Source organism: Nesterenkonia massiliensis (assembly GCF_000455245.1).
In the GTDB taxonomy this organism is placed as follows: Bacteria; Actinomycetota; Actinomycetes; order Actinomycetales; family Micrococcaceae; genus Nesterenkonia; species Nesterenkonia rhizosphaerae.
The window spans coordinates 123061-180166 of record NZ_HG005168.1 but is presented as its reverse complement, the minus strand read 5'-3'; the positions used below and the strand labels follow the sequence as shown (position 1 = coordinate 180166).

51 protein-coding genes and 1 pseudogene (1 of these 52 cut by a window edge) are annotated in these 57106 nt (G+C 64.3%); 26 read left to right on the top strand and 26 right to left on the bottom strand.

The annotated features are described in order from the left end of the window. Positions 1-2075, top strand: the 3' portion of a protein-coding gene (locus TX78_RS08020; protein WP_044495220.1) for an ATP-binding cassette domain-containing protein. The gene continues 286 nt to the left of window position 1, outside the view; 2075 of the gene's 2361 nt are visible here — the last part of the coding sequence; the start codon falls outside the window, past its left edge; its stop codon occupies positions 2073-2075. Between the two features lie 33 nt (positions 2076-2108). Here the strand turns inward: TX78_RS08020 and TX78_RS08015 are convergent, their stop codons facing one another. The 7 genes from TX78_RS08015 to nth form a co-directional block, all read right to left on the bottom strand. Further along, positions 2109-2684 (bottom strand): hypothetical protein, encoded by a 576-nt coding sequence (locus tag TX78_RS08015; protein WP_233722206.1) that lies wholly within the window; start codon positions 2682-2684, stop codon positions 2109-2111. 139 nt (positions 2685-2823) lie between these two features. Next, a complete protein-coding gene (locus tag TX78_RS08010) occupies positions 2824-3402 on the bottom strand; it encodes a type II secretion system F family protein (protein ID WP_049897653.1) in 579 nt (192 codons plus the stop codon). Continuing rightward, positions 3399-4151 carry a type II secretion system F family protein gene (locus tag TX78_RS12665; RefSeq protein ID WP_049897651.1) on the bottom strand — a complete coding sequence of 251 codons (753 nt, stop codon included), beginning with the start codon at positions 4149-4151 and terminating at the stop codon, positions 3399-3401. The genes TX78_RS08010 and TX78_RS12665 overlap by 4 nt, the downstream gene beginning before the upstream one ends. After that, the gene (locus TX78_RS08000) at positions 4148-5356 is read right to left on the bottom strand and encodes a TadA family conjugal transfer-associated ATPase (protein WP_049897650.1); all 1209 of its coding nucleotides are present in this window, start codon (positions 5354-5356) and stop codon (positions 4148-4150) included. Before TX78_RS08000 ends, TX78_RS12665 begins: the two co-directional genes overlap by 4 nt. Then, on the bottom strand, positions 5346-6554 hold the full coding sequence (locus tag TX78_RS07995; protein ID WP_044495217.1) for a P-loop NTPase family protein: 1209 nt from the start codon (positions 6552-6554) through the stop codon (positions 5346-5348). Before TX78_RS07995 ends, TX78_RS08000 begins: the two co-directional genes overlap by 11 nt. Positions 6555-6709: 155 nt before the next feature. Next, complete coding sequence (locus TX78_RS07990; protein WP_049897648.1) at positions 6710-7513, bottom strand: NUDIX hydrolase; 804 nt, start codon at positions 7511-7513, stop codon at positions 6710-6712. Between the two features lie 27 nt (positions 7514-7540). Continuing rightward, on the bottom strand, positions 7541-8320 hold the full coding sequence (nth, locus tag TX78_RS07985) for an endonuclease III (protein WP_101750631.1): 780 nt from the start codon (positions 8318-8320) through the stop codon (positions 7541-7543). Between the two features lie 176 nt (positions 8321-8496). Between nth and acs the strand changes: the two genes are divergently transcribed. Further along, positions 8497-10488, top strand: coding sequence for an acetate--CoA ligase (gene acs / locus TX78_RS07980; protein WP_044495214.1), 1992 nt, complete (start codon positions 8497-8499; stop codon positions 10486-10488). A 106-nt stretch (positions 10489-10594) separates the two neighbouring features. Further along, positions 10595-11047, top strand: a complete 453-nt coding sequence (gene aroQ, locus TX78_RS07975) for a type II 3-dehydroquinate dehydratase (RefSeq protein WP_044495212.1) — start codon at positions 10595-10597, stop codon at positions 11045-11047. A gap of 178 nt (positions 11048-11225) precedes the next feature. Here aroQ and TX78_RS07970 read toward each other — a convergent pair whose 3' ends face one another. Next, positions 11226-12404 (bottom strand): MarP family serine protease, encoded by a 1179-nt coding sequence (locus tag TX78_RS07970; protein ID WP_044495210.1) that lies wholly within the window; start codon positions 12402-12404, stop codon positions 11226-11228. 186 nt (positions 12405-12590) lie between these two features. Here TX78_RS07970 and TX78_RS07965 point away from each other — a divergent pair, with 186 nt between their 5' ends. From TX78_RS07965 to TX78_RS07950, 5 genes are all read left to right on the top strand, one after another. Beyond that, a complete protein-coding gene (locus TX78_RS07965; RefSeq protein WP_044495208.1) occupies positions 12591-13268 on the top strand; it encodes a Crp/Fnr family transcriptional regulator in 678 nt (225 codons plus the stop codon). A gap of 19 nt (positions 13269-13287) precedes the next feature. Then, positions 13288-13455, top strand: a complete 168-nt coding sequence (locus TX78_RS13955) for a hypothetical protein (protein ID WP_187118361.1) — start codon at positions 13288-13290, stop codon at positions 13453-13455. A 7-nt stretch (positions 13456-13462) separates the two neighbouring features. Then, complete coding sequence (locus TX78_RS07960) at positions 13463-13924, top strand: RidA family protein (protein WP_044495206.1); 462 nt, start codon at positions 13463-13465, stop codon at positions 13922-13924. Between the two features lie 15 nt (positions 13925-13939). Further along, entirely contained in the window at positions 13940-15187 is a 1248-nt protein-coding gene (locus TX78_RS07955; protein ID WP_199765266.1) for a carboxylate--amine ligase, read from the top strand. Positions 15188-15334: 147 nt separating this feature from the next. Next, positions 15335-15685, top strand: coding sequence for a hypothetical protein (locus TX78_RS07950; protein WP_147640446.1), 351 nt, complete (start codon positions 15335-15337; stop codon positions 15683-15685). 25 nt (positions 15686-15710) lie between these two features. On the opposite strand, the gene TX78_RS07945 is transcribed toward TX78_RS07950, so the two are convergent. Then, complete coding sequence (locus tag TX78_RS07945; RefSeq protein WP_044495203.1) at positions 15711-16670, bottom strand: metallophosphoesterase; 960 nt, start codon at positions 16668-16670, stop codon at positions 15711-15713. Further along, positions 16657-18939: a transglycosylase domain-containing protein gene (locus TX78_RS07940; RefSeq protein WP_044495201.1), complete on the bottom strand. Its 2283-nt coding sequence runs from the start codon at positions 18937-18939 to the stop codon at positions 16657-16659. Before TX78_RS07940 ends, TX78_RS07945 begins: the two co-directional genes overlap by 14 nt. Positions 18940-19135: 196 nt before the next feature. Between TX78_RS07940 and TX78_RS07935 the strand changes: the two genes are divergently transcribed. Together TX78_RS07935 and TX78_RS07930 are read left to right on the top strand one after the other, a co-directional pair. Further along, the gene (locus TX78_RS07935; protein WP_233722205.1) at positions 19136-20989 is read left to right on the top strand and encodes an ABC transporter ATP-binding protein; all 1854 of its coding nucleotides are present in this window, start codon (positions 19136-19138) and stop codon (positions 20987-20989) included. Then, positions 20986-22887: an ABC transporter ATP-binding protein gene (locus TX78_RS07930; protein ID WP_081652665.1), complete on the top strand. Its 1902-nt coding sequence runs from the start codon at positions 20986-20988 to the stop codon at positions 22885-22887. The genes TX78_RS07935 and TX78_RS07930 overlap by 4 nt, the downstream gene beginning before the upstream one ends. 5 nt (positions 22888-22892) lie before the next feature. Here the strand turns inward: TX78_RS07930 and TX78_RS07925 are convergent, their stop codons facing one another. After that, the gene (locus tag TX78_RS07925; RefSeq protein ID WP_044495197.1) at positions 22893-23252 is read right to left on the bottom strand and encodes a sterol carrier family protein; all 360 of its coding nucleotides are present in this window, start codon (positions 23250-23252) and stop codon (positions 22893-22895) included. Between the two features lie 8 nt (positions 23253-23260). Continuing rightward, a complete protein-coding gene (locus TX78_RS07920; RefSeq protein WP_044495196.1) occupies positions 23261-24289 on the bottom strand; it encodes an asparaginase in 1029 nt (342 codons plus the stop codon). A gap of 357 nt (positions 24290-24646) precedes the next feature. Here TX78_RS07920 and purD point away from each other — a divergent pair, with 357 nt between their 5' ends. Next, entirely contained in the window at positions 24647-25972 is a 1326-nt protein-coding gene (gene purD / locus TX78_RS07915) for a phosphoribosylamine--glycine ligase (protein WP_044495194.1), read from the top strand. Then, the gene (locus TX78_RS07910; RefSeq protein WP_044495192.1) at positions 25969-26898 is read left to right on the top strand and encodes a phosphoribosylaminoimidazolesuccinocarboxamide synthase; all 930 of its coding nucleotides are present in this window, start codon (positions 25969-25971) and stop codon (positions 26896-26898) included. The genes purD and TX78_RS07910 overlap by 4 nt, the downstream gene beginning before the upstream one ends. Positions 26899-26905: 7 nt before the next feature. On the opposite strand, the gene TX78_RS07905 is transcribed toward TX78_RS07910, so the two are convergent. Next, complete coding sequence (locus tag TX78_RS07905; protein ID WP_147640445.1) at positions 26906-27259, bottom strand: hypothetical protein; 354 nt, start codon at positions 27257-27259, stop codon at positions 26906-26908. 250 nt (positions 27260-27509) lie between these two features. Here TX78_RS07905 and TX78_RS12660 point away from each other — a divergent pair, with 250 nt between their 5' ends. Next, entirely contained in the window at positions 27510-29897 is a 2388-nt protein-coding gene (locus TX78_RS12660) for an acyltransferase family protein (RefSeq protein ID WP_049897647.1), read from the top strand. Between the two features lie 103 nt (positions 29898-30000). Here TX78_RS12660 and TX78_RS07885 read toward each other — a convergent pair whose 3' ends face one another. Both TX78_RS07885 and TX78_RS07880 read right to left on the bottom strand, forming a co-directional pair. Then, positions 30001-31839 carry an alpha/beta hydrolase gene (locus TX78_RS07885; RefSeq protein WP_044495423.1) on the bottom strand — a complete coding sequence of 613 codons (1839 nt, stop codon included), beginning with the start codon at positions 31837-31839 and terminating at the stop codon, positions 30001-30003. Between the two features lie 179 nt (positions 31840-32018). Beyond that, positions 32019-32993, bottom strand: coding sequence for a sugar-binding transcriptional regulator (locus TX78_RS07880; protein WP_044495185.1), 975 nt, complete (start codon positions 32991-32993; stop codon positions 32019-32021). Positions 32994-33105: 112 nt separating this feature from the next. On the opposite strand from TX78_RS07880, the gene TX78_RS07875 reads away from it, so the two are divergent. The 6 genes from TX78_RS07875 to TX78_RS07850 all read left to right on the top strand — a co-directional run bounded on the left by TX78_RS07875 (position 33106) and on the right by TX78_RS07850 (position 40668). Continuing rightward, on the top strand, positions 33106-34923 hold the full coding sequence (locus tag TX78_RS07875) for a glycerol-3-phosphate dehydrogenase/oxidase (protein WP_044495184.1): 1818 nt from the start codon (positions 33106-33108) through the stop codon (positions 34921-34923). Between the two features lie 81 nt (positions 34924-35004). After that, entirely contained in the window at positions 35005-36549 is a 1545-nt protein-coding gene (gene glpK / locus TX78_RS07870) for a glycerol kinase GlpK (RefSeq protein ID WP_044495183.1), read from the top strand. Positions 36550-36615: 66 nt separating this feature from the next. Continuing rightward, positions 36616-36897 (top strand): hypothetical protein, encoded by a 282-nt coding sequence (locus TX78_RS07865; RefSeq protein ID WP_044495182.1) that lies wholly within the window; start codon positions 36616-36618, stop codon positions 36895-36897. Positions 36898-36901: 4 nt separating this feature from the next. After that, the gene (purF, locus tag TX78_RS07860) at positions 36902-38593 is read left to right on the top strand and encodes an amidophosphoribosyltransferase (protein ID WP_044495180.1); all 1692 of its coding nucleotides are present in this window, start codon (positions 36902-36904) and stop codon (positions 38591-38593) included. Beyond that, a complete protein-coding gene (purM, locus tag TX78_RS07855) occupies positions 38590-39759 on the top strand; it encodes a phosphoribosylformylglycinamidine cyclo-ligase (protein ID WP_044495178.1) in 1170 nt (389 codons plus the stop codon). The genes purF and purM overlap by 4 nt, the downstream gene beginning before the upstream one ends. 144 nt (positions 39760-39903) lie before the next feature. Next, positions 39904-40668 carry a hypothetical protein gene (locus tag TX78_RS07850; RefSeq protein ID WP_044495176.1) on the top strand — a complete coding sequence of 255 codons (765 nt, stop codon included), beginning with the start codon at positions 39904-39906 and terminating at the stop codon, positions 40666-40668. Here TX78_RS07850 and TX78_RS07845 read toward each other — a convergent pair. Continuing rightward, on the bottom strand, positions 40665-41048 hold the full coding sequence (locus TX78_RS07845; RefSeq protein ID WP_044495175.1) for a hypothetical protein: 384 nt from the start codon (positions 41046-41048) through the stop codon (positions 40665-40667). The two genes, TX78_RS07850 and TX78_RS07845, sit on opposite strands and share 4 nt — an antisense overlap. Positions 41049-41358: 310 nt before the next feature. Here TX78_RS07845 and TX78_RS07840 point away from each other — a divergent pair, with 310 nt between their 5' ends. The 5 genes from TX78_RS07840 to TX78_RS07820 all read left to right on the top strand — a co-directional run bounded on the left by TX78_RS07840 (position 41359) and on the right by TX78_RS07820 (position 46486). Further along, complete coding sequence (locus tag TX78_RS07840; protein ID WP_233722204.1) at positions 41359-42396, top strand: nucleoside hydrolase; 1038 nt, start codon at positions 41359-41361, stop codon at positions 42394-42396. Continuing rightward, complete coding sequence (locus TX78_RS07835) at positions 42393-43190, top strand: queuosine precursor transporter (protein WP_044495174.1); 798 nt, start codon at positions 42393-42395, stop codon at positions 43188-43190. Before TX78_RS07840 ends, TX78_RS07835 begins: the two co-directional genes overlap by 4 nt. A 230-nt stretch (positions 43191-43420) precedes the next feature. Then, positions 43421-44314 carry a histidine kinase gene (locus tag TX78_RS07830; RefSeq protein WP_101750630.1) on the top strand — a complete coding sequence of 298 codons (894 nt, stop codon included), beginning with the start codon at positions 43421-43423 and terminating at the stop codon, positions 44312-44314. Then, entirely contained in the window at positions 44311-45114 is an 804-nt protein-coding gene (locus tag TX78_RS07825; protein ID WP_044495173.1) for an energy-coupling factor transporter transmembrane component T family protein, read from the top strand. The genes TX78_RS07830 and TX78_RS07825 overlap by 4 nt, the downstream gene beginning before the upstream one ends. Then, positions 45107-46486, top strand: a complete 1380-nt coding sequence (locus TX78_RS07820) for an ATP-binding cassette domain-containing protein (RefSeq protein ID WP_044495172.1) — start codon at positions 45107-45109, stop codon at positions 46484-46486. The genes TX78_RS07825 and TX78_RS07820 overlap by 8 nt, the downstream gene beginning before the upstream one ends. Here the strand turns inward: TX78_RS07820 and TX78_RS07815 are convergent. The 4 genes from TX78_RS07815 to TX78_RS07800 are packed head-to-tail and all read right to left on the bottom strand — an operon-like array spanning position 46452 to position 49814. Next, positions 46452-47057 carry a TetR/AcrR family transcriptional regulator gene (locus TX78_RS07815; protein WP_044495170.1) on the bottom strand — a complete coding sequence of 202 codons (606 nt, stop codon included), beginning with the start codon at positions 47055-47057 and terminating at the stop codon, positions 46452-46454. The two genes, TX78_RS07820 and TX78_RS07815, sit on opposite strands and share 35 nt — an antisense overlap. 25 nt (positions 47058-47082) lie before the next feature. Continuing rightward, complete coding sequence (locus TX78_RS07810) at positions 47083-48621, bottom strand: MFS transporter (RefSeq protein WP_233722203.1); 1539 nt, start codon at positions 48619-48621, stop codon at positions 47083-47085. A gap of 46 nt (positions 48622-48667) precedes the next feature. Next, complete coding sequence (locus TX78_RS07805; RefSeq protein WP_044495168.1) at positions 48668-49624, bottom strand: Sir2 family NAD-dependent protein deacetylase; 957 nt, start codon at positions 49622-49624, stop codon at positions 48668-48670. Beyond that, positions 49614-49814, bottom strand: a complete 201-nt coding sequence (locus tag TX78_RS07800) for a DUF3073 domain-containing protein (protein WP_044495166.1) — start codon at positions 49812-49814, stop codon at positions 49614-49616. Before TX78_RS07800 ends, TX78_RS07805 begins: the two co-directional genes overlap by 11 nt. A gap of 155 nt (positions 49815-49969) precedes the next feature. Between TX78_RS07800 and TX78_RS07795 the strand changes: the two genes are divergently transcribed. Then, positions 49970-50683, top strand: a complete 714-nt coding sequence (locus TX78_RS07795) for a hypothetical protein (protein WP_044495165.1) — start codon at positions 49970-49972, stop codon at positions 50681-50683. On the opposite strand, the gene clpB is transcribed toward TX78_RS07795, so the two are convergent. Both clpB and TX78_RS14340 read right to left on the bottom strand, forming a co-directional pair. Further along, positions 50680-53292 (bottom strand): ATP-dependent chaperone ClpB, encoded by a 2613-nt coding sequence (gene clpB, locus TX78_RS07790; RefSeq protein WP_044495163.1) that lies wholly within the window; start codon positions 53290-53292, stop codon positions 50680-50682. The two genes, TX78_RS07795 and clpB, sit on opposite strands and share 4 nt — an antisense overlap. A gap of 117 nt (positions 53293-53409) precedes the next feature. Further along, positions 53410-53541, bottom strand: a complete 132-nt coding sequence (locus TX78_RS14340; protein WP_233722216.1) for a hypothetical protein — start codon at positions 53539-53541, stop codon at positions 53410-53412. 606 nt (positions 53542-54147) lie between these two features. Here TX78_RS14340 and TX78_RS07780 point away from each other — a divergent pair. Next, positions 54148-54581: pseudogene (locus tag TX78_RS07780) on the top strand (DUF302 domain-containing protein). Positions 54582-54650: 69 nt separating this feature from the next. Here the strand turns inward: TX78_RS07780 and TX78_RS07775 are convergent. The 4 genes from TX78_RS07775 to TX78_RS14335 all read right to left on the bottom strand — a co-directional run. Beyond that, positions 54651-54929 (bottom strand): metal-sensitive transcriptional regulator, encoded by a 279-nt coding sequence (locus tag TX78_RS07775; RefSeq protein ID WP_044495162.1) that lies wholly within the window; start codon positions 54927-54929, stop codon positions 54651-54653. A gap of 46 nt (positions 54930-54975) precedes the next feature. Continuing rightward, on the bottom strand, positions 54976-55818 hold the full coding sequence (locus TX78_RS07770; RefSeq protein ID WP_044495161.1) for a sulfite exporter TauE/SafE family protein: 843 nt from the start codon (positions 55816-55818) through the stop codon (positions 54976-54978). Then, positions 55815-56486: a rhodanese-like domain-containing protein gene (locus TX78_RS07765; RefSeq protein ID WP_233722202.1), complete on the bottom strand. Its 672-nt coding sequence runs from the start codon at positions 56484-56486 to the stop codon at positions 55815-55817. The genes TX78_RS07770 and TX78_RS07765 overlap by 4 nt, the downstream gene beginning before the upstream one ends. Positions 56487-56526: 40 nt before the next feature. Beyond that, on the bottom strand, positions 56527-57106 hold a 580-nt coding region (locus TX78_RS14335; RefSeq protein WP_044495159.1), incomplete at its 5' end, for a rhodanese-like domain-containing protein.

Below are 57106 nucleotides of genomic sequence, written 5' to 3'. Positions count from 1 at the left end.
ACCAAGAGCGCTTGGCGGCCAATATTCGCTCCACCGTGGGCACCTTCACCGATGTCAACGCCATGCTGCGGATTCTGTTCTCCCGGTTGGGTCAGCCGCATATCGGTTCGCCCAATGCCTTCAGCTTCAATGTGGCGACCGCCTCCGGCAAGGGTTCGCTGACTGTGGAGAAGGCATCCGCCACTAAGAAGCCGGCACGCGCGGAGTTCACCGTGCTGGGCGGGATGTGCCCACGATGCGAGGGCACCGGGCATGTCACCGACCTGGATCTGAACCAGCTGGTGGATAAGTCCCTCTCTTTGAACGAGGGGGCCATCACCATCCCCGGCTATAAGCCTGGCGGCTGGTCCGTGCGGTTCTATGCCGAGTCCGGGTTCTTCGATCCGGATAAGCCGGTGGGTCAGTACACCGAGACCGAATGGCATGATCTGCTGCATCGTGAGCCGGTCAAGGTCAAGATCGGCGGGGTGAATATGACCTATCAGGGTTTGGTCCCGCAGATCCAGAAGTCCTTCTTGTCTAAGGACCGTGAGGCTATGCAGTCCCATATCCGGGAGTTCGTGGACCGCGCGGTCACCTACATCAGCTGTCCCGACTGTGCAGGCACCAGGTTGAACGCCTCGGCCAGGTCCGCAAAGATCGCCGGCATCAATATCGCCGAGGCCTGCGCCATGCAGATCACTGACCTGGCCGAATGGGTGGACGGGCTGAAGGAACCTTCGGTGCAGCCGCTATTGGACTCACTGAGCAAGACCCTGGGGCACTTCACGGAGATCGGTTTGGGCTATCTGTCCCTGGACCGGGCTTCCAGCACACTCTCCGGCGGCGAGGCTCAGCGGGTGAAGATGATCCGCCACCTTGGCTCAGCGCTGACCGATGTCACCTACGTCTTTGATGAACCCACCGCGGGGCTGCACCCCCATGACATCCAGCGGATGAATAAGCTGCTGCTGCGTCTGCGGGATAAGGGCAATACCGTGCTGGTGGTGGAGCATAAGCCCGAGGTGATGGCTATTGCCGATCATGTGATCGATATGGGTCCGCGTGCTGGTTCCGCTGGCGGCCAGGTGGTCTACGACGGCGATCTGGAGGGTTTGAAGAGTTCTGGCACCCTCACCGGGCAGCACCTCTCATACCGGGCCCAGCTGAAGGACAGCGTGCGCACACCAGCCGGGCAGTTGCAGATCCGCGGCGCTGGGACACATAACTTGAAGAACGCCGATGCCGATATCCCGCTGGGCGTGCTGAGCGTGATCACTGGTGTGGCAGGATCCGGCAAGTCCTCACTGATCCATGGTCACGTGGCGGGCCAGGACGGTGTGGTGGCCGTTGACCAGTCCGCTATTAAGGGATCGCGGCGCAGCAACCCGGCCACCTATACGGGCCTGCTGGAGCCCATCCGGAAGGCCTTCGCCAAGGCTAATGGCGTCAAGCCCGCCTTGTTCTCCGCGAACTCGGAGGGCGCCTGCCCAGCCTGCGGCGGTGCCGGAGTGATCGAGACCGATCTTGGTGTGATGGCCTCGGCCTCGGCCCCCTGTGAGGAGTGCGAGGGTCGGCGCTTCCGTCCGGAGGTCCTGGAATACACCCTCGGTGGTAAGAACATCGCGGAGGTGCTGGATCTGCCGGTGACTGAGGCCGGCGAGTTCCTTGCTGCCGGGGAGGCCAAGCTGCCGGCTGCCCATAAGATCCTGCTCCGGCTGGCCGATGTGGGGCTGGGGTATGTCCGTCTGGGGCAGCCGCTGAACACCCTTTCCGGAGGCGAGCGGCAGCGCCTGAAGCTGGCGGTTCATATGGGCAATGACGGTGGCATCTACATCCTTGATGAACCCACCACGGGCCTGCACCTTGCGGATGTGGAGAACCTGCTGGGCTTGCTGGACCGGCTGGTGGATTCAGGGAAGACGGTGATCGTCATCGAACATCACCAGGCAGTGATGGCCCATGCCGATTGGATCATCGATCTTGGCCCAGGAGCAGGGCACGACGGCGGGGAGGTGGTCTTCACCGGAACCCCGGCTCAGCTGGTGGAAGCTGACACGCTCACCGCGCAGCACCTGAGCCGCTATATCCGCTGAAGGCTGCCGCCTCGGCGTAGTGGTGACCGCAGCTCAGCTGTCCCACTCCCCGAGGTCACCGTCGATCAGCCAGTGGTACCGGATGGTCAGGGCGCGCTCCAGAGCTGCCAGGCCACCGGCGATCAGCAGTGCGGTGTTGGCCCATGCGGGCAGCTGAATAGGTGAGGTGAAGGTCCCGATGTTCTCGGCCACCCAGGGAACATGGGTGATCGCTTCGATGGTCTGCGGGATCCCCAGAATCAGCGCGACCAGCAGGACGACGACGGCGCCGCGGCCGATCCACGCGCTCACTGTGGGGTGACTGCGGTCCAGGGCGGCACGCAGTCCCTCGCCTGAGCGGGGCTCCGGTGTCAGGAGGCGGCCTTCTTTGGCCTGGGCGCCCTGGGGTATGAAGTGGATGCGTTTGAGCCCGGTAAGGGTGGCTGCCACTTCGATATGCCCTCCCGGGACGCTGAACAGCGCCGGCAGGTCAGCGGAGGCATGGTGCTTACCGTTGCGGTAGAGATCGGCCCGGTAAGCCCCGGAGGTGCTGCTGAAGTCGAAGTAGTCCACGGAGACGGTGTAGGTCTCTGTTCCCCCGTCCTGGGTGCGGTGTTCATGGCTGAACATGGACCGAGTCAGCGGCTGCCACCAGCGGTAAGGCTTCATGGGGTGCCCGTCCCCTGGTTTCACCTTCTTCAGCTTCCGGTCGCGTCACCATCGATTGAGCATGGTTCTACGCTAGCGGCTGCGAAGCCCGACTGCGGCTTTAGATGCCGAGTGCGTCAGGGATCATGCTGATGACAACCGGCACCACACCGAGCACGATGAATGCCGGCAGGAAACAGGCTCCCAGGGGAAGCATCATCTTCACTCCGAGTTCAGCTGCCCGGCGTTCGGCTTCCTGGCGCTGCTCTGCCCGCGCCTGGGCTGCGGCGGCTTCGAGCATGCTGGCGGTGGGCGCCCCGGTGGCATAGGCAAACCGCAGGTGCGAGCAGAACCTGCCCAACTGCGGGTAGGGCGCCAAGTTGTGCACGCTGTGGTCCCAGGAGGCCCCAGCGGCGAGACTGCGATAAACCTGCGCTAGCGGTTGTGCCCCGGGGGCGGCGCGCGAAAGCCTGTCCAGGGCCGCTTCGATTCCTGTTCCGGCATGAAGCAGTGCTGCTGTGAGGTCCAGCAGCGTGGCGGCATCAACTTCTCCATCATTGGCGGATGGTTTCTTCGTCCGCGCACGCCAGACTCGCAGCGCAGCAGCGTGGCGCCTCGGGGTTCGCGCCGGTGCTGGCACAAGAAGGAGCACCGCCGCAATAGCCAGGGCTGCAGCGGCTCCGGCCAGCAGGGCGCTCATGGCATCTCCTGCAGTACGGAGGAGATCAGACGGTGGCTCCATAGTCGCCCGAGCAGAAGGCATACTGCGCCGATCACCAGGCATAGCATCCCCAGTCCGCCGCCGAAGAGAATCTGCAGCGGGTCAGCTCCCATCAGGTGTCCCAGCAGTATGCCTCCGGCGGGCAGCAGAGTGAGGATCAGCTGAGTGAGCTTCGGCCCGGCGGTCGCGGTCTCCACGGCTGCCCGCAGTTGGGCGGCTTCTTCGAGGGACTGCGCCATCTGTTCCACCAGTTTCGATAATGGAGCTCCAGTCTGGGAGGACAGTGTCGCTGCTGTCATCAGGCGCTGCAGCAGTCCGCGGATCTCCGGGTCGGTTGCTTGTTCGGCACAGCGCCGCAGGCCCTCAGCGCTGCCGATTCCGGCTTGTAAGGAGCCGCTGACCTGCTGAGTGATGTCACTGAAAGGGTGCTCTGCTGCACTGTGGCTCCAATGCCGATGCAGCTCCGCCCAGGCCTGGGCCTCCCCGCGGCCAGACTGCAGGAGTGCGACGAACTGCCGCAGTAAAGATGCTGCCTCCTTGCCCAGCTGCAACTGATGAACGCCCCGACGTCGCAGCCAGCTGCTGCCCGGCCGCTGGTGCAGGCCCCTCCCCGGGCTGCTGGTGCCTACGGAACCGGCATGTACTGAGCCAGGCGGTGTGGGCCGAATCAGTAGCAGCACCGCCGAGATGATCAGCAGGCCGACCGCAGCTGCCCACAGCCCGGTCATTCTTCTTCCCTATGCCGGGGCCCCGCTGCAGGGAAGTCCCCACCTGCGCTGCCCGGTGGCAGCATCATCCGGGAACGGGGAAGGTCAGGGAAGAACCGGTCCCATTCTTCCTGTGGTTCTGCTGCGTCATGGGTGACGGTGAGCACCGGCCTCATCCGGATGGCCCCGTCCTGATAGGTCAGTGCCGAAAGCGCCACAGGAAGCCGACTACTGCCCCGGCGTTCCACATGAATGACTGCATCCAGGGCAGCGCCGGCTTGCAGACCCACTGTCTCGGGGCTGAGTCCGCCGAGGGCTCCCATGGCGATGAGCCGCGCTGGAACGGCATGGGGTGAGTTGGCGTGCAGCGTGCCACCGGCACCGTGATGTCCGGTATTCATCGCGGTCAGGAAGTCACGCAGCTCCCCACCCCGGCACTCCCCCACGATCAGCCGGTCCGGCCGCATCCGCAGGGTCTCTCGCACCAGCTGACCCATCCCGATCTGACCGGTGCCTTCGATATTGCCCTGGCGGCCCTGCAGATGCAGCACATGGGGGTGCTCGGGCATGAGCTCGGCGGTGTCTTCCACCACGATGATCCGTTCGGTGGCGGGAACCTCGGTGAGCATGGCCGCCAGAAGCGATGTTTTCCCTGAGCCAGTGGCTCCTGAGATCAGATAGTTCATCCGGTGCCGGATCAGATATCGCAGTACCGGCAACCAGACCTGCGGGCTGATCCACTGGGTGGCCAGCTGTTCAAGTGTTGCTGAGGACCCCCTGGCCACACGTACCGAGATCATGGTTCCTTCCACTGCGACCGGGGGCAGCACCGCATGCACCCGGTAGGTCCCGATTCGCCCGTCTGCGCAGGGATGTCCCTCATCGAGTCGGCCACCAGCCACCGAAATCAGCCGGCGAGCCAGGGCACGGGATTGTTCCTCACTTTCGAGTCTGACTCCGGTGCTGCGCAGCCCGCCGTCGCCGTCGGTCCAGATCTCTCCATGGCCATCAAGGACCACGTCTGTAATGCCAGGCTGTTCAGCAAATTGCTGTAGCGGACCCAGGCCCACTAACTCATCGCGGAGTTTCTTGACCAGCTGCTGTGTGGTCCCCGAGCCCAGCGCCAGGCCCTCGGAGCGTACGGCTTCGGCGATCCGGGCCGCTGTCACCGGTTCAGCTGAGGTGGTCAGCTTGTCCCGCAGCGCCTCGAGCTGCTCAGTGCGCACTGGTCACCCCCGATGTCTCCAAGAGGCGCCCGATCAGGGCTGCTCCGCGGGAACTGCGCAGCATGTCATAAGCAGTGCTGAGGTCATCGCTGCGACGCAGCCAGCGCTGTTCGGCCACATCGGCAATCACCGGCACTCCGGTGGCCTGCTGCATCTGTGCACTGTCCCAGCCGGTGGCAGCACGGCCATTGGTGACCACGGAGATCTCTGGCTGCCGGTCGGACTGCCGGTGCAGCTGGGATATCAGCTCCCGAGCGGAGGCTGCGCCCCGTGGGCATGGTGGTGTGATCAGGAATAGGTGGTCAAGGTAATCGGCGAGTCCAAGAATCGTCTCGGGCCGGTGACCGGCATCTATGAGTACTGCGTCGAAGGATCGCCTACCGGCATCCGCTGCAGCCAGCACAGCTTGTGCCTCCGGAGCCGGTGTCCGCCCGGTCAGTACCGCGATGCCTTCCCATACCGGCAGCCCGGTGCGCAGATGCGCCGGGGAGAGCCGACCTTCTGTCTGAGAGAGCAACTGCCAGTCCAGCTGACCGCTCAGGTCTGCTACCGGGTCTGCAGCGCTACCGCTGCGACGACGGTTACCCGCCCGCCTCCGGGACCGGATACCTGAGTTCTCCGGGACCAGTTCTAAGATTCCGCTGCCGGGGCCGCTGCAGGCGTCCAGCAGAAGCGGTACAGCCTCCCGCACCGCCAGCTCGGCGGCACACAGGTAGGCGATAGTGGTGCAGCCGACCCCGCCGAAGACCCCTGCCACCGCAACGACCGGGGCGCGGTGCTGCTCGGTGATACGGCTGCTCAGATACTCACTGAGCCACGCTTCAGCTGCCGGAAGCGGCACAGGAGTCAGCTGCGGATGCTCGGCGGCGGCCTCCCAGAGGTTTCCCGTGGCACGGCCCACTAATAAGACCGGTTCATGAGTGGGGGCCGTTGCGGCAGCCTCCGGCGAACAGAGCATCGCCACCGGTCTGACCGGCTGACTGTCCCGGGACTTCAGCGGCGCCTCTGGTCGCGGACCGCCCGGTGCCGGCCACTGGCTGGAGCATTCCAGGCGGGCACCGATCACCGCGCTGATCAGCGCAATCTCATCGCGCAGCTGATCATCAGTGGTGACCAGCAGCAGCCGTGGTTCATCACCGGCGGCGGCTTCATCTGCCGGTGATGGTGAAGTCCGTTCTGCCGGTTGGGCGCGAGTCATGTTTCAAGACTGATCCCTCACCTAGGAACCGCGCAGGCTTCCTGCTACTGACTGGGGAGTCTGTCGGCGCGCCAGAGCCGTTGTGCCGGCCTGGGGAAAACCCTGTCTGGGGAAACTCTGTCCGCTCAGCCACCGGCGGTCCCGGACAGATCCAGCTAATCCCGGCGGAACTGCCGAGGGTCCAGCTCCCGGTCGGGATCCCACGGCTCAGCCCAACCCAGCCGATCCAGTATCCGGTCCAGCAGAATCCCGGTGAACCCCCAGACAAAGGAATCGTTGGTCCAGAACGCCGGTGAGCTCAGTTTCACGTTGTCACGCATCAGCACTGCCGAATAGCGGCTCTCAGCGGCGACCAGTTCCTTCACCGGAAGCTGCAGCACCCGCGCCACCTCGTCCTCCGAGGGAGTGAGCACACCGCAGTCCCTGGTCACCGCCAGCACCGGGGTCACCATAAATCCGCTAACAGGCACCGGAGCCGGGGGCAAAGTACCCAGCACGACGACGGTGCTCGGGTCCAGTGCCGTCTCCTCCTGGCTCTCCCGCAGGGCGGTGGCCACAATGTCCGCATCAGTGTCATCGGCGGAGCCGCCGGGGAAGGATATCTGTCCGGGGTGCTTGCGCAGCCCGGCCGCCCGCTCGGTGAGCAGTATCCGGGGGCCCTCACCGGACCCGGTGCAGCTCATCAGCACCAGTACGCCTGCCTGACGTGCGTTCAGCGGATCCACCGTCGGGGTGGCGGGCGGCTGCTCCAGAGGCAGCGGATTCCACCAGCCGCCAGCTGCCGCGGCCTCAGGGAACGCCTGCCGATAACCCCGGGCGGAATCGAGCAGTCGGGTCAGAGCCGAGGCCACGCCGTCGTAGTCTGTGGGCACCGGTACGGCCGGCTCCGTGCGAGAGGCAGCTGCCCGCGCCGCAGTGGGCTCGGGGTCCAGCGGGTCTGCCTGATCCGGTGCCGTCATAGTCGTTGAAACCCCTTCATCTGCGCCTCAGGCGCTGAGCGGATAGCCCTCTGCGCGAAGCTGACGGCGACTAGCCCCGGCCAGCATCTTCTCCAGCAGGTCCTCCCGCCCCGGAGCCAGCTCATACTTCAGCAGCTGCTTGGCAAGCTCTGGGTTGGTCTCACCCTCGCCGTAGGAGGGGCACAGCTGAGCAATCGGGCACGCACCGCATGCCGGACGGCGAGAATGGCAGATGCGCCTCCCGTGAAAGACCAGCCGGTTGGACAACGCCGTCCAATCCTTGGGCTCAAAAAGAGCCGCGACCTCGTGCTCGACCTTCACCGGATCCTGCTGCTGAGTCATCCCCAAGCGCCTGGCCAGCCGCCCGAAATGGGTATCCACCGTGATCCCCGGCCGACCGAAGGCATTGCCGAGCACCACAAACGCCGTTTTCCGGCCCACACCGGGAAGCTTCACCAGCTCCTCCAAGGAGTCCGGAACCTGGCCCCCGTGACGCTGGACCAACGCCGCGGAAAGGCCCAGCAGCGAGGCTGTCTTAGCCTTATAAAAGCCGGTGGGTTTGATGATGTCGCTGAGTTCCTGCTCATCGGCATCTGCCATGGCCGCAGCATCGGGGAACCGCCGGAAGAGTTCGGGGGTAATGGCGTTGACGCGCACATCGGTGGTCTGCGCTGAGAGCACAGTGGCCACCAGCAGCTCGAAGGGATTCTCGAAGTCCAGCTCCGCTGTGGCATAGGGGTAGACCTCGCCCAGTATGCGATTGATCCGGCGCACCCGGCGCTTCTTACCCGTCAGCGTCTTGTCCATCGCCTCCATCCTATGCACCCGCAGGAGGTTACCGGGCATCACGGACGTTAACCGTTCGTCGCCGCAAAACAACCGCTTATCTGCAATAGGTGTCACCGAACTCTCGCGATCTCGCCTGTACCGCCTCACCGCGTTATTGTGATGCCTGACACACACGTCACCCAAGGAGGATACGTATGACCACGACTCCCGCTTCTGAGAGCGTCCAGACCTTCCCTCCCAGCGAGGACTTTGCTGCCGACGCCGTGGCAACCGCGGAGAAATATGAGACCGCCGCAGCCGACCGGCTGGGCTACTGGGCCGAGCAGGCTCGCAGCGTGCTCTCCTGGGACAAGGACTTCAGCGAAACACTCGACTGGTCCGATGCCCCCTTCGCCAAATGGTTCGTCGGCGGAGAGCTCAACGCCTCCTATAACGCGGTGGACCGCCATGTGGAGGCCGGCAATGGGGACCGCGTCGCTATCCACTTCGAAGGTGAGCCCGGGGACACCCGCACCATCACCTACGCGGACTTAAAGGACGACGTCGCCCGCGCGGCTAACGCGTTTGAGTCCCTGGGAGTCACCAAGGGTGACCGCGTGGCCATCTACATGCCGATGATTCCCGAAGCCATTGTGACCATGCTGGCCTGTGCGCGCATCGGCGCGATCCATTCGGTGGTCTTCGGCGGATTCTCCTCCGACGCCCTGCGCTCCCGCGTCGATGATGCTGAGGCCAAACTTGTGGTGACCGCCGATGGCTCCTATCGCCGCGGCAAACCTTCACCGCTGAAGCCCAATGTGGACAGCGCCCTGGCCAAGCCCGGGCACACCGTAGAGCACGTCGTCGTCGTCCAGCGCAATGGTGAGAGCGTGGACATCGAAGAAGGACGCGACCTGTGGTGGCACGAGCTGGTCGCCGAGCAGTCCACCGAGCACGCCTATGTGCCCCACGATTCCGAGCACCCGCTGTTCATTCTCTACACTTCCGGGACCACCGGTAAGCCCAAGGGCATCCTGCACACCACCGGCGGATACCTGACCCAGACCGCGGTGACGCACCGGGACTCCTTTGACCTAAAGCCTGAGCAGGACATCTACTGGTGCACCGCCGATGTCGGATGGGTCACCGGCCACAGCTACATCGTCTACGGTCCGCTGGTCAACGGCGCGACCCAGGTGGTCTACGAGGGCACCCCGGACAGCCCGCATAAGGGACGGCTCTGGGAACTGGTGCAGAAGTACAAGGTCACCCAGTTCTACACCGCACCCACATTGATCCGCACCTGCATGAAGTGGGGCCGGGAGATCCCGGATCAGTACGATCTCTCCAGCCTGCGTGTGCTGGGCACCGTGGGTGAAGCCATCAACCCCGAAGCATGGCTCTGGTTCCGCGAAGTCATCGGCGCCAATAACGGTCCAGGCAATGCTCCCAAGGAGCACCCGGCACCCATTGTCGATACCTGGTGGCAGACCGAGACCGGCGCGCATATGATCGCCCCGCTTCCCGGTGTCACCGCCACCAAGCCCGGCGCAGCACAGACCCCTGTGCCCGGCATCGAGGTCGGTGTGGTGGACGAACTAGGCGAACCCCTGGGCAACGGCCAGGCCGGCCTGCTGGTCATCAAGGAGCCCTGGCCCGCCATGCTGCGCGGCATCTACGGCAACCCCGAGCGCTATAAGGAGACCTACTGGTCCCGCTTCGGGAACCTGTATTTCGCAGGCGACGGCGCCCGCTATGACGACGACGGCGACATCTGGCTCATGGGCCGTGTGGATGACGTCATGAACGTCTCCGGTCACCGACTCTCCACCACCGAGATCGAATCCGCCCTGGTAGCACATGAGGCAGTGGCCGAGGCCGCCGTCGTCGGCGCTAAGGACGCGACCACCGGTGAAGCGGTGGTGGCCTTCGTGATCCTGCGCGGCAACCACGAAGGTGATGACAAGGACGCGCTGGAGCTTCAGCTGCGCGCACATGTGGGCAAGGAGATCGGGCCGATCGCCAAGCCGCGCAATGTGCTGGTGGTCCCGGAGCTGCCGAAGACCCGCTCGGGCAAGATCATGCGCCGCCTGCTGAAGGATGTGGCCAATGGCAATGAGGTCGGCGACGCCTCCACGCTGGCTGATCCGAGCGTGATGATTCAGATCGCTGAGGATATGCGCGCCAAGCACGGTGCCAGCGCCTGATCAGCCGGATCACCGGAACTAGCGAAAACGGGGTTCACCGCACGTGCGGTGGGCCCCGTTTTCGCGCACCGGACTTTCACACCCCCGGACGAGTATGGTGGGTCACATGACAGAGACTGGACGGCTGCTCATTGTTCATGGACCGAATCTGAACCTGCTGGGCACCCGCGAACCGGAGATCTACGGTGCCGAGACCCTAGAGGACATCAACGAGCTGTGCCGCAGCACCGCCGCTGAGCGGGGCTTCGCCGTGGACACCGTGCAGTCCAATCATGAAGGCGAACTGGTGGATGCCATTCAGGCTGCGCGCGGAGCGCAGGAGGGCATTGTGATCAACCCGGCCGCCTACACCCACACCTCAGTGGCGATTGCCGATGCGCTCAAGGCAGTGGACCTGCCGGTGATCGAGGTGCATTTGAGCAACGTGCATGCCCGCGAGGCCTTCCGGCAGCACTCCTTTGTCTCCCCGCTGGCCAGCGCCGTCATTGCAGGCGCCGGGTCCAACGGCTACCGATTCGCCGTCGAACATCTGATCTCCCTACTGGAACAGCAGGACTAGCCCAACGCTTCAGCGCCACCGGTGCGAGGCCCGAGACCGGGCTGCCGCAGTCGCCCGCCGGCGTTTGATAGGGCTGAAACCTGCGGTATGGGGCGGAAACGGCGCTATTCGGCAGGTTTCAGCCCTGTCAGACTCACCTGGTGCGCAAGATGTGCGGCACCGGGCCTATAAGCCGGCCTCAGCGGTCCACGCACTGGCCGGTGGAGACGGTGTCCACGTAGCTCTCGGGACTGCTCAGTACCTCGCCTGCTGCCTCTGCGGTCACGGCGAAACCAACTGCGGTGCCTTCGACGGCGCGGGCGAACACTACCCCGACTGCCTGACCGTCGTAGTTGATCAGCGGTCCGCCCGAGTTGCCCTGCCGGACGTCGGCGTTGACCTGGTAGATCTCCAGCTCACTCGGTGAGCTGCCGTAGATATTGTTCACGCTGGAGACATCCCGGGCCTGGACCACTGCGCTGCCCGCTTGGAAGGGCCCCCCTGCCGGATAGCCCATCACGAAGGCCCGGGCACCGGGATCCAAGGGACCACCGATGGGCACCGGCGCTGCATTCAGCGGTTCCACCGCCAGCAGCGCCAGATCATTACCGGGGTCGAAGTACACCGCACGACCAGTGACCACCTGCCCGTCTGGCATTTCAACTGAGGGTTCGGCCACACCGGCGATCACATGCGCATTGGTCACCACTCGAGTGGGCGACACCGCGAAGCCGCTGCCGGTCTGCGACTGCCCGCACTGTTGGGCCACACCGCTGATCCGCCCCACCGATGCTGCCGCCGTGGTTGCCGCGGCGGTGAGGTCCTCGTTGCTCGGCGGCTCGGGGGACTCCGGAACCAGCAGCTGGGCCAGTTCCGGAATGTCTGAGGCCAGGACCGTGCTGCGGACCTGCGCAAACCAGCCTTCCACCTGTGCCGGCAGAGCACGGTCAATGGTCTGCAGCACCACCGACTGCCGCATATGCTGATTCACCGCGGGGAAGCCCATGGCCTGCACCGAGAAGCTGAGCGCAGCAATCACCACGACGGCGACCACCAGGTTCACCACGCCGCCCACCAATGAGCCCAGGGTGCGCATAGTGGGTGAGCGGAACATCCGCTGCACCTCAGCCCCTGCGGTGGTGCCCAGTGCATGACCGGCAACCACCAGTACGATCGCGGCGCCGATGACGGCCACGATCCGCCACAGCGGATCTGGAACCCACCCGGCAACCAGCGGGATGGAGAAGAACGCCGCGGTGGCTCCCACCAGGAAACCGGCAGCACCACCGATGGTGGCCCAGACCCCGCGCGCTAGTCCCGCGGCCAAGAAGCCAATCAGCACCAGCACCAGAATTACATCGAGCAGGGTCACGCTCATCCGCCGTTTCCTTCTTTCTTCATGCAAGCCTCACCGCCGCGGCTAGCCAGTCCGTCCCCAAGAATCCCATATTCCGGTCACGCCCAGAGCAGACAACACGGCCAAATCGTTTCCTTAGGAAGTGTCCTACCTGGTAACTTCTAATCAACCGCTATCACGCCTTACCCAAGAAGAATGGACAGGCCCATGGATCTCGATGTGCTGCGCCGCGCACCTCTGTTTGCCACGCTCGACGACGAAGTCTTCACAGCGCTGACCAAGGAGCTCACCGAAGTTGAGCTCTCCCGGGGCTCCTCCATCTTCCATGAGGGTGACCAGGGCGACCAGCTGTACTTCATCATCTCCGGCAAGATTAAGCTGGGGCGCTCCACTCCCGACGGGCGCGAGAACCTGTTGGCTGTGCTCGGCCCCGGTGAGATCTTCGGCGAGATGGCCCTGTTCAACCCGGCGCCACGCACCGCCACTGCCACCGCGGTCTCCGAGACCCGCCTGGCGGGCCTGAAGCACGAGAACCTCAAGGACGTCATCACCTCGACCCCCGAGGTCTCTGTGCAGTTGCTGCAGGCACTGGCTAAGCGCCTGACCCGCACCAACGAGTCCCTGGCCGACCTGGTCTTCTCCGATGTTCCCGGCCGTGTGGCCAAGGCGCTGCTGGACCTGGCGGACCGTTTCGGGCGTCCGGCACCGGATGGCGTCCTCGTCGCCCACGAGCTCACCCAGGAAGAGCTGGCTCAGCTGGTGGGCGCCTCCCGCGAGACGGTGAACAAGGCCCTGGCGGAGTTCGTTCAGCGTGGCTGGCTGCGCCTGGAAGCGCGCGCCGTCGTCATCCTAGACATCCAGCGCATCCGCCAGCGCTCCCGCTGACCTACGTTAGGCTGAAGGCATGGCTGACATGACACAGTGGGAATACGCCACCATTCCGCTCATCATCCACAACACCAAGGGCATCCTGGATCAGTGGGGTGACGACGGCTGGGAGCTTGTCACCGTCCTCCCCGGACCTGACGGCAATGCTCCAGTGGCCTACCTCAAGCGTCCCAAGCAGGTCTGAGGCACCGATGTCCGCAGTGGAGCAGCGCCTGGCTGAGCTGGGCCTTACCGTGCCCGAGGTTGTCCCGCCGCTGGCGGCCTACCAGCCAGCCGTCATCGTGGACAATGTCGTCTATGTCTCCGGCCAGCTTCCGCTGGTCAACGGGGAACTCGCGCTGACCGGCAAGGTCGGAGCCGAGGTCTCCCCGGAGCAGGCATATGACCTGGCACGGATCTGCGGCCTGAACCTGATCGCTGCCCTGAAGCACGCCGTCGGGGATCTGGATCGGATCACCCGCATCGCCAAGGTCGGCGGCTTCGTCGCCTCCACCCCGGACTTCACCGGCCAGCCCAAGGTGATCAATGGTGCCTCCGAACTGCTCGGCAAGGCCTTCGGTGAGGCCGGACAGCACGCCCGCAGTGCTGTGGGCGTACCTGTGCTGCCACTGGACACTCCGGTGGAAGTTGATCTGATCGCCCACTTCAGCTGAGGAACTGGTTCTCTCGTGTCGACCCTGAAGAAGGCGGCTGCTGCTGCCGATTTTGTGCCCGTCATCATCGGCACGGATCTCAACGCCTATCACATGGCGGCCTCCTTCCATGAGGCCTATGGGGTAAAGCCGCACCTGCTGGGCAAGATCCGCATGGGCTTCACCCATTACAGCTCCATCATCGCCTCCACCACCCTGGTGGAGAACCTCGACGACGCCGAGGTCTTCGTCCGTGCGCTGCAGCAGTTCGCAGAGAATCACGACGACGGCCGTCCGCTGCTGCTGGTGGGCACCAATGATCACTATGTCCGGCTGATCATTGAGAACGCATCCACCTTGGAGACCCTCTACCGCTTCAACTACCCCAGCCTGCAGCTGCTGAATCAGCTGCAGGTCAAGGACGCGTTCTACCCGCTGGCTCAGGAGCACGGCCTGGCCATCCCGGAGACTCATATCCACCATGTGGGGCAGCCGGTGGACTTAGACATTTCGCGCTACCCGGTGATCCTGAAGCCCGGCAACGGTGTGCAGTACTACCGCAATAAGTTCGATGGCCAGGAGAAGGTCTACCGCCTCTACTCACTGGAAGAAGTGGTGGCCGTCATCGAGAAGATCGAGGCCAGCGGGTACCGAGATACCCTGATCATCCAGGACTTCATCCCCGGTGATGACACCTACATCTGGGATTCAGTGCTGTACCTGAACTCCGAAGGCCAGGCGGAGTTCGTGAACTTCGGGCAGGTCATGCTGCAGGAGCATGAAGCCAGCGCCATCGGTAACTACACAGCCATCCTCTCGCGCTTCAACGAAGAGGTCATGCAGCAGTTGAAGGGCTTCCTCGAAGCCATCGGGTATACCGGCCTGGCGAACTTCGATCTGAAGTACGACGCCCGCGATGACGAATTCAAGGTGCTGGAGGTCAACGTTCGGCAGGGCCGCTCCAGCTGGTACGCCACCGCACAGGGGCATAACCTGGCCGGCTATCTGGTGGAAGATCTGATCCGGAACAATCGCAGCAGCCAGTGCACTTTTGTAGAGAAGGAAGTTCTCTTCAGCGTGGTGCCTAAGTACATCCTACGTGAGTATGTCACCGAGCCGACTGTCCGCGACGACGTCGCCAGGCTCATCCGCGAGAAGAAAGTCCGCAACCCGCTCTACTACCGCGGGGACAAACATCTGCTGCGCCGTGCCTGGCTGGCCGTGCGTGCAGCACGCTATCGCAGGAAGTACGCCACCGCCACTTGGCGTGAGCAGCTCAGTTAGAGGCCTGCAGTGCGCAATCTCCAGACTGGAGCCCCACCGGCCGCGGCAACGTTGTGCCTCTGCGCGCTCCTGGTGACCGCGTGCAGCCCGGCGGAGTCTGATACCGCAGCTGTTGCCGGAGCCGCCGATGTGCCCAGTCTCGAATCATTGACGCATACACAGAAACAGGATCTTGAGGACGCCGGATACTCGGTGCCCTTCTCCGGCAGCGGACAAGGTGATTACGGGGCCTTCTCGTTCGAGTTTCCAGCCGACTACCAGCGGGAATGGCTCACACTCTACTTCTACTGTGCCGGTGCCGAGGGCGAAGGGCAGGTGACTGTCAGCACCGCGCGGAGCACCTCGCACCAATCAGCACCGTGCCCGGCGGATGAGGCACCACTGCCGCTGACCGGAGAGTTGTGGCCCTACGGGGACGGGCTGGAGGTCACAGTGGAGGACATGCCCGACGGCGCGGCCTGGAGCTTCTCTTTCGCCGCTGCCGCAGAATCCCGTTGACCCCCAGCAGGGACCCGGTGCAACCTTACGCCGGGGTGATCTCCAGCAGCGTGGCTTCCGGCGGGCAGTTCAACCGGATCGGGGCCTTCGCAGAGGTTCCGATCCCCGCAGAGACATGCACGGCGATGTTCTCGCCATGGGATCCTCGACGGTAATGCAGTCCTTTGGCGTAGCGCCTGGGCAGATCGCAGTTGGTCACGATCGCCCGCTCTCCTGGCAGGCATACCTGTCCACCGTGGGTGTGCCCGGCCAGTACCAGATCTGCCCGGGCATCGACGAAGGTCTCCAGTACACGCAGCACTGGCGCGTGGGCCACTGCGATCCGTAGATCTGGCGTCTGGGATCTGTCGGCAGTCTCGGGCCAGCCGGTGAATTCGTCCCGGCCGATATGCGGGTCATCAACGCCGCTCAAGTGCAGGCTCAGACCGTTGATTCGTACCGCAGCGTGCGCATTGCTCAAGTTGGCCCAACCCAAGGACTCAAAACCTCCAAAGAGCGCGTCGGTGGGAAGCACCTGCGCCTCAGGATCCAACGTGGAAGGTCCCAGCAGATAGCGCAGTGGGTTCTTCAGCTTCGGTGCGTAGTAATCATTGGAACCAGGCACAAAAGCCCCAGGGAACTCACGCAGCGGAGCCAGTGCTTCGAGGACTTCAGGCACAGCCCGGTGGTGCGAGAGGTTGTCACCGGTATTGATCACCAGGTCCGGCTGAAGTTCAGCCAGTTCCTGAAGCCAGCGGAACTTCTCTTGCTGCCCCGGGACGTAGTGAATATCCGAGATATGCAGAATCCGCAGGGAGGTGGGCACCCCAGCTACTGGCACACTGACCCTGCGCAGGGTGAACTTCTTCAGCCCCACTTGATTGGCGTAGGTCAGAGCACCCAGGCCAGTGACTGCAGTGATTGCTGCAGCCGCGGCTGCAGCCCGCAGTCCGGTGAGCCCTCTCGAAGACCAGCGACCGTCACGACGACGATCAGTCGTCGTCATCGTTGTTGTCGTCCTCGTCCGAGCTGTCGTTGTTACCGGAGTCGTTGTCGCCGTTATTCGAGCTGCCACCATTACGACCGCCGGGCAGAGCGCCGGAGCGCGGGTAGCTCTCTCGCCGATTGTCGAACTCGGAGTTGGGAGACTCCCGGAAATCTCCGGTGTCGTAGTTCCGTCCGACTTTTTCGATGTACTCGTACCACATGGGCTGCGCCATCGAAGAGCCGTAGAACCATTCGAACGGGCCCTGATTGCCGATTCTTCTTTCGTTCAGCGACTGGATGTCCTCCAGACGGCCGATCTGGGCCACGGAGGTCAAACCCTTAGTGCTTCCGGCGAACCAGGTGTGCGAGTTCTCACCGCTGGTGCCGGTCTTGCCCAGCATGGGGAAAGGCGGGTTGCCCGCAGGGAAGGGGCTGTTGTTGGTGGGAGAACGCTCGGCAATATTAACCAGGGTGTCATTGACCTGAGCCACTACGTCCGCATCGAGCTTTTCGCTGCAGTCCTCTTCCGGGACGGGGTAGGAGTTCCCCTGCCAGTCAGTGATTTCCAGGAAGACGCGCTCCTCGCACTGAACTCCATCATTGGCGAAGACGGTGTAGGCCGAGGCCAGGGTCAGTGGCGCGAGTTCGGTACCGCCCACGGTAAAGGAGGGCTGAGAAGGGTTCATGCCCTCACCGTCACTGGCGCGCACAATATCCAGGCGGTCAGTCAGATCGGTGATATCGCACATGTCCATATCGAAGGCCGTGGCAAGAGTCGCAGTGTTCACGGAGTTGTACAGGCCGTGGTCAATGGACATACGGCGATTCATATTCTCGCCGACGTTCTCCACGCTCCACATGTCGCCTTCTTCGCTGTCGGCTTCAACGCCGAGGCGGAAGCCACCGCCAGGTAGACAGGAGGCATCCACCCAGTCGCCCTGTTCGAATTCAGAACCGGTGGCATCAACAATGTCATTCATAGAACCGCCCTGCTCCACCCAGGCAGCTGCCACGAAGGGCTTCAGCGTAGAGCCCACCGGAAGGGCGTTGGGTCCACCGCCGAATTCAGGTCCGACATTCATATTCAGCGTGGTGGCCCCGTCCGCAAAACTCCGATCTGGATCGTATTCAGTGGACTGGGCCATGGCGACGATATTGCCGGTATTGGGCTCGACAGAGATGATGGAGGCCACAGCACCGGAGTCGTCCCCAGGGGGCACCGTTGCCATGACTTCGTCTTCGGCGGCCCGCTGGGTGTCAGCGTCCAAGGTGGTGACAATGTCCAGGCCGCCGCGGTAGAGCATCGTCTTGCGTGCTTCCTCATCCTCACCGAATGCTTCGTTCGCCAGCACCTGGCGCTGGACGAAGTCGCAGAAGTAGTTGGCGAAGGACGCCTGCGCACAACCGTGCGGCTGCGGGTGCGGGTCCACTCCCAGCTCAGCTTCGCGTGCTTCGCGGTGCTCCTCCTCGGTGATGTATCCCAGGGAGAGCATGTTGTCCAGGACCACATTGCGACGCCACTTGGCGTTGTCCTGGTTGTATTCAGGGTTGAAATAGTTCGGTGACTGCACCATGCCGGCCAAGGTCGCGGACTGCTGCAAGTTCAGTTCGCTGGCCGGAATGCCCCAGTAGTACTGCGCTGCGGCTTCCACACCATAGGTCTGTCCGCCGAGCAGGACGATGTTGAGGTAGCCCTCAAGGATCTCGTCCTTCGTCATTTCCTGCTCTACAGCAACGGCCAGCTTCATCTCCCGAAGCTTGTCTGCATAGGTCTTGTCATTGATGCCGGAGAAGAGCACCCGGCCTTCACCGCGGACCACTGCGGCGTTGTTGAGCACGTTGTTCACGTACTGCATGGTCAGCGTCGAGGCACCCTGCTGAGTGGAGCTGGTGAGGTTATGCACCAGGGCGCGGGCTGCGCCGCGGGCGTCCACACCGCCATGTTCGTAGAAGCGCTCGTCCTCGATCGCCACAATGGCATCCTTCATGTACTGGGAGATCCCATCCGAGCTAACCGGCTGGCGGTTCTCCTCGTAGAAGGTGGCGATAAGCGTCTCGCCGTCGCTGGCATAGACACGCGTTGGGGTGGAGAGTGGCTCCTCGGACAGCTCAGTGGGAATTTCTTCCAGTACGTCACTGCCAGCGGTGGCCGCAGCACCTCCGGTCGCAGCCAGGGGGAAGACAAGCCCTGCGGCGAGCAGGCCGCACAGGGCGCTCACACCCAGGAAGGACATGATTTTGCCCACGGTGGTAGCCGTGTCAAAAAGGGGAGACTTGCGAGACGCCATGAGATCTATGGTAACGAGGCCGTCAACTTATTCTTCCCAGGAAACCCCGTGCGGCCCACCAGGGGCTCTTCCGAGATCCTCTTTGGGACCCTTCCCTTAGCCGAAGCCCAGCATGTAAAGTTGTTGCAGTATGCAACGATCGGATGGGACACAGGAACGGTACGAAAGCGGGCGTCGTCGTACCCTTTGGCAGTCCATGAAGCGCCTGGGTCCCTATCTCGAAGGCCTGAAGCGGCGGTGGATCTTAGGTGTGTTCGCTGCCATCGGCGCCGGAGTCGTGGCGCTGACGATTCCTCAGGTGCTCGGCTCCCTCGTTGACCATCTTGGAGACCCCACTGCTACTACCGCCGTAGTCTGGACCGCGGTGGCAATCACCCTGGGCCTGGGGATCCTCGAAGCGGTACTGGTGTACCTGCGGCGGCTCTTTGTCATCCCGCCGGCCTCAGACGCTGAGACCTCCATGCGCACCACGCTCTTCGGCAAACTGATCCACCAGTCGGCGGCTTTTCACTCCGCCTGGGACGCCGGTCAGCTGCAATCACGTGCCATTGCGGACCTGAATTTGCTGCGACGGTTCTTCGCCTTCGGCTCACTGATGCTGGTGACCTCAACGGTCATCATCATCTTCGGCTTCAGCCTGATGTTCCGTGAGTCCGCGCTGCTGGGCTTCCTTTTCCTCTGTGCTGCGATCCCGATCATTCTCATCGGCCCGCGCTTCCGCCAGAAGTTTGTGCACTTCTCTCGCGCCTCACAGGACAAAGCCGGGGACGTCGCCACTCGGGTTGAGGAGTCCGTGCACGGAATCCGCGTACTGAAGGCCTTCGGCCGCGGTGACTACGCCCGGCAGGGTTTCGTGGACGAGGCAGATGAGCTGCGCGGCCTGGAGGTCTCAAAGGCCTACACCCTGGCGCGGTTCCAGATGCTCATGATCCTACTGCCCGAAGGCGTACTGGGGGCGTGCTTGATCGCCGGGCTCTACCTGACCGCGCAGGGTGACATGAGCGTGGGCGCGCTCGGCGCCTTCTTCACCACCGCGGTGATCCTGAAGAACCCCATTGAAGGTGTGGGCATGCTGCTGGGCATGGTCTTTATGGCCAAAACAGCCATTGACCGTCATGTTGACGTGATCGACGTGGAACCTGAGATCACCGAACCTGCAGAACCCGTCACTGCCGCTGAGCAGGGTCTGGTGGAGCTCGACGACGTGCACTTCCGCTACCCCGATCAGAAGCCTGAAGAGCGCGATCTGCTCAATGGTGTGAGCCTGCGCATCGAACCCGGTGAGACCATGGCGCTGGTCTCCGGCACCGGCGGTGGCACCTCAACGCTGCTGAATCTGATCCCTCGGCTCTATGACGTCACCGGCGGCACCATCCGCATTGACGGAACTGATGTGCGCCAGCTGAGCCTGGCAGATCTTCGCTCCCGGGTGGCCGTGGCCTTTGAAGAGCCCACCCTCTTCTCGGCCTCAGTACGCGCCAACGTCCTTCTGGGCACCGGACACCAGCGTGATGACGACGACGCCCAGCACCCCCAGCGCCCCGGCGCACCAGCAGATGATCAGCTCGAGGATGTGCTGACCGAAGCACTCCACACCGCCGACGCCGAATTCGTGGAGAACCTACCCGACGGCGTGGACACCCGCATCGGCGAAGAAGGTCTGAGCCTTTCGGGCGGTCAGCGCCAGCGCCTGGCCCTGGCCCGCGCGATCGCCGCCAAGCCCTCAGTACTGCTGCTCGATGATCCACTGTCGGCATTGGATGTCCGCACCGAGGAGCGCGTCACCGCCCGGCTGCGCGAAGTGCTCACTGGTACCACCACGCTCATTGTGGCCCACCGCCCTTCCACCGTGGCGCTGGCAGACCGCGTGGCGCTGCTGCATGAAGGCCAGATCATCGATGTGGGCACCCATCACGAGCTGCTGCAGCGCAGCGAGCTCTACCGCCGGGTGATGAGGCCCCCGGCCCCTAGTGGTCAGGACCTGATGGACGCCCTGGACCCCGCCGAGGCGAAGCCCACCAGCGAGAGCTACCAGGAGGTGCGGCCATGAGCCAGCAGCAGAGCCCCGAGCCCACCCGCCTGGTGAGCCCCACCGAAACCACCGACCACTCCACCGCCGGTGAGCCCGACCCGTTCGAACATCTGCGCGGTACCGCCGGAGAAGAACAGGTCAGCCTCAATAAGGCCGAGCGGAAGTTCATTCGCCGTCGTTCCTGGAAGCTGCTGGTTCGCACCTCCAAGGGTGTGCGCCTGAAGCTGCTGCTGACCGCCCTGGCGGTGATCCTGGCCCAGGCCTGTCAGGCCGCCACTCCGCTGATTGTCAGTCTGGCGATTGACTGGGGGCTGCCGCGGGTCATCGATGGGGAAACCCAGGGACTGTGGATCCCCGGCGGCCTCTACGTCACCTGCGCGGTGACCGCCGGCATCATGCTGTTCCTCTATACCCGCATGACAGCGGAGGCCTCCCAGCAGATGCTGTTCACCCTCCGCGACGAGGTCTTCCGCAAGACCCAGGAGCTGAGCCTGGATTTCCACGAGGACTACACCTCCGGGAAGGTCATCTCCCGGCAGACCTCGGATCTGGAATCGCTTCGCGAACTTCTCGACGGCGGGGTCAACTCCCTGGTCCAGGGCCTGATGTTCATGTTCTTCACCACTGTGACCATCTGGATCATGGACTGGCGTTCCGGGCTGGTGCTGCTCGCTGCTGCGGTGCCGATCGCGTTCCTGGGCCGCTGGTACCAGAAGAACTCAGAGGTGGCCTACCGGCGCACCCGCATCTCCTCAGCGCGGATGATCGTGCACTTCGTGGAGAGCATGACTGGCATCCGAGCGGTGCAGGCCTTCCGCCGGGAAAGCGCCCGCACCCGGCAGTACAAGAAGCTCGCCAAGGTCTACCGCGATGACATGGTCCGCTCCATCGGACTCTTCGGTGTGCTGCAGCCGGGTCTGATGCTGGTGGGCAACCTCAGTGTGACCGCAGTACTGCTCTGGGGCGGCTTCCGGGTGCTCGACGGCGACCTGGGCGTTGGTGCGCTGGTCGGCGTGGTGCTGGCCACCAAGCGTGTCTTCCAGCCCCTGGACATGATCGCGATGTTCTACAACTCCCTGCAGTCAGCCACTGCTGCCCTGGAGAAGGTCTCTGGTCTGCTGGAGGAACGGCCCAAGGTGCGCGAGGCCAAGAACCCGGCACTCCTGCCTGAGGCACGCGGAGAGCTGGAGTTCCGTGACGCTGAATTCCGGTACAACCAGGATGGCCCGTTGGTGCTGAAGAAACTGGACCTGCATATCCCCGCCGGACAGACGGTGGCAGTGGTGGGGCGCACCGGAGCCGGCAAGACCACATTGGCCAAGCTGTTGGCGCGCTTTTATGACGTCAGCTCCGGGACCGTGACCCTGGACGGAGTGGACCTGCGCCAGCTGGCCACAGCCGATCACCACCGGCATGTGGCGATGGTGACCCAGGAGGCCTTCCTGTTCTCCGGCACCATTCGGGACAACATCGCCCTGGGTCGCCCCACAGCCACAGATGAGGAGATCGTCGCCGCGGCCAAGGCCGTAGGCGTCCACGAGTTCATCACCGCCCTGCCGGAGGGCTATGACACCGACGTGAATAAGCGCGGTGGCAGGCTTTCTGCAGGACAGCGGCAGCTGGTCAGCTTCGCCCGCGCCTTCCTGGCCGATCCGGCGGTGCTGATCCTGGATGAGGCCACCTCATCCCTGGACCTGCCGTCTGAGGCGCTGGTCCAGGAGGGTCTGGAACGCCTGTTGGGCAACAGGACCGCGCTGATCATCGCCCACCGGCTTTCCACCGTGGCGATTGCTGACCGGGTCCTGGTGGTTGATGCCGGACACATCGTGGAGGACGGTTCACCGGAGGAGCTCATCGCCGCTGGCGGATACTTCTCCAAGCTGCACTCGGCGTGGTCCGCCACAATGGGCAACTGAAGCGCCTACACCTTGACCAGCGGAATCACGGCCGAGAGATCCGCACGAATTCCGGAGGCCGAGATTCGCCCCTGTCCCGATGCGTCCGCCCAGGACAGCTGACCGGTAGCAAGCTGAAGCCAGGTCTCGGCGTCGAACTCCACCACATTCGGCGGGGTGCCCCGGGTATGGGTGGGCCCTTCGATGCACTGGGTCACCCCTAGCGGGGGCACCCGGACTTCCACGGAGTTCCCTGGTGCCCGTTCGGCCAGCTCTTCCAGCAGGAACCGCACGGCAGTGGCCAGGGTGCGCCGGTCAGCGGCTCCCCTGTTCCAGGAGTGAACGGCAGTCATGCCTGCCTCGGCGGTAATGCGGCGTCGTGCCATGGGGTGTCCTACAGGACTGCCGTGACGGAGTCCGATAGCCGCAGGCTGCCCACCACAGCATCTGTGACACCGCCGGTGATCGCCGGGGTGATCTTCTTCAGCACCGGCCCCAGGGCCTCGACGTCGATGGTCCCGTGTGCTGCCAGCAGGCTCAAGCCCACCAGGGAGTTTGCGCGGTGGCTTCCGTCCAGGGTTTTCACTGCCACCGCGGTGCCATCAGGTGCAGCTACCACCAGGACGCCTTCGGCCCCGTATTTGGCCAGCACGCCGAGTTCTTCCATCACCACGGTGTTGGCCTCGCCGCGGCCTTGGACGGCCCAGGGGTAGTCCAGCATGGCCTGCGCCACGGTGAAGGCGTGAACCTCTGCCTCCCGGCCCCGCGGGTTGCGGTAGTCCAGCGCAGCCGCGACTTTGCCGATGCCTCGGGCCAGTCCCGTCAGTGAGATGGCAGGGGCGGGGGCGCCGCACCCATCAACACCTACTGCTGCCGGTTTCTCCCCGCAGTATTCCTCCAGGACCTCCATCACTGTCTTCTGCAGTGGATGCTCGGCCTCGGCATATGTGGCCAGCCGCCAACCGCTGGTGCGGCAGGCCGCCAGGAATGCGGCGTGTTTGCCTGAACAGTTGAAGGCCAGGGCCGTTTTGTCCTTGCCTGCCTCAAAGTGGACCTTCAAATCATGGGGGCGTGCCGGCAGCGCGGTGGGGCATTTCAGGTAGGACTCGTCCAGGCCTTCCTTGGCCAGCACCTGTGCGGCCAGCTCTTGGTGCTGGCGGGAGCCCACGTGGGATCCGCAGGCCAGGGCTACGGCCTCGGGGCTGATGAGCGCACCGGCACGCAGCGCTGCCACCGCCTGCAGAGGCTTCAGGGTGGACCGCGGAAACACCGGCTTCTGCGGGGCCCCCAGTGAGGTGATGACTTCACCCTCGGGGCTGACCAGCACAGCCGAGCCGATATGGCGGGATTCAACGACGTCGGCGCGGGTCACCACGGCCAGTTCAGCGGACTCAGCGGCGGAGGCGGTATGCACGGAGCTCATGCACTCCAGCTTATCCACGCCCGCTGCCGGTGCTAGCCGACGTCGGCTCCCGCCGCCGGCCCAGCCGACCAGCCGCTTCCCTAGCCACCCTTGCCCCGCCGTCCCTGCCCCGCCGCCGGCCCAGCCGACCAGCCGCCGCCCTAGCCGGTCCGCCTATCCCAGCCACCCGAGCCACGCCGTCGCCCCCTCCGCCGGCTCAGCCACCTCAGCCCCCTAAGGCACCCCCGCCCCCTCCGCCCTCGTCATCGCACCATAGTTCTGCAAATCCAGGCTTGCGCAGCTGGGGGGTGTTTGCGCGAAGTGGGGTGCGATGACGCGTCCCCACAGACCAGCCGCCGCCCGATAGGCTTAAGCCTCGTGAAGGTACTTGTGGTGGGCCCAGGCGGCCGAGAGCACGCAATTGTCCGGGCGCTTCTGCGCGATTCCTCCGTGACCCAGGTGCATGCCGCACCCGGTAACGCCGGCATCGCCGGTGACGTCACCTGCCACGCGGTAGATGCCTCCGACGGCGCCGCAGTCACCGAGTTGGCCCAACGCGAGTCCTATGACCTGGTGGTGGTGGGCCCGGAGGCTCCGCTGGCAGCAGGGGTCTCAGATGCTCTGCGCGCCGCCGGTATCCCGGTGTTCGGCCCCTCCAGGGACGCTGCCCAGCTGGAGGCCTCCAAAGCGTTCGCCAAAGACGTGATGGCCGCCGCAGGTGTACCTACCGCCCAGGCCGTCCACGCTGCTGATGCCGAGACCGCCGCCGCGGCGCTGGACCGCTTCGGCGCCCCTTATGTGGTGAAGGACGACGGCTTAGCCGCGGGCAAGGGAGTGGTGGTCACCTCAGACCGTGACGCCGCTCTGGCTCATGCCCAGGCTTGCTTCTCCGCCGGCGGCACAGTGGTAATCGAGGAGTTCCTCGACGGCCCCGAAGTTTCTCTGTTCGTGCTCAGCGATGGCCAGAATCTTGTGCCGCTGAGCCCGGCTCAGGACTTCAAGCGCATCTTCGACAATGATGAGGGCCCCAATACCGGCGGCATGGGCGCCTACACCCCGCTGGATTGGCTGCAGGGCTACACCGAGACCGGCGACGACGGGGTGACCCGTGATTTCACCGGCATTGTGATGGACCAGGTGGCCCGGCCGACTGTGGAGGAGATGGCTCGCCGCGGCACACCGTTTATCGGGGTGCTCTACTGCGGGCTGGCCGTCACCTCCCGCGGAGTCCGCGTGGTGGAGTTCAATGTCCGCTTCGGCGACCCCGAAACCCAGGCGGTGCTGGAGCGCCTGGAGACCCCCCTGGGACAGCTGCTGTTAGACGCAGCCACCGGAGAGCTTGGTGCCGGTCGGCAGTTGGCATGGCGCGATGGCTACGCCGTCGACGTCGTCCTTGCCGCCCAGAACTACCCGGACGCTCCGCGCAAGGGTGATGTGATCACCGGGGTGGAAGAGGCCGAGGCATTGGCAGGTGTCGCGGTGCTGCACGCCGGGACTTCCACCAACGACGACGGCGCCCTGGTCACCGCAGGTGGCCGCGTGCTGGCCGTGGTGGGGACCGGTGGCACTCTTGCTGAAGCGGTGGAGCGCGCCTATGCCGGTGTGGAGAAGATCAGCTGGGACGGTGCCCAGCACCGCAGCGATATTGCCGCCAAGGCCCTCGCCGGACACATCAGTGTCAGCTCACCGGAAAGGCAGGCATGAGCGTGGAGACCGCATCCCTTGAGGGCTGGCAGCATCTGGCCTCCGGCAAAGTCCGCGAGATCTACACACCCGCGCCCGGCTCCAGCTGGGAAGGCCAGGACGTTCTGCTCATGGTGGCCACCGACCGGATCAGCGCCTATGACCACGTGCTCTCCCCCGGCATCCCGGATAAGGGCAAGATCCTCACCCAGATGAGCCTGTGGTGGTTTGAGCAGCTGGCCGCCGCTGGCATCAATAATCATGTGGTCTCCACTGAGGTAGGCCCCGGGGCGATTCCGGAAGCGGTAGCTGGCCGGTCCATGATCGTGCGCAAGCTGAAGATGGTCGAGGCCGAAGCGATTGTGCGCGGCTATCTCACCGGCTCCGGACTGGCAGAGTACCGGGCCAGCGGAACCGTCACCGGCATTGCACTGCCCGAGGGCCTAAGCGATGGTTCCCGGCTCCCCGAACCGCTGTTCACCCCTTCTACCAAGGCGGAGCAGGGCGATCATGATGAGAACATCAGCTTCTCCCGGCTGGAAGAGGTCATCGGCGGCGAACTGGCGCAGCGGCTGCGCGATGCCGCACTGAAGGTCTATGCGCTGGCGGAGGAGACCGCTCGGGCTGCAGGCATCATTCTGGCTGACACCAAGTTTGAGTTCGGACTGGATGAGCACGGTGCGCTGATCCTGGCTGATGAGGTCCTGACTCCGGACTCCTCCCGGTTCTGGCCGGCAGCGGGCTGGGAGCAGCACGTTCAGGCAGGCACCGCCCAGCCAAGCTTTGATAAGCAGTTCGTGCGCAACTGGCTGACCAGCTCGGAGTCCGGATGGGAGCGCGACGGCGACCTCGCCCCTCCAGCTCTGCCCGCCGATATTGTGCAGGCCACCCGGGAGCGCTACCTGGATGCTTTCCGCCGCCTCACCGGCACCGAACCTGCACTCTGAGATCCTGCTACTGCAGGGTGTCGGCGATCTCGTCCACCGTGGCCTGGTCTTCGCCGGAAACAGCGGAAGTATCGGCCACTGGCACCGCATGTTCGAGCTCCAGCTCACCGGCATTGGAATCCCGGGCTTCCGGGGATTCAAAAGTGCTCAGCGCCAATTCACCCAGCTCCGTGTGAATGCAGGAGATCTCGGTCTCCACTCCGGTGGCCATGGGCATGGTCTCCGCGCACTGATATCCGCGTTCGGCAGCTGCGGAGCTGAAGTCCTGGCTATTGGCGGAATCCTCCCCGCTGCATCCGACCAGCAGGATCGCGGCGCTGAGCCCGGTGAGGGCGAGGAGCATTCGTTTCTGCGTCTTCATTGCAGGCATCGTAGGCAGTAGTCCCCCGCGTGATTCAAGGGTGGGGCGCGGATCGTCACTGGACTGTGATGTGCCACCGCCCCCACAGCCAGGCAGCTGCCCGCGTCGCACAGCAGGTGTGCGCTTGGGCAACACGCGGCTCGGATGACCGGCTATGGTCTCCCGGTGCTGTCACTATGTGTGGCAGAGGTCTCTGCTTCCCCCGCCTTCCCCGCTGTCTTCCCCCAGAGGCCTCCAGAAGGAGCCCGCTGTGCTGACGCATCAGCCCTCCGCACGCACCGAGAAGGTGCCTGCGGTCGAGCCCAAGCGCCCTGTGCCGTCCCCACGCGGAAGTCTCCGCACCCGCCATGCCATCCAGCGCGCTGCCGCCGAGCGTGAGAAGGGCCGCATCCATGGCCTTGACGCGCTGCGTGCTCTTGCCGTGGTGCTGGTGATCGTCTACCACATCAGCCCTTCGTGGGCTCCTGGCGGATTCATCGGCGTCGATGTCTTTTTTGTGATCAGCGGTTTCCTGATCACCTCACTGCTGTTGCGCGAATACCGCGACCACGGCCGCATTAACCTGCGTCAGTTCTACCTGCGTCGGGCCAGGCGCCTATTGCCGGCCATGGTTCTGGTGGTGGCCATCTGCACAGCAGCGGCTGCAGCGCTTGGCGGGGACGTGCTCTCCGGGCTGGGTCTTCAGCTGGCAGGAATCGCCACGTTCACCGCCAACTGGGTACAGCTGGCAGGCAGCTTCGACTATTTCAAGACCTCCACCGCCGGGCTCTTTGATAATTTCTGGTCACTGGGCATCGAGGAGCAGTTCTATCTGCTGTGGCCGGTGGTGCTGATCGCCTTCCTCGTCCGCGCCCGGTTGCCCCGGCAGGCGTTCTCCCGGATGCGATCCCACCTGGTGGCCGTAGCGCTGCTTTCCGCGCTGCTGATGGGCGCGCTGGTCTGGTTCGGCTACTCCAATGCGGCGTATCTGGGCACCTTCACCCACCTCTACGGGCTGCTGCTGGGCGCGGCTCTGGCGATGAGCCCGCGTATGTTCCGTCAGCGCGCACTGGCTATCAGCACCGGGACACCGACGGCGACGGTGCCCCCGGGTGCAGCTGGTGAGGTCTCCGGGCACGCTGGCGCCGCTGAAGCATCCGCGGATCCGGCCCCGCCGGCAGGTGCATCTTCGCCATCGTCGGCAGGATCTGCGCCGGCGAGTGCGGCCTCCACCGCTGCCTCCCCGTTCTCCGGGATGCTGCACAGCGCAGGCCGGGCAGGGCTGAGCCTGATCCTGGCCTTGACCGGTCTGGCCGCCGTCGGCGTATTAGCTTTCAGCCCCCTCGGTGAGGTTCCCGGACGTGAGCCGCTGCTGACCCTGGGCGGCACGGTAGCCGGGCTGCTGCTGGTGGGAGCCTGCTTGGTGGCACCGGCACACCGAGCACGGCTGCTCGACTCCGGTGTGGCCGGGTGGATCGGCACCCGCTCCTACGGTCTCTACCTCTGGCACTTCCCGCTGATTGTGCTCACCGATCAGCTGGTGGCCACCTTCGGCACACCGGCCGGACTGGATCACACCCAGGCCCGGATCCTGGCCGTCCTGGTCTCCGTGGTGGCTGCCGACTTAAGCTACCGGTTCGTGGAGGTGCCGGTGCGCCGGAACGGCTTCGCCTTCCTGGCTCAGGTTCCGCTGCGTGCCGCTGCTGCCGGTCTGGTGGTGGCGCTGCTGGTCAGCTCCGCGGTGTGGGCGCACACCCGGGCTCCGCAGCAGACCACCCTGGAACAGACGCTCTCCCAAGGGCAGGCCTATACCGAGTCCTTCGGCGATGATTCGACGGATGCCGACGATTCCGCTGAGGACCAGCCCGCAGCTGCACCGCAGAACGACACCGCAGAATCGGATGAGGCAGTGTCCGATGAGGCGGTGTCGGATGAGGCTGAGGCAGACGGAGCAGAAGCCCCCGACCGTGAGGCTGACGGGCAGGACGCACCACAAGCCCCCGAACAGGATTCCGCTGCGCAGGGCTCACCCCCGCAGGATTCACCCGCACAGGATTCAACCCCGCAGGATTCAACCCCGGCCGACGCCGAGTCAGCGCCATCGTCGTCGGCCGCTGAACCGGAACCTTCCACTGCCCCGCACACGCCCCCGGCACAGACCCAGCCGCCGGCCCCCGAGGCAGCGGATCCTCCGGCCCGTTCGGCACAGATGGTGGCGGTCGGGGATTCGGTGATGCTGGCCTCCTCCGAAGCGATGAGTCGACGTTTTGACGTAGTCATCGACGCCGCCGAATCACGACAGCTCATCCACACACCCGAGCTGGTGGCACAGGCGGTGGCGCAGGTGCCCGCGGCCAGCACGGTGATCCTCGGGGTGGGGATCAACGGGGTCGGCGGCGAATCGGACCTCCGTCGGGCCATCACCAACGCTGGCGAGCGCACCGTAGTGCTGGTCAACATCTATGGCCCGATGAGCTTCACCGCCTCGCACAACGCGATGCTGCAACGCGTGGCGGCAGACTACGGTCACGTGGTGGTGGCCGACTGGCACGGCTGGATCAGTGGGAGCACTCAGCACTTGCAGGCAGACCAGGTGCACCCGATCGGTCCAGGCGGGGACATCTACGCAGATGCAATCGCCGCTGCCCTTGGACGGTAATCCGCTGTAGGCCGCAATTCGGAACCTCGCCCCTCTCCGAGCACAAAGAGGTGGGGGCCACCCCGCTCTCGCGAAGATGGCCCCCACCTTTATTATCTGGAGACTAGGCCCAGGTCAGTGTGTTGGATGAAGCGATCAGCGTCACCAGCAGACCATTGATCAACCCCGGCAGGTAAGGGTTGTTCGTCTCGCGGTAGATCTTCCTGGAAATCACGGTGGTGACGGGAAGGATCACCAGGAAGGTGTAGAGCCAGACAGTCTGCATATTGGCATCACCGAAGGGCAGGAAGCCTGTGGTGAAGAACCCGGTGTACTGCACCAGCAGCACTGCGACTACCGGCAGAACACTGAAGACCGCCAGTACTGTGGTGTTGACCCATTCACCTTCCAGCTTCCTCCGACCGATCTGCACAAAGTTGATCGCATTGGCCGCCACTGAGGCTGCCACGAAGTAGATCAGCAGCAACGGCAGGGTCGGGAAGAGCGCAGTCCAGAATGTCTCCACAGGGAATGGCTTCACGGCCAAGGTCCACAGCCGGAAGTCCGTCTTGAAGAAGTAATCCGTGAGGAAGACCGTCAGGAAGGACGCACCCACCACTGTCAGAGCCAGCAGCACTGTCTTGCCGCCCCCCGCCAGAGTGAGGGTAAGACCCCGGTCAGCGAGGCTGACGCCGCGCGGGCGGATGTAGAACGTGTAAAACAGGGCGAGCATCAGCAGGATGAATAGACCGTTGGCCGCTGCCCACATGCCGATTCCGTAGGGGGAGCTCTGCGCCCAACCGCCCCCTGCTACGGTGAAGGAATCCACCGAGGTCAGGATCGGTAGGTAGGACACACCAGCGAAGATCGCAGCGGCGGTGAGCGTTGTCCAGAACCATACTTTTCCTGCTCGATCTGCGTGCCGGATACGCACTGGCTCAGCCACTGCCAGGCTGCGGAAGAAGGTACTGCGGACCAGCACCAGCGTCACGCTCACCACGAAGATTCCAAAACCGATCAGGCCCAGTGCGTTGAACGCAGCTTTCCACTGCCACACCTGCTGACCTGCGGGAACCGGCTCGGGAGCACCTAGAGCTTCATCGAAGAATTCGATGGTGGACTCGGTGGCCTGATGAGAAAAGTGCGACCAGGCGTGGGTGATGGCGGGATTGTGAATGATCCGCAACGCCTCTTCCCCGTCGACATCCTGGGTGTAGAACTCCCCTGGTTCCCGGCGGTCCTGGCCGGGGTCCGTGCCGAAGTGCAGGAATGATTGGGCGTTGGAGTAATCGATGAAGTCTCGCGCTGCAGTGGTCTGACCCTGGTCATCGACGTCGTCGAAGAAGAACTCGTCATACTGCGGGGCAATGATGCCCACGTCCCGGGAGCCATAGATGTTGACGAATTCCGCGGTCTCCGGGTCCGAGTAGACGGCGTCGGCGGAGTTGATCAGAACAGCCGATATCAGGTCGGTGCCGAACTCATTGTCCAGCTGCACTGCAACGTTGCTGGACATTCCTCCCAGCGAGTGACCGGTGATGCCTATGCGATCAGTGTCGACGTAGTCCAGGGTCGAGATCTTGCTGACCGCCTGATACATCCCTGTGGTCAGCGTGCCGATATCGGCAACGGGCTCGGACCACCCGTGGGAGTACATGTCCATGGACAGCACCACGTAGCCCCGACGCGAGAGTTCGACGTAGTTCGCCTCCTGCATCTCCCGGTTGTTGTACATCCCGTGGCTGACCACGATGCCCGGGGCGGGGGCCTCGGCTGATGCCCCTTCAGGGACCAGCAGCAGACCGCTCATGGATACGCCCTGGGACGTCTCCCACTGCAGATCTTTGACTTCGACGTCGCCGCCGGAAGTCTGGACGAACGATGCGCCCATTGCGCTGGTCAGCATCAGAACCAATGACACCGCCAGCCATACCCATATCTTGCGCGACTTCATTGTCACCATCGTGCCCTCCTTGTGCTGAGTGATTCTGAGACAGCGTAGGCAGCCCGTGGTGATCCAGCCCACAGAGGTGAACATACGTGCACAGTTGCTCAGAAGCCCTCGGAACACCTGGGCTAAGAGCCCTCCTCTCGCCTGACTGTGGTGAACAGATGCGCACGACGGCGCCGCGCGCGGGCCGCTCAGCGTCCGTGGGCCAGGGCACTGGCGGTGCTCTGATCTAGCACCAGGTCGGTGACCAGTCCCGCCTCCAGCACCGCCCGCAGCGCCGTAACCTTATGGGGACTGTTGACCACACACAGCCGACGCGGAATTCGGCGCAGCACATCAGGTGGCATTCCCGAGCACCGGCTGTTCAGTTCGATATCCCTCCAGGAGCCGTCACCGCGGAGGAAGACGGTGCAGACATCTCCGACAGCCCGTTCGGCATTGAGCTGATCCAGGTCTTCGCGGCTGAGATACCCCTCGGAGTAAACCTGTGACGGCGCACCCCCGGAAAAGGTCCCCACGCCGAAGACGGCCAGTGACACTCTGCGCTGCATATCCAGAATCCTGCGGGTTGAACGCTCCCGCCAGAGCGCCTGCTTGGTCTGCTCATAGTCGAAGAAGGCGGGAACCGCGAACAGATGCGCACGGCCGTCATAGGCCCGTGCGAAGTGTTCCACTACTCCCATACCCAGGTTGATCCCTGAGGGGGAGTCCATGAACTCCGGTTGCGAGTTGACCGCCCCGTTGAGCTGCACCGCCTGCACGCCGGGGACCTCGCGACCTTGCAGCCGCCGGACCACCGATGTCATGGTGGCCCCCCATGCCAAACCCACAATACTGTTGGGTTCCACCAGTTGATCCAGCACTGCTGCAGCCAGAACCGCGGCGGCGTCCGCGCGGTGCGCAGCGGAATCCCGGGTCCCTGCCTGCGCCACATGGGCGTTGACCCCAAAAAGCTGGGAAAGCTGATGTTCAAGCGCGCTGGCCCGGTCCATGGGTGGGTGAACTGAGATTCGGACTATCCCCTGCTCCCGCGCTTCGCGTAGCAGCCTGGAGACGGTGGAGCGTGAGACGCCCATTTGGTGGGCGATGTGTTCCATGGTGCGGTTCTGCACGTAGTACATCTGTGCAGCCGTGAACTCCGCCTTTTCTCGGAATGAGGTACTCATAAATGCCCATCATCCCCGGTTCTGCACGTTTGTGCACCCCCGTTGAGAAAACTGTCTCTCGGGTGTGTGATAAGGAACGCATCCGTCACCGCCGACGCCGATAAGAGGACCTATGCAGCCACGATCACTCAACCACAGCGCACGCAGCCGTGCCCTTGAGACCCTTGAGGCCACCACAGCTGAGAAACCCCTGGACCTCTTGGTGATTGGCGGGGGTGTGGTAGGGGCAGCCGCCGCCTTCGACGCTGCCACCCGCGGGCTGAAAGTGGGGCTCGTTGAAGCACGCGACCTGGCCCAGGGCACATCATCCCGGTCCTCCAAGCTCGTCCACGGAGGACTGCGCTACCTCCAGATGCTGGACTTCAAGCTCGTCGCGGAGGCGCTTCGTGAGCGAAACCTCCTGATGACCCGGACAGCCCCGCACCTGGTGCGCCCGCTGCCCTTCATCTTCCCCTTCCAGAAACCCCTCCTGGATCGGGCCTTCATCGGTTCGGGGGTGACGCTCTATGACGGACTCTCCGTGGGATCCACCACCAGAAGCAAGGGGCTGCGCTCCCTCTTCACCCGCGGCACCCGGGCGCCGCTGCACCGACATATGACCAGGAAAGGTATGGCAAGGCGCTTCCCTGGGCTGAATCAGCAGAAGTTCATCGGCGCACTGGAGTACTTCGACGCCCAGGTCGACGACGCCCGCCTCGTCCTGACACTGGCCCGCTCCGCGCACAGCCTGGGAGCAGCCATCGCCACGCGCACCGAAGTCATCGACTATGTGCGGCAGCCTGCGCAGGAAGCGGGATCTGCCGAGGATCGCGTGCACGGCGTCGTCGTCCGGGATCGCGAGACCGGCCGCGAGTTCACCGTCCATGCCTCCGAGACCCTGCTTGCAGCAGGCGCCTGGACAGGCGAGCAGCAGAACCGTGCCTATGACACTGCCGCGGAGACCACTGCCCCCAGACTCAAAGTGCTGGCTTCGAAAGGCATTCACATCACCGTCCCCCGCGAGAAGATTCCCGCTCAGGACGGCGTCGGGGTCATCAGCCAGACTGAGAAGTCGGTGCTCTTCATCATCCCGATGGGACACTACTGGTCTATTGGGACCACTGATACCGCCTGGCATGAGCCCGTCGATGTGCCTGCCCCCAATGCCAGGGACATTGACTACGTCCTGGAACACGCCAATGCCGTGCTGCAGACCAGGCTGACTCGCGACGACGTCCTCGGCACGTGGGCAGGCCTTCGGCCGCTTTTGCAGCCGGTACAGTCCGAAGAAGCCGCCTCGGCCAAGATTTCCCGGGAGCACACCGTAATGCGGCTTTCCCCGGGTCTGACCGCGGTGGCTGGAGGTAAGCTCACCACTTACAGATCGATGGCGGAGGACGCGGTGAGCTTCGCAGTCTCCGAACAGTTCAAGAACCGCGAATCGCTGACCGAACAGTTGCCGTTGCTAGGCGGCCAGGGCTTCGGCGAATGGACTGACCGCGCTGCGGAGATCTCAGCCACCTACAACTTCTCGGCACAGACGACGCAACGGCTGCTGTACCGCTACGGATCCCTGCTGGAGGAGTTTCTGGCGCTCATCGACGAACAGCCTGAGCTCGCCGAGGAAGTCTCCGACGCCGCTGGCTACCTGCGCGCCGAGTTCGTCTACGCTGTGCGGCATGAGGGAGCGCTGCACTTAGAAGACCTGCTGGAACGGCGCACTCGGCTGTTCCACGAGGTCGCCGACCGCGGACTGAGCGCGCTCGATGAGATACTCGGCGTCGTGGCTGAAGAACTCGGCTGGGACCAGGACCGCCAGGCCTATGAGAAGCGTGCCTACACCAGTTACGTCGAAGCGCATCTGCGTGCCGAGCAGACGGCCAGCGATGCTGAGGCAGCCCAGGCCATGCGTGAGGCGCTTCCGGTGCACCAGCAGCTGCTCACCACCTAGAGCACTTCTGTATCCACTGGGGGAAGAGCGCAGCCAGCGAACCCCCTGCTTTCCCTTTCCATCCTCGGCAGAAAGATGTCAATGACGACAGCCCCAGCCCCGACCGCCCAGCATCGCGACGCTGAAAAGAAGTACGTCCTCTCCATCGATCAGGGCACCACTTCTACCCGTGCAGTGGTCTTTGATCGCACCGGGCGCTTAGTCAGCTCCGGCCAGCGAGAGCACCAGCAGATCTTCCCCCGCGCAGGGTGGGTGGAGCACGATGCACGCGAGATTCTTCGCAACACTCGCGAGGTGATCGGACTTGCACTGGCCGATGCTGATGTGAATCGGCACTCGTTGGCCGCAGTGGGCATCACCAATCAGCGCGAAACAACACTCGTGTGGGACCGGCACACCGGAGAACCGATCTATCACGCGATCGTCTGGCAGGACACCCGGACTCAGGGGATCTGTGACGAACTGGCAGCCGAGGGTGGGGTCGACCGTTATAAGGAACGAACGGGACTGCCGCTGGCGACCTATTTCGCCGGTCCCAAGATCCGCTGGATTCTGGACAACGTTGAAGGTGCTCGCGAACGTGCTGAAGCCGGAGATCTGCTCTTCGGCACCACTGATTCCTGGTTGATCTGGAACCTCACTGACGGGCTTCACGTCACCGACGTCACCAACGCCTCACGCACGCTGCTGATGAATATCGACACCCTCGACTGGAACGAGGAGATCGCAGCAGATATGGGCATCCCGCTCTCCATGCTTCCGGAGATCCGCTCATCCTCGGAGATCTACGGCCACGGACGACGGGACTCATTACTGATCGACACCCCCATCGCCGGCATTCTGGGCGACCAGCAGGCAGCCACCTTCGGCCAGGCATGCTTCACCCCCGGGCAGGGCAAGAACACCTACGGCACGGGCAACTTCATGCTGATGAACACCGGGGAGAAGATCGTCGCCTCAGAGAACGGGCTGCTCACCACAGTTGCCTATCAGCTGGGCAAACAGAAGCCGGTCTATGCCTTGGAGGGTTCCATCGCCGTGACCGGCTCCCTGGTGCAGTGGCTGCGCGATTCACTCCAGCTCATCTCCTCGGCTCCTGATGTGGAGACCAAAGCGAAGCGGGTCAAGGACAACGGCGGGGTGTTCATCGTTCCAGCGTTCTCCGGCCTCTTCGCCCCACACTGGCGCTCCGACGCACGCGGGGTCATCACAGGCCTGACGCGTTTCGCGGATCAGAACCACATCTGCCGCGCGGCTCTGGAGTCTGTGGCCTATCAGTCCGCTGAGGTCGTCGAAGCGATGAGTGCTGATGCTTTCGATGCACTCACAGAGCTGAAGGTCGACGGTGGCATGGTGGTCAATGAGACGCTCATGCAGTTCCAAGCAGACGTGCTCGGGGTCGACGTCATCCGCCCCGCGGTCATTGAGACCACGGCTCTGGGCGTTGCCTACGCAGCGGGCCTCGCTGTGGGGTTCTGGGAGTCGGTCGATGAGGTCGGTGCCAACTGGGTGGAGGATAAGCGCTGGACACCCCAGATCACCCCCGAGGAACGCGCACGGCTGATGCGGCGTTGGAAGAAGGCCGTCACCCGCACCTTCGACTGGATGGATGAGGATGAGGAGTGATCAGCCCGGAGGTGAGCTCCTCCACCCCGGGAATCGGCACCGCGCGTACCCGGTAGACTTGGGCCCATGCCTTCTCACGAGCAGCGCCGTCAGGTGACAGTTCGTACCACCCCTAAGCTCGTCCCGTTTCTCGTGGCTGGGCTGGCGGTGGCCTTCACCGCAGCCGTGATCACTGTCTACGCCACAGCCCCAGCGGAGAACTACAGCCGCCCGGCATCCCTGGGATATATGACTTTCGTGTACTGCCTACCGGCGCTGGCCCTCAGCGCAACCGCCTGGTTGGCCACGGAGAAGGTCCTACGGCGTCGAGCGTCCACTTACGACATCACCCCCGCGGAGAGGAAGTAGCCGCATGGCCCGCCCCGACGGTCGCCTGAACCACAACCTTCTTGACGAGGACCCCCTGCCACAGGATGAATGCGGGGTCATCGGTGTCTGGGCACCTGGGGAGGAAGTCTCCAAGCTGGCCTATTACGGCCTCTACGCCCTGCAACACCGCGGTCAGGAATCTGCCGGAATCGCCACCAGCGACGGCAAGCACATCAAGGTGTACAAGGACGTCGGCCTGGTCTCCCAGGTGTTCGATGAATCCACGCTGAGCGCCCTGACCGGTCATATCGCCCTGGGACACTGCCGCTACTCCACCACCGGCGGCAACCAGTGGTCCAACGGGCAGCCCACCCTCGGCGCTACCCCGCACGGGACCGTAGCCCTGGGGCATAACGGCAACCTCACCAACTCCGCTGACCTCTATGACCGGATCGTGGAGCGTCACGGACGCACTGACTTCGGCGAGCTGGCCCAGGGCAACACCACAGACACCGCCCTGGTGACCGCGCTGCTGCGCGACCAGCCCGGGGAATCCCTGGAAGAACAGGCACTGGCGCTGCTGCCCACGCTTAAGGGTGCGTTCTGTCTGGTGTTCATGGATGAGAACACGCTCTACGCCGCCCGTGACCCGCAGGGCGTGCGCCCGCTGGTGCTGGGTCGGCTCGACCGCGGCTGGGTAGTGGCCTCGGAGCAGTCGGCACTGGCCACCGTCGGTGCCTCGATCATTCGCGAGATCGAGCCCGGCGAGTTCATCGCCATCGACGCCGACGGCATCCGCAGCCACCGCTTCGCCGAGGCCAAACCGGCCCGCTGCGTCTTCGAATACGTCTACCTGGCCCGGCCAGACGCTAGTATCAACGGCCGTAGCGTCTACGAATCCCGTGTGGAGATGGGGCGTCAGCTGGCACGTGAGGACACCCACGACGCCGATATTGTCATCCCCGTGCCGGAATCAGGCACCCCGGCCGCGGTGGGCTACGCCGAGGAGTCCGGGCTGCCCTTTGCCCAGGGATTCATCAAGAATGCGTATGTGGGCCGTACCTTCATCCAACCCTCGCAGACCCTGCGTCAGCTGGGTATTCGACTGAAGCTCAATGTCCAGGCCCATGTGGTGCGCGGAAAGAGGGTCGTCGTCGTCGACGATTCGATTGTTCGCGGCAACACCCAGCGTGCCATTGTGCGGATGCTCAAAGAGGCCGGCGCGGCCGAGGTCCACGTGAAGATCTCCTCACCGCCGATCAAATGGCCCTGCTTCTACGGCATCGACTTCGCCACCCGCGCGGAGCTGATCGCCAACGGCGCGACCATTGCGGAGATCACCGCGGCCGTGGGCGCAGACTCCCTGGCCTATATCTCTGAAGATGGCATGATCGCCGCCACCGGCCAGCCGCGCTCCACGCTGTGCACCGCCTGTTTCTCCGGTGAGTACCCCATTGAGCTGCCCCCGGAGGATCGGCGCGGCAAGCTGCTGCTGGAGCAGCCCGCCTTCCCCGGGATGTACAAGCGGGTGCAGACCGGCTGCGAACCGGGTCCGGACAGCGAGTTTGAGCTTGATGACACCGAGCGGCCGCTGCGCGATGCGCTTGGCGAAACCGACCCGAGCGCAACCAGCCCGAGCGAGTCAGCACAGAGCGAGTCAGCACAGAGCGAATCCGTACCGGAGGATTCTGCCCAGGACACTGCCGAGTCCCTCACCACGAAAGCGAGCCGATGACAGAGACCAGCAGCCGCACCCCCACCACCTATGCCTCGGCAGGCGTGGATGTGGAAGCCGGTGACCGCGCCGTCGAACTGATGAAGGCCCATATTGAGGCCACCCACACGCCTCAGGTGATGGGCGGCGTCGGTGCATTTGCTGGACTCTATGACGCTTCTGAACTCAAGCGGCTGCCGCGGCCTCTGCTGGCCACCTCCACTGATGGGGTGGGCACCAAGGTGGCTATCGCCCAGGCGATGGATATCCACGACACCATCGGCTACGACCTGGTGGGCATGGTGGTGGATGACATTGTGGTCATGGGCGCCAAGCCGCTGTTCATGACTGATTACATCGCCTGCGGGAAGGTGGAGCCGGCCCGGATTGCCAGCATTGTCTCGGGCATCGCGAAGGCTTCGGCTGAGGCCGGCACCGCACTGGTGGGCGGGGAGACCGCGGAACACCCGGGGCTGCTGGGTGAGCATGAGTACGACGTCGCAGGTGCAGCCACCGGTGTGGTGGACGCCTCCGCTGTGCTGGGCCCGGATCGGGTGCGCGCCGGTGATGTGGTGATCGGCATGGCCTCTTCCGGCATTCACTCCAATGGCTACTCGCTGGTGCGCCGCATCGCCGCAGATGCTGGCTGGGGCTATGACCGCGACATCGCGGAGTTCGGCCGCAGCTTAGGCGAGGAGCTTCTGGAGCCTACGCGTCTCTACACCCAGCCCTGCCTGGATCTGGTCACCGCGCTCAACGGTGATCCTGCCGAGGGCGAGATTTCTCCCGAGGCGCCCGTGCGCGGCTTCAGCCACGTCACCGGAGGCGGTCTGGCTGCCAACCTGGCACGAGTTCTTCCAACCGGCCTGCTGGCCACTGTGGACCGCTCCACGTGGGCCTGGCAGCCGGTGTTCCGCGTGCTCAGCGAGCTCGGGAGCGTGCCGCAGGCCGATGCTGAGCGGACCTGGAATCTGGGTGTGGGCATGGTGGCCGTGGTGGCCGCAGAGCAGGCTGATGCGGCTATCGCCCAGCTCAACGCCGCGGGTCAGCGCGCCTGGGTGATGGGTGAGATCAGCCGCTACGACGCTGCTGACTCCCGTATCGCTGCAGCTGGTGAGGACTTTGTGCAGGGCGCCAAGGGTGTCGACGGCGGCGGCGTGCTGCTGACCGGCTCCTACGCCGACTGAGGCTCCGGCTTTCTGTTCCGCCCCGATGCGAGAACTGCGGCTCTCGGTGGATCGTTATTAATTTGCAATAGCAACCTGTTGTTTGCCGCTGCAATGTAGGTCATGCTGGTGGCACACCATCTGTCGCACAGAAGGAAGCCGCTCATGACTGCCCGACTCCGCACTTCGATACTCTCAGCGCTGGCCGCCTTCGGGCTGATCTTGGCCGGTTCAACGGCTGCCTCGGCGGCCGGTGAAGAGATCCCCTTTGATCTCCACGGCACCGTTGAAGGTTCAGAGATCACCTTCGAATGGGAGGAGATCCCCCAAGCCGAGGCCTACCAATGGACCTTTAATGTGGCGGGCACTGACGGCGTCTTCGACTCTGACGAAATTACCGAGACCAGCGCAGTCATCGACGTCGAGGAGATGGGTCTGGCCGGAAACGAACCAGAAGACTATCTGGAGATGGACCTGACGCTGGGCTTCGGTGTTGCCGGTGTCTTTGCTGACCCTCAGCAGTACTATGCCTTCGAGCAGCTGCGTTTCCAGCTGGTCCAGCTCGACGACGGTTCCTTCACCGTTGGCCCTCCTTATTCGGATCCGATGCTCAGCGAGAAGGAGGCTGAGGCGCACTTCGCCGAGCACTTCACCGTGGTTGAGGATTCCGCAGAGACAGAATCTCCCACTACCGAGCCCTCACCCACTAATGAGAGCCCCGAGCCCACCGAGGAGACCACCAGCGCTGAACCGGAGGAGACCAGCGCATCGCCCACACCACAGGAGACTGACTCTCCGGAGACAGCCCCGGCCAGCCAGGAGGACCCGCTGGGCGGCTGGGGCACTCCGCTGATGATCGGCCTGGGAGTGCTGGGACTGGTGCTCATCGGCGTCGGCATTGTCATGGCTGTCCGACGCGGGCGCGCCTAACGCGGCTGAGCGTCCCGCTCGCTGTCCACTTGCTTGGCGAAGATCCGCAGGCGGGCTGCCGCCCAGGCGAACAGCATGCCGACTGGCAGCAGAGCCGTGCCCAGAATCGAGAAGATCAGCTGCGCGTCTGTCTGCTGACCTAACAGGGGCGTCAACCGAGCGACAGAGATCAGCCCGTTGAATATCAGCGCGAAAGCAGCGATACCCATCAGCAGCCAGCTTCCGCGGCCGGGGTCGCCGAACAGCCGATTCGCCCGCTGGGACCACGGGCGGCCGGTCTGAAGCTGGCGCTGCCGCAGCAGTTCTTCGCGCTGAGCCACAGTGATGTTGCCGGGCGTGACCGTGCGCTGTGTTCGCCTGGGCTCATCTGCACGAGACATGAAGGACCTCCTACCTGCCACGCTAGGTCAGGCTTTGCCGCTCAACAAGGGGGTATCCAGCAGGCGTAGCCGAGCGGCGACGGCGCCGCGCCACCCACTACCCCCGCCCGCCACCGGACCCTCGCCAGCTACCCAGCGCCACCTACCCCTCGCCACCCACCCCGCGCCAGCTGCCCAGCGCCACAACGGATGGGAACCAGCAGCAGTTCCGCGCGAATCTCCCACCCGTTGTTGCGGTTTTGACCGGAAATCCGGCCCGCGGCGCCACAACGGATGGGACGCGGTGGCCTTCCCCGGCAGAATAGGCCTTGTGATTCGGCTTTTTATTGACTGCGACCCGGGTATCGACGACGCCATCGCCCTGGGTTATGCCCTCTGCCAGTCGGACGTGGAGATCACCGGCATCGCGGCCAGCGCCGGTAACGTCCCGGTGGATGCGGTCACCCGCAATGCGCTGGCCTGGCTGGAACTCACCGGCCGCACCGACATTCCCGTGCACCGCGGGGCCGAGAACCCAGTAGCGCACCGCGCGGGCGACCCGGCTCCGATCTTCGCCGACGACACCCACGGTCTGCTGGGTGCAGGTCACGCAGTGCTGGATGAACCGACGACGACGGCGCATCAACTCTCCGCCGCCGAAGCCTGGGTGCAGACCGCCCGTGCACATCCGGGCGAAGTGGTCGGCGTCGTTCTGGGTCCGCACACCAATCTGGCACTGGCGCTACGCCTGGAACCGGAACTCCCCACCCTGCTGAAGCGGCTGTTCATCATGGGCGGGGCTTTCAACTACCGCGGCAACACCCATCCGACCACCGAGTGGAACATCACCTGGGATCCGGAGGCTGCCGCTGAGGTGTTCGCGGCCTTCGGAGCTCCGGGGACCCCGCTGCCGGTCATCGGCCCCATCGAGGCCACCGAGGCAGTGGTGATGACTCCGCAGCTGATGGAGAAGATCACCTCCTCATCCTCAGCAGCATCCGGTTGGCAGCAATATGTGGGGCAGCTGGCCGAGGCACTGCGCTTCTACTTCGAGTTCCATGAATGGGACGGCCACGGCTACTTGGCCCAGATCCATGACCCCTATGTGACCGCCGCGGCCATCGGCTGGGCACGAGCACAGGCGGCAGATTCGCTCCCGGGCGCTGAACAGGAGATAATCCCGTGGGCGCATACCGCAGATGCCGCCGTCGATGTTGAACTGACCGGCACCCTGACCCGCGGTGAAACGGTGGCCGATTGGCTCGGCCGCTGGAACCGGCAGCCCAATGCCACCCTGATTCGCAGCCTGGATGCCTCGCAATTCTTGACGCACCTGGCCGAGACCCTGATGAGAGGACCTGACCAATGAGTACCGACCCGACCTCTGGGCAGGGGTCCGCTGCAGCCGCGGCGGATCCCGGAGAAACCCAAAACAGCACCCCCGCCCACCACACGTCCGGCGCTTCTGCCCGCGCCGCGAAGGCTCCCGCAGCCTTCGCTCAGACCGGCAGCCAGTTCTACGCAGTGCTGGTCTCACTGCTCGCCGCGTTCTACCTGATCTCCAATATCGCCGCCACCAAACAGATGGACTTCGGCGGCTGGGTGGTCGACGGCGGCGTCTTCCTCTTCCCGCTGACCTATCTTCTCGGCGGCGTCATCTCCGAGGTCTACGGATTCAAAGCCGCCTTCCGCGCCATCCTGGTGGGCTTTTCCGTGATGCTCATCGGTGCCGTGGTCTTCGGTCTGGTAACCATCTCCCCGGCCGTCAGCGATGCCTATAACCAGGAGGCCTTCGAGGTCCTCTTCGGCTGGGACGGCATGTACGTGCGCATCCTGATCGCCTCACTGCTGGCCTACCTGGCCGGGCAGCTGATGAACTCCTTCGTCATCGTCTGGGTCAAAGGACGATTCGGTGAGTCCAATCTGTGGGCCCGTATCGCCAGCTCCACCATTTTCGGCCAAATCCTGGATACCGCACTCTTCGGGCTGATCGCCTTCACCGCGCTCTTCGGCCTAGACCCGCTGATGAGCTGGGGACAGTTCGCCAGCTACTTCATCTTCGGTGTGCTCTATAAATGCGCGGTGGAGTTTGTGCTGATGCCGGTCACCTACACCGTGGTCGCTCAGCTCAAGCGCCGCGAGCCCAGCTACGGCGCTCACTGAGCACACCCCTCACCGACGTCGGGCCCTGGTGTCGGGCCTGAATCTACCAGCCCGGATCTGCCGGACCGGATACCCGACGCCGCGCCTTAGGCACTGCTGCTGCGCCCTGCATCTGTGAACTGCACCTGCGCACTGCACCTGCGGCCTGCTCCGCTCATACCTCACCACCACCCGTACCTCACCACCGGCAACAACCCTGCTGCCGGTCCCTAGGAAAGGAACACCTGATCATGTCCGCTGAACCAACATCTGGGCAGGGATCCGCCGCCACCGCCGCGGGTCCCGGAGAACTCTCATCCTCGCGTCTGCCAGCACCGGCCTGGACTCTGGCTGCCATTGCCGCCGGCTCCCTGGTCATCCTCGGCACCTATCTGTGGGTGCTGACCAGCCAGCCAGCCACCCTCGGCCAGGACCTCGGCCACACCACACTCGGGGTCATGCTGGGCTACCTGGTCGGCGCGGTGCTGATCGCCGCTGGCACCCTGCCCCGGATCCCGCGCGGCATCTTCGCGCTGATGCCGGTGGCCATTGCGTTGAATATCGTCACCGGACAGGTGGTGGGCACGATGACCCCCATCCCGCTGTACCTGGACTCTTTGGGTACCGTGCTGATCGGCGTGTTGGCCGGACCTGCCGCCGGTGCACTGACCGGGATTCTCGGCAACGTCATCTGGGGTGTGACCATCAACCCCACAGTCATCGCTTTCACCGCCGGTGCCGCCTTCATCGGTGCTGCAGCAGGCTGGGCCGCCCGCTTAGGAGCCTTCCGCGCACTGTGGTGGGCAGTACTGGCAGGTGCCATCGCCGGTATCCCCAGTGGTGCACTGGGCGCCCCAGTTGCGGCCTTCCTCTTCGGCGGTGGCCTCGGTGTAGGCACCGGAGGCGTCGTCGCGACCTTGCAAGCAGCCGGGCTGGAGATGCTGCACGCCACCTTCGCTCAGAGTGTGGTCAGCGATATTGCGGACAAAGCCCTCATCTTCGCGCTGGCCTTTGTGGTGATCTGGGCACTGCCACGCCGCCTGCGCTCGCGCTACCCCTTCACCGGACATTCCTTCACCGCCCGCGCCGCCCGTCCGGCGGCGCAGCAGACTGCCCCACGCAGCCAGGCCGAAACAGCTCAGTGACCTCTTCAGCAACTGCCCGCCGTCTGCACCCCTCCACGGAGTTGGTGCTCCTGCTGTGCGGGCTGCTGCTGGTCTACGGGGTCCCTTCGCCGCTGGTGCCGGCAGTCGTGCTGCTCAGCGCGGCAGTCGGCGCTGCGGTGACGCGGCATCTGCGGCTGAAATCCTGGGCGCTGACACTGCTGGTGCTGGCGGGGCCCATGCTGGTGATGGTCACCATCATCCAGGGCTTGTTCTACCCCGGCGAGGCTGTACATATCCTCTGGTCGGCCGGCCCGGCGGCGATCACTGCGGAGGGTCTGGCTGTTGCCCTGCAGCTGTGGCTGCGGGTGGCGGCCATGATCGGTCTCTGTGCCTTATTCGCCTTCGGCGCGGATGCCGCTCGGGTCTTTGACGCGATGATTGGACTGCGGTTGCCGCTTAATGTGGCCTATGTCTGTGCTGCGGCCATGAATCTGCTGCCGCTGCTACGCGAACGCACCGCGCGGACTATGGCGGCCCGTGCCGCTCGAGGTTGGGACACCACTTCCTTGCGGGTCCGGCTGCGCTTGCTGCCCGGTATCCTCTCGGGCCTGCTGACAGCGCTGCTGGTGCAGTTGGATCAGCGTCATGATGCACTGAATCAGCGCGGTTTCGGCGCGGTCCCACGGCCAGCACCGGCTCGGTTCTACGCGTCAGGCACCGGCCAGCAGGTGCTGCGCTGGTCGGCGGCCCTTGGCAGCAGCGCTCTGGTGGTCCTGGCGCTGCTTGATCTGTTGCCGCTTCCCACCGCCAGTGATGTTCTGGAGGTCCTCTATGGCTGATCCGCTGCTGGACGCTGCGGGGCTGACTTTCCGCTATTCGGCCAGCTCTGCCGCCGCACTTGATGGCATCACCCTCCGGCTCGCCCCTGGGGAGTCCATGGCGGTGCTGGGCCCGCTTGGCTCCGGGACTTCTACGCTGTGTCGGGCGGCAGCGGGGATGCTGGTTGATCACGGCCAGTTCAGCGGCGAGCTTCGGGCATCCCCCGCCGGGCTGCTCGGCGATGATCCAGAGGCTCAGCTGACCGGCATGGGTTCTACTGTCTGGGACGAGGTGCTGCTTCCGGCCCGGCTGACCGGACTCAGCCTTGAAGCGGCAGCGCATCAGGCGCTAGCACTTCTGGACCAGCTGGGCCTGACCGAACTCACCCACCGGCCGGTATTCGAACTATCCGGAGGACAGCGCCAGCTCACCGCCTTAGCCTCGCTGCTGGTCATGGGTCGGAAGCTGCTGATCCTTGACCAGCCCGGCCTTTCCCTGGATGCGACTGCGCGATCCACACTGCGCCGGGTGCTCGCCCAGCACTGTGCCGAAGGTGGTGCGGTGCTGGTGGCAGGGCATCAGCATGATGAGCTCTCCAGGTTCTGCCAGCGCACCGTCTTTCTGAATCAGGGCCGCCTCAGCGGCGTCCAGGATGAACAGCCCTCCCGGGAACAGCTGAGTCTGCATGGAGTCTGGGATACCGCCGACGACGCCCCCGGGTCTGAACGCGCAAACTCAGAGACCTCCTCGCCTCACCCGGGAAACACATTGCTTCAGGTTCAGGGCCTGTCTCTGCGCCGTGGCGGAAAGACAGTGCTCGACGGCGTCGGGCTGGATCTGCGCGCAGGCGAAATCACCGCAGTGCTTGGACCCAATGGGGCTGGCAAGTCCAGTCTGCTGCTGGGCCTGGCCGGGCTGCTGCCTAAGGAATCCTCTGGCCGGATCATCGGTCCCGCCGGGGTGGAACTCAGTACAGCTGGCGCGCATCGCCGGGCTGGCTACCTGGCCTGGGTGGGACAGGACCCCGGGGATCAGCTTTCGGCGTCCACTGTTGAGGCCGAACTGCGCTACGCCACCCCGAAGAGGGCCTCCGGGCAGGACATTGCGGACCTTCTAGACCGGGTAGGGCTGGCGGATCACGCCGAAACCCACCCTTATGATCTCAGCGCGGCACAGCGTAAGGATCTGGTGCTTGCCACGGCCCTGTTGCTGCGCCCTCGGGTGCTGTTATTGGATGAGCCGACTCTGGGGCGGGATAAACCGGCCATGGATCGGATATCAGCGGTGCTGAGGGGCTTTGCCGACGACGGCGGGGCAGTGCTGGTGACCACCCATGATCATCGCTGGGCAGCGCAGATCAGTCAGCAGATCCTGCGCGTCCCAGCTCAATGATCCGCTCGACAAGGCGCTGCCGGGCCACCGGGTCCAGGGTGCGCGGGCTGTTGGCCTCCCAGAACCAGAGCCCGTCAGCTGCCAGTTGTGCGATAAATGCCCTGAGCTGGTCTTCGGAGGCATCGGCACCAGGCTGGGGCACGCCCCAGCGTGACTCCACGCTGTCCCAGGCGGCCTGGGCCTGCGGGTCCTCGGCGGCCTCGAGCATTAGCAACAGCTCGGCCCGGTCGGGGTTCTGCGAGGCCCTGACGTAGGCGGCCAGTCGCTCCTCGGCGCTGAGATCCTCTAGCCGACGATCCTCGAGTCCGCGCGCCCCAGCCGCCTCGCCGTCGTCGTGGTTCTTGGTGGCGCTGGTGCCGGCTTCCTGATGCAGGTGTTCTTCCCACTGCCCGGCCACATGTTCATGCAGTCCGCGCAGCAGGTCCTCACGGGAGGGGAAGTGGTAGATCAGCCCGCCCTTGGTCAGCCCGGCTTCCACCGCCACGGACTCGTAGGTCAAGGCGGTGACGCCTTCGCGCTGGACGATGCGCTTGGCGGCTTCGAGGATGTGATCACGTTTGGACTGTCTCATCAGGAGTCAACCTTAGGCATCGGAGTCAGTGGTTGTTCGGGTATGCCTGGGATTCGGTGCCCGGGGTGTAACGGCGCAGCAGCAGGGCTGCAGCGACGGCACCCAGGACCATGACGGCGGCGACGGCGGCCAGCACGGATAGGAAAGCGGTATCGAAGGACTCTGCGGCCGCGGCAACCACTGCGGCATCTGGGGCGTCCAGAGCTACTGCCGGTGGCTGAGCTGCCCAATCGCTGAATTCGGCAGGCAGCGTGAGCGTACGCGTGTACACAAGGGTCAGCAGCGACCCCATAGTGGCCACACCGACCAGTCCGCCGAACTCGTAGGAGACCTCCTCCAGGGAGGCGGCCATACCGGCCCGCCGCGGCGGAACGTTGCCGATGATCGCGGTGGAGGCCACAGACATCGAGGCACCAAGACCCGCACCGACCACCAGGATCCCGGCCACCAGCAGCGCCAACGAATCCTGCCAGGCCGCAACGACAGTGATGAGGCTGCCCACGGCGGCGGCGCTGATGCCACCGCCGATGAGCACCAGCAGACCCACCCGGTGCAGCACCGCGCCACCGAAGAGCGCAAAGGGCAGTGAGGCTGCCGCCAACGCGCTGACCACCAGCCCTGCTTCCAGCGGGGTGAAGCCTTCTACCAGCTGATACCGCTGGGTGACCACCAGCTGGATGCCCACAATGCCGAAGATGCTGGCTCCGGCGGCCACCACCCCGCCGCTGAAACCACGGTTCTTGAAAATCGCGAAGTCCACGAGCGGCTCGGTGTATCGGGCAAGACGCAGCTGGCGGCGGGTGAAGATGGTGAGCACGACGACGGCCACCACGGTCGCGCTGATCGCCACGGTGTAGTGGATAGGCGCTTCGGCCCAGGTTTTAATCGCCAGCACCGCCGCAGCCATGCCCACCAGAGCCTGACCTGAGGAGAGGGCATCCCAGCGGCGAGCGGGGTTGGTGAGGTTGCGCGGGCCGACCAGGATCATCAGGATGCTGGCGGCGATGACGAGCGGGACGTTGATGAGGAAGACCGAACCCCACCAGAACTTCTCCAACAGCAGCCCGGAGACGATGGGCCCCAGAGCCATGCCCACTGTGGCGGTGGCTGCCCAGACGCCGATGGCGATATTGCGTTCACGCTCGAGGGCGAAGCTGATGCGGATCAGCGCCAGGGTTGCTGGCATCATGGCGGCGGCGCCGACTCCCAGAAACGCCCGGGCGATGATGAGCTGTTCGGCCACCGGGGCGAAGGCCGCCGTCAGGGAGGCCAGCCCGAAGATCACCAGGCCGATCTGGAAGATCCGCTTATGTCCGAAGCGGTCACCGAGGGAACCTGAGCCTAGGAGCAGACCTGCCATCATCAGCGGGTAGGCGTTGATGATCCAGAGCTGCTGGGATGAGCTCGCCTCCAGTTCACTGCTGAGGGTGGGCAGTGCGGTGTAGAGGATCGTATTGTCCAGGGCGATCAGCAGCAGCGCCGTGGAGACGATGCCGAGCACTGTCCAGCGCTGCCATCGAGACAGTGAGGTGTCCGGGGCGGTGGTTTTGAGGGAGGCGGTCACCTAAAAACTGTACCGTACGTACGGTAAAGTTTGACTGTTGTGTTGATCACCCGAGATCCTCATCCAGCTGCTTCAGTGCGGGTGCAATCCGGGTGCGCCAGCGCCAGTCAGCCTTGGCATCGGCCCGTGAGGGCCCGCCATTGAGCACTGCCACCGGTTTGCCTGCCCGGTGCATGCGCAACGCGATGGAGAACCCGCTCATCACCGCCATTGAACTGCCCACCACCAATAAGGACGCGCTGTGCTGGATGAGTTCATCAACGGCCGCTTTGCGCTCCGGTGGAACAGTCTCACCGAAGTAGACGACGTCGGGCTTGAGGGTATCGGCCCCACAGACCAGGCAGAGCACCATGTGGAAGCGGTGCACCCATGAGGGGTCCAGGCTGACATCACCGTCGGGGTTGACGTTCTCAGCAGCCACCATGGCCGCTTCGGCATAGCCGGGGTTCGCATCTTCAAAGCGCTGATCCAGATGCCTGCGGTCTTCACGGCTGCCGCAGGTCAGGCAGTGCACGGTGGCCAGGTCGCCGTGGAGTGCAACCACCGGGTCGCTTCCGGCGGCTGCGTGCAGACCGTCCACATTCTGGGTGATGAGTCCGCTGAGGATTCCGCGCTGCTGCCAGCTGGCCAGCAGATGGTGAGAGGCATTGGGGACGGCAGCCCCCATATGCCGCCAGCCCACAAAGCTGCGCGCCCAGTAGCGGTGCCGGGCTGCGGCGTCGTACTTGAACTCCTGGTAGGTCATCGGCCGGTGCCGGTACAGGGAGCCTTCGGGGCCGCGGTAATCGGGGATGCCGGAGTCGGTGGAGACACCGGCGCCGGTCACGCAGAGCACGTCCCCGGTTTTGAGCATGGCAAGGATGCCCGCGTGCGCAGCCTGCTCGGGCTGCGGGGGCACGGAGTCTTCGACGATTCTGGCGATTGAGCGCAATGCTGCGCGGTGGGCTTTCTCAGCCTGCGCCGTGAAGACCGCTTCTTCGGCCACGTGGGGCCTAACGATCATCCTCGTCGTACTCGTAATAGATGTCCGACTTCTCATCGGACTCGAAGCTGCTGCTTTCAACGCGATCCGAACGGTCTCCCCGAGCCTGGGCGAGTTCCCTCTCCAGTGCAGTCAGGTCGGTGTTCGGGGTGAAGTACTTGATCTCCCGCGCCTGCTTAGTCGCTTTCGCCTTCTGACGGCCACGCCCCATGAGCGGGACCCCCTTAACGTCGTCTCTGTGCAGCTCTCGCGATGGCTGGCGGGCTCATCGCGGGCATGACTATGTGGATGAAGTAGTTCGTGCCTTCTAGGTTAACATGAGAGCCACTGTTGCGTCGCACTGAGTGGGAGGGGCAGAGGCGGTCAATGAGCGAATCTGAACTGAAAGATTCTTCTGAAAAACCCTTGTCCCGCCGGGCAAGGCGGGCTGCACGCGGGGATACCGGCAAGCGGTTGAACGCGATTCCGTTCCTGATTGCCGCTGTAGTTGTGGTGGTTCTCACGATTGTGCTGCTGTGGTGGTTCCTGATGAGAGAGCCCGCCGCGGAGGAAGAGCCCTGGGTCTGGAACGATGAACCAGGGCTTGACGGTCTGCACGCCCACCAGGTCCCTTCCGAGGACTGGGAGACCGGCTGGTGCCTGCGCGATTACGAGGATGAGACCACTCCGGCCGATGTTGCCGACTGCGACCGCGGCTATGACGCACAGGTGCTGTTGCGGCGCAATATCAGTGACGGCCCCTATCCCGGCGATGAGACGGTCATCGATACCGCCCATCAGTGGTGTCATGACGAGCTGGAGCTGGACTCTGCTGCGGTGGACAGTGCCGACTACGAGCTGCAGATTCAGTTGTGGCATCCCACCGAGTCCACCTGGCGCCGCGATTATGACCGCATGGTCTCCTGCTTCTTGACCCGTGCCGACGGCGGGCAGCTCACCGGCAGCTTCCTGCCCGACTCCGAGGACGACGAGACCCCCTCACCTGATGATGAGGGGGCCGGCGTCGAGGTGGTGGAGGAGCCTCGCGATACTGAGGACTCCGATGAGGGTGAGGACGAACCTGCGGAGGAGTCGGACTAAACCTGCTTCTTCCGCACGGTGAGCCCGTGGCCCTCGGCACCCTCCAGGGAGAGATCCTCGCGGTCCACCTCTACGGTGTCGCCGTCCTCGATCTCCCCTGCGAGCAGGGCGCGGGCCAGCTGATCACCGATCTCCCGCTGCACCAGACGGCGCAGTGGCCGGGCGCCGTAGGCCGGGTCGTAGCCGGTGAAGCCCAACCATTCCTTGGCAGCTTCGGTGACCTCCAGGGTGAGCCTGCGGGAGTTCATGCGCTCCTGCAAGGAGGCGATCTGCAGATCCACAATCGAGGTCAGCTGCTCCATGGAGAGCGGATCGAACATCACGATGTCGTCCAGGCGGTTGAGGAACTCGGGCTTGAAGCTGGCGTTGACAACGCTCATCACCCGCTCCTTCTTCGTCTCCTGATCCAGGGATTGGTCCACCAGGAACTGGGAGCCGAGGTTGGAGGTCAGGATCAGCACCACGTTGCGGAAGTCCACGGTGCGGCCCTGCCCGTCGGTGAGGCGCCCGTCGTCGAGGACCTGCAGAAGGATGTCGAAGACCTCGGGGTGGGCCTTCTCCACCTCGTCCAGCAGGATCACCGAGTAGGGGCGACGGCGCACAGCTTCAGTCAGCTGGCCACCCTCGTCGAAGCCCACGTACCCCGGAGGGGCGCCCACCAGCCGGGCCACCGAGTGCTTCTCGGAGTATTCGGACATATCGAGGCGGACCATGGAGCGCTCGTCGTCGAAGAGGAACTCCGCCAGCGCCTTGGCCAGCTCGGTCTTGCCCACACCGGTGGGACCGAGGAAGAGGAAGCTGCCGGTGGGCCGGTTGGGATCAGCCACACCGGTGCGCGCCCGGCGCACGGCGTCGGATACGGCGGATACGGCCTTCTCCTGGCCGATGAGCCGGGCTCCGATGAGCTCCTCCATCTGCAGCAGCTTGGCGGTTTCGCCCTGCAGCAGTCGGCCGGCGGGAATCCCGGTCCAGGCGGAGATGACTTCGGCAATGGCGTCGGCGTCGACCTTCTCCGGGACCATGCGGTCCCCGGTTTCCATGTTGGCCTCGGCTTCTTCGGCGGCGATCAGCTCCTTCTCCAGGGCTGGCAGTTCCCCGTAGAGCAGGCGTGAGGCCTCACCCAGATCACCTTCGCGCTGGGCGCGTTCGGCGGCGGATTTAAGCTCATCCCTGCGGGCACGAAGCTCACCGGATTTAACGTGGGCGGAGCGCTCCTGCTGCCAGCGGGCCTGAAGCTCACGCAGCTGCTCCTCCTTATTGGCCAGCTCTTCCTGCAGGGCGGCCAGGCGTTCCTGGGAGGCGGGGTCCTTTTCAGCGGTGAGCCACTGCTCCTCGACCTTGAGGCGGTCCACTTCACGGCGCAGTGCGTCGATCTCCACCGGATCGGAGTCGATCTCCATCTTCAGCCGGGAGGCAGCCTCGTCCACCAGGTCGATGGCCTTATCCGGCAGCTGGCGACCGCTGATGTAGCGATCGGAGAGCGTGGCTGCCGAGACCAGTGCGGCGTCGGAGATCTCCACACCGTGGTGGGCCTCATACTTCTCCTTGATCCCACGCAGGATCGCCACCGTGTCCTCCACTGATGGCTCTCCCACGTAGACCTGCTGGAAGCGGCGCTCCAGGGCGGCGTCGGCCTCGATGTTCTCGCGGTACTCATCAAGGGTGGTGGCACCGATCAGGCGCAGCTCACCGCGGGCAAGCATGGGCTTGAGCATATTGCCGGCGTCCATGGAGCCGTCAGAGGAGCCACCGGCGCCGACTACGGTATGGATCTCATCGATGAAACTGATGATCTGACCTTCGGCGGCCTTGATCTCGTCCAGAACGGCCTTCAGTCGCTCTTCGAATTCGCCGCGATATTTGGATCCGGCCACCATGGCGCCCAGATCCAGGGAGATCAGGGTCTTCCCGCGCAGTGCGTCCGGAACGTCACCGGCCTCAATACGCTGGGCCAGACCTTCGACGACGGCGGTTTTGCCGACGCCGGGCTCGCCGATCAGGACGGGGTTGTTCTTGGTGCGCCGCGAGAGGACCTGGATGACGCGGCGGATTTCGGAGTCACGGCCGATCACCGGATCCAGCTTGCCGTCGCGGGCCAGAGCAGTGAGGTCAGTGCCATATTTCTGCAGCGCCTCGGAGGTGGTCTCCGGGTCCGGGGTGTCCACGGTGCGGCCTTTGCGGATTTCCGGCAGGGCCTTGCGCAGCGCTTTGGCCTCGGCGCCGGATTCTTGGAGCGCTTTGCCGGCGGGACCATTCTCCTCGGCGACGGCGATCAGCAGGGTGTCGGTGTTGATGAAGGTGTCCCCGAGCTTGGTTGCCTCGGCTTGAGCGGCACGGACAATGTTCAGACCTGCCGGGGAGAACTGCGGCTGCGCTACGGAGGAGCCGGAAGTGGAGGGCAGCTGCTGGATAGCCGCGGAGGCGCGCTCGGAGACCAGATCCGGATCAGCGCCAACCTGTTTGAGCAGGCGGACGCCGTCTGACCCGCGCTGGTCCATCAGCGCTTTGAGAATATGGGCCGGTTCGATCTGCGGGTTACCGGCGATGCTGGCGTTGTTTGAGGCAGCTGAGATGGCTTCTTGGGACTTGGTGGTCAACTTCACATCCATGGGCTTAGCACGCCCCCTTTCTGGTTCACACAGTAATCAGTGACGCCCATTCAGCGATAGGGTTGCCGGACGCCAACAAACTTGAGTCAACCATACTCAACTTATTTCGGCTCAGCTCTATTCCCGACATTGAATGGTCTCGTCAGTCATAGCTAGCAGGGTCGCGACGTGACCGACATACGCTTTGTAACCGCTGTTGGTCAGGCCAACCCGAACATGGCTGCGCCCACCTTTGGAGAACCTCTCCACCTCCACGTAGCCCGCTTCGGAGAGTTGCTTGAGGTGTTTGCTCAGTACCGATCAGCAACCTCGAGTGCATGCCGCAACTGACCAAACTCAGCCCCGCAGACTTTTTACTACGCTCAACCGTGACACCCCTCAACGCCTGAGCGCTACACCGCCGGAGGTAACCAAACCGTAGGGCAGGTCAACCTGTCACCCGTTCTTGCATCAGCCCCTCGAGGGCGCGACCCCCGGTCGCAGCGGCAATCTGGACCTGCCCGAGGCGTTTACGAAGCCGCAGGGACACGATCCGCGTCGTCAACGGTGCTCGGGGTAACCGTCAACAGAAAATGGCTGCTGCTGCCAGGCACCGTTCTGCCGTTTCTCTTTCAGCACGCCGTGCGAAGGGGGTGCCCGCCTGTGGTTCTCTTCCGGTGCCTGGGCGTGCGCACCCACAAAGAGATTCAGCTAGAGAAGTCCGCCCTCAAGATTTTCCGTGGTGATTTCGACTCCCCCACAGACACCCCCGACGCCGAAGGTGCGTTTCGCAGAGCCACCCGCTAGACAACCCAACACCGGAGTAGCTCTGCACGTACCCGGATCCTGGAAAAGCGCCCCGAGGAGGAGACGATCATGTCTTATACCCGCACCCTCACTATCCGGTTGCCCTACGCCGAAGCCGTAGAACGTACCCGCGAGGCCTTGGCAGAACAGAGCTTCGGCATCCTCAGCGAGATTGATGTCAAGGCCACCTTTGAGAAGAAGTTAGGCGCGGAATCCGCCGAGGCCCTCGGTGACTCGTTATCTTGGGGGCCTGTAACCCAGGACTAGCCAGTAAGGCCCTCGCCGCCGAGCCTCAACTCGGCGCATTGTTGCCGTGCAATGTAGTGGTCCGTCGCGGTATCGAAGGCGACCAGAGCATCATCTACGCGGTCGATCCTCAGACCCTGGTACAGCTCAGCGACGCTCCCCGGGTGCGCGAAGTCAGCGAAGTCGCCGACGCTCGATTGCGTGCAGCCTTAACCTCACTGGCCAACGCCGACCCCATCACGCCTGAATCTCCATGACGGACTAGGGCTGGTCGGCCTCTCCACCTCAGAGATCAACCCGGACCCATCTGGCGGCCTGTTCCCTGTTCAGGCCAAGGAGAGGAACAGCTTCTCCAGCTCTTCCACCGTGAGTCCATCCTCGGTGTCCGCGGCCCGTTCTGGTTCAGTGACGCAGAACTGCATCGCTGAGGACACCACGGCGAACCCGGCCCGGTCCAATGCCGTGGACACGGCCGAAAGCTGGGTAACCACGTCGCGGCAGCTTCCGCCGTTCTCCACCGCGTTGATCACCGAGTCCAGTTGGCCGCGAGCTCGCTTCAGACGGTTCACGATCTTGCGCTGGGTCTCTGGATCCGCTTCTCTCATGATTCTCTCCTGTTTCTCGCGCTGCCTGGTGTCTCGCCGGTTGTCTCTATGATGTCAACAATTGTCCGCGTCGGCGGTACAACAGAGTCCCCAGCAGCCCGGCAATCACCACGGCCGCTGTGAGCCCATATGCCAGCGGCAGCTCCTGGAGGAACACCACCACACCCATGGCCAGCACCAGGTACCCGAAGGCCTTCTTCAGCGCCTTCTCCGGGACGTGCTTGCCCAGCGCAGTCCCGATCAGGGCACCAATCACGGTGATCACAGTCATGATCAGCACGGGACCCCAGTCAATGCTCACCGAAGTCAGGTATCCAGCCAGCCCGGTGAAGGACTTCATCGAGATGATCAGCAGCGAGGTGCCCACTGCAGCGGGCATAGACAGCCCACCCAGCAGCACCAGCGCCGGGACCACCAAGAACCCGCCACCAGCTCCGACCATGCCGGTCACCAGCCCCACCACAAGCCCCTCAAGGAGAATCTTGACCAGCGGCAGCTTCTCCCGTGGTCTATCAGCAGCTTTGGGCCGTCGGTCCAGGATCATCGCCGACGCGGTGGCGACCATCATGGCGCCGAATGCCACCATCAGCACCACACTGGGCAGCCGGCTGCCGAGCAGGCCACCGCCGAAGGCCCCGACCATCGCCGCCGCCCCGAAGATGAATCCGGTCCGCCATTGCACGTTGCCACGCCTGGCGTGAGCCAGGACACTGACTGCGGAGGTCACCCCGATGATGAACATGGACGCAGCAATGGCCTCATGCGCAGGGAAGCCTGCCACGTAGGTCAGCAGCGGAACGGCGAGGATGGTGCCCCCGCCGCCGAGCAGGCCCAGGGAGAGCCCGATCCCGACGGCGAGGACCATCGCCAGAATCAGACCCCCGTTCATCCTCGCAACGCCTGGGTTTGGCCTGCCTGGATCGCGGTGGAGCGTGGGATCTCGGCCAGCAGCTTCTCCACCGTGGGATCAGCCTCGACCTTGTTCCACGGCATCTTGTTTAACGCCGCAGCCATCGCGCAGGAATCAGTGAGCGCGGAGAAGGTCAGCCCGGCACCGATCGCGCCGGCCAGGTAGCCGACCTTCGGTGAGATCAGCTTGCTGCCCAAGAACCCGGTGAGCACCAGGGAACCGGCGACCATCCGGACCTGGCGGTCCATGGCCCAACGCTGCTGACCCCGGCGGGTGTGCTGGCTGTGCTGTGCCTCCATCGCGACGACGCCGCCCTCGAGCACCCGAGCGGTGTCCACACCTGCAGCACGCAGCAGCTGCAGGGCCTGGTTGGCGCGGTTGCCGGTCTGGCAGATCAGCACGATCTCACCGCTGAACTGCTCGGCCAGGGCCTCTTTGTTCTTCTGCAATAGGTCCAACGGGACGTTGTGTGATCCGGGGACCCGCAGCGACTCATACTCTACAGGCGTGCGCACGTCCACCAACAGCGGAGCCTGCTCGGACTGGAGCTTCTCGGCGAGCTCGCTCGGGCTCATGGGTGCGGTGGCCGCGGAGGCCGGCGTCGACGTGGTGGTGCCGGTGCTTACAGGGTTCGTGGTGGTAGCCATAGAGCGGGAGGTTCCTCTCGAAAACGAATGGGGTTGTGTCTCAGTTGGAGTGCTTGTATTCCGACCAGCCGGCGTAGCTGCCGACCAGTTCCCGGACGTCGTGGCCCTGCCGGCGCAGCGCGCTGGCCGCCACCGAGTTCCGAGTCCCGGACTGGCAGTAGGTCACGATCGGACCGCTCTTAGGCAGCTGGTCCTGATGCCAGAGCACCCGTCCGGCGCTGAGCTGCTTGGAGCCAGGGATGTGACCGTCTGAGTGCTCGGACTTGTTGCGCACATCCAACAGAAGCGCCGGCTCGAAGTCCTCGAGCTCCTCCGGGGTGATGGTCGCCGGCTGAATCTTGGGCAGATCGGCGAGGCTGATCGTATAACCCTTCACCCGGTCGATGCCCACCCGCATCAGGTGGTTGCGCATGTCCTCGGCCTGGTCCTGATCCTCAGCCAGCAAGATCAGCGGCCGGGTCTCGGCCTGCGGGTCATAGGCCCAGGCGCCGAAGCTGGCGAACTTGCCGCCGGCCGGGATATTCAGTGCCCCGAGGACGGTGCCCTTCTTGACCTCGTCGTTGGTGCGGGTGTCCACGAAGATCGCCCGGTCCTCCTCCAGGGCGTTGCGGACCTGGTCT

Bases quoted from the DNA above. Each gene is read 5' to 3' on its own strand.
- TX78_RS07885 (WP_044495423.1), bottom strand. From the start codon at position 31,839: ATGGTGACAATGAAGTCGCGCAAGATATGGGTATGGCTGGCGGTGTCA.
- TX78_RS07850 (WP_044495176.1), top strand. From the start codon at position 39,904: ATGACTGCCCGACTCCGCACTTCGATACTCTCAGCGCTGGCCGCCTTC.
- TX78_RS07820 (WP_044495172.1), top strand. From the start codon at position 45,107: ATGGCTGATCCGCTGCTGGACGCTGCGGGGCTGACTTTCCGCTATTCG.
- TX78_RS07930 (WP_081652665.1), top strand. From the start codon at position 20,986: ATGAGCCAGCAGCAGAGCCCCGAGCCCACCCGCCTGGTGAGCCCCACC.
- TX78_RS08015 (WP_233722206.1), bottom strand. From the start codon at position 2,684: ATGTTCAGCCATGAACACCGCACCCAGGACGGGGGAACAGAGACCTAC.
- TX78_RS08010 (WP_049897653.1), bottom strand. From the start codon at position 3,402: ATGAGCGCCCTGCTGGCCGGAGCCGCTGCAGCCCTGGCTATTGCGGCG.
- TX78_RS07925 (WP_044495197.1), bottom strand. From the start codon at position 23,252: ATGGCACGACGCCGCATTACCGCCGAGGCAGGCATGACTGCCGTTCAC.
- TX78_RS07845 (WP_044495175.1), bottom strand. From the start codon at position 41,048: ATGTCTCGTGCAGATGAGCCCAGGCGAACACAGCGCACGGTCACGCCC.
- aroQ (WP_044495212.1), top strand. From the start codon at position 10,595: ATGACAGAGACTGGACGGCTGCTCATTGTTCATGGACCGAATCTGAAC.
- TX78_RS07865 (WP_044495182.1), top strand. From the start codon at position 36,616: ATGCCTTCTCACGAGCAGCGCCGTCAGGTGACAGTTCGTACCACCCCT.
- TX78_RS07880 (WP_044495185.1), bottom strand. From the start codon at position 32,993: ATGAGTACCTCATTCCGAGAAAAGGCGGAGTTCACGGCTGCACAGATG.
- TX78_RS07815 (WP_044495170.1), bottom strand. From the start codon at position 47,057: ATGAGACAGTCCAAACGTGATCACATCCTCGAAGCCGCCAAGCGCATC.
- nth (WP_101750631.1), bottom strand. From the start codon at position 8,320: ATGGACAAGACGCTGACGGGTAAGAAGCGCCGGGTGCGCCGGATCAAT.
- TX78_RS07905 (WP_147640445.1), bottom strand. From the start codon at position 27,259: ATGAAGACGCAGAAACGAATGCTCCTCGCCCTCACCGGGCTCAGCGCC.
- TX78_RS07875 (WP_044495184.1), top strand. From the start codon at position 33,106: ATGCAGCCACGATCACTCAACCACAGCGCACGCAGCCGTGCCCTTGAG.
- TX78_RS07910 (WP_044495192.1), top strand. From the start codon at position 25,969: ATGAGCGTGGAGACCGCATCCCTTGAGGGCTGGCAGCATCTGGCCTCC.
- TX78_RS13955 (WP_187118361.1), top strand. From the start codon at position 13,288: ATGGCTGACATGACACAGTGGGAATACGCCACCATTCCGCTCATCATC.
- TX78_RS07995 (WP_044495217.1), bottom strand. From the start codon at position 6,554: ATGACTCGCGCCCAACCGGCAGAACGGACTTCACCATCACCGGCAGAT.
- TX78_RS07775 (WP_044495162.1), bottom strand. From the start codon at position 54,929: ATGAGAGAAGCGGATCCAGAGACCCAGCGCAAGATCGTGAACCGTCTG.
- purF (WP_044495180.1), top strand. From the start codon at position 36,902: ATGGCCCGCCCCGACGGTCGCCTGAACCACAACCTTCTTGACGAGGAC.
- TX78_RS07830 (WP_101750630.1), top strand. From the start codon at position 43,421: ATGTCCGCTGAACCAACATCTGGGCAGGGATCCGCCGCCACCGCCGCG.
- TX78_RS12665 (WP_049897651.1), bottom strand. From the start codon at position 4,151: ATGACCGGGCTGTGGGCAGCTGCGGTCGGCCTGCTGATCATCTCGGCG.
- TX78_RS07800 (WP_044495166.1), bottom strand. From the start codon at position 49,814: ATGGGGCGTGGCCGTCAGAAGGCGAAAGCGACTAAGCAGGCGCGGGAG.
- TX78_RS07770 (WP_044495161.1), bottom strand. From the start codon at position 55,818: ATGAACGGGGGTCTGATTCTGGCGATGGTCCTCGCCGTCGGGATCGGG.
- TX78_RS07920 (WP_044495196.1), bottom strand. From the start codon at position 24,289: ATGAGCTCCGTGCATACCGCCTCCGCCGCTGAGTCCGCTGAACTGGCC.
- TX78_RS07805 (WP_044495168.1), bottom strand. From the start codon at position 49,624: ATGATCGTTAGGCCCCACGTGGCCGAAGAAGCGGTCTTCACGGCGCAG.
- glpK (WP_044495183.1), top strand. From the start codon at position 35,005: ATGACGACAGCCCCAGCCCCGACCGCCCAGCATCGCGACGCTGAAAAG.
- TX78_RS07965 (WP_044495208.1), top strand. From the start codon at position 12,591: ATGGATCTCGATGTGCTGCGCCGCGCACCTCTGTTTGCCACGCTCGAC.
- TX78_RS07945 (WP_044495203.1), bottom strand. From the start codon at position 16,670: ATGACGACGACTGATCGTCGTCGTGACGGTCGCTGGTCTTCGAGAGGG.
- TX78_RS07990 (WP_049897648.1), bottom strand. From the start codon at position 7,513: ATGACGGCACCGGATCAGGCAGACCCGCTGGACCCCGAGCCCACTGCG.
- TX78_RS07940 (WP_044495201.1), bottom strand. From the start codon at position 18,939: ATGGCGTCTCGCAAGTCTCCCCTTTTTGACACGGCTACCACCGTGGGC.
- TX78_RS07970 (WP_044495210.1), bottom strand. From the start codon at position 12,404: ATGAGCGTGACCCTGCTCGATGTAATTCTGGTGCTGGTGCTGATTGGC.
- TX78_RS07960 (WP_044495206.1), top strand. From the start codon at position 13,463: ATGTCCGCAGTGGAGCAGCGCCTGGCTGAGCTGGGCCTTACCGTGCCC.
- clpB (WP_044495163.1), bottom strand. From the start codon at position 53,292: ATGGATGTGAAGTTGACCACCAAGTCCCAAGAAGCCATCTCAGCTGCC.
- acs (WP_044495214.1), top strand. From the start codon at position 8,497: ATGACCACGACTCCCGCTTCTGAGAGCGTCCAGACCTTCCCTCCCAGC.
- TX78_RS07835 (WP_044495174.1), top strand. From the start codon at position 42,393: ATGAGTACCGACCCGACCTCTGGGCAGGGGTCCGCTGCAGCCGCGGCG.
- TX78_RS07935 (WP_233722205.1), top strand. From the start codon at position 19,136: ATGAAGCGCCTGGGTCCCTATCTCGAAGGCCTGAAGCGGCGGTGGATC.
- TX78_RS07765 (WP_233722202.1), bottom strand. From the start codon at position 56,486: ATGGCTACCACCACGAACCCTGTAAGCACCGGCACCACCACGTCGACG.
- TX78_RS07795 (WP_044495165.1), top strand. From the start codon at position 49,970: ATGAGCGAATCTGAACTGAAAGATTCTTCTGAAAAACCCTTGTCCCGC.
- purM (WP_044495178.1), top strand. From the start codon at position 38,590: ATGACAGAGACCAGCAGCCGCACCCCCACCACCTATGCCTCGGCAGGC.